Origin of the sequence: Methylobacterium sp. V23, from assembly GCF_002917135.1 — a bacterium.
Lineage (GTDB): Bacteria > Pseudomonadota > Alphaproteobacteria > Rhizobiales > Beijerinckiaceae > Methylobacterium.
This window is the reverse complement of sequence record NZ_PDHT01000008.1, coordinates 113244-169807: the sequence shown is the minus strand read 5'-3', so window position 1 is coordinate 169807 and position 56564 is coordinate 113244. Positions and strand designations below refer to the sequence as shown.

Sequence of the window (56564 nt, the reverse complement as noted above, 5' to 3'; positions counted from 1 at the left end):
TCATGATGCTCGGCGCCTATACGGCGGTTGCCGCCTCCGATGCCGGCCTCAACATCTGGGTCGCCATGCTGGTGCTGCCGCCCCTGGTGGTCGGGCTGATCGGCCTCGTCCTCGAGCGCACCGTGATCCGCTTCCTCTACGGGCGGATGATGGACACGATGCTGGCGACCTGGGGCATCAGCCTCGGACTCATCGGCCTCGTCACGTCGATCTACGGGAACGTCGTGCGGGGCGTGTCGACGCCCGTGGGCAGCTTCGAGATCGGGCGATACGGCGCAAGTCTCTACAGCCTCGTCATCGTGGCAGTGGCCTGCGCGGCCCTGGCCGGCCTCTACCTGCTGCTCCGCCTGACGAAGTTCGGGCTGATCCTGCGGGCGACGATGCAGAACCCGCGCATGGCCGCCTCCCTCGGGGTCTCCCCGGGCCGGATCTACATGGCGACCTTCGCCCTCGGCGCAGGCCTCGCGGGTCTCGCTGGCGGCGTGCTGGCACCGATCTCCGGCATCTCGCCGGCCATGGGCGCGGCCTACATCTCGCGCGCCTTCATCACGGTGCTGGGCGGCGGACCGGCGATCCTCACCGGCACGGGCCTCGCCTCCACCCTGTTCGGCTTCATCAACGAACTCGTCTCGTTCAAGACCACCCCCGTCATCGGCGACGTAGCCCTCCTCGTCGCCGCGGTCCTGCTCATCCGCGTGCTGCCCCAGGGCATCACCGGCCGCTACCTGAGGCGCAGCCTATGACCCGTCCCCCGTCACCGCTCCGCGCCCTGGTCCGCCCGGCTTCCCTCAGCTTCCTCGCCATGGTCGCCTCCGGCCTCGTCATCCTGTTCGGAGCCCCCCACGTCCTCGACACCTTCGGCCTCGTGCAGATGACGGGCTTCACCGCCATGGCGATGTTCGCCCTCAGCCAGGGCTTCATCTGGGGCTATGGCGGGGTGATGTCCTTCGGGCAGACCGCCTTCCTGGGACTGGGCGGCTACGCCTACGCCGTTGGGGTCCTGAACATGGGCGACTCGACCGTGCCCGTGTTCCTCGCCATCGCGGTGCCGATGCTGTTCGCCGGGCTGCTCGGCTACTTCATGTTCTACGGCCGGATCTCGGACGCCTATATCGGGGTCATCACCCTGACGGTGTCGGTGATCCTGTTCCAGCTCGTGAACACCACCTCGGGCAGTCAGTACCGGATCGGAGAGGCCGAGCTCGGGGGCTTCAACGGCATCCCGGCCATCCCGGCCCTCAACCTGCCGGGCGATGCCGGCAACCAGCTCGACCCCGAGGGCATCTGGTACGCCGCGATGGGGAGCCTCGTCGTCGTCTACATGATCCTGCGCGCCATCCTGGCAAGCCGGTTCGGCCGCGTGGTCGTGGCGATCCGCGAGAACGAGACCCGGGCGCAGCTCATCGGCTACGACCCGCGCCTCTACAAGCTCCTGGCCTTCATGATCTCGGCCGGCATCGCGGGCCTCGCCGGCTGCCTCTTCGCCAACTGGGGCGGTTTCATCAGCCCGACGGTGTTCGGCCTGACCATGTCGGCCCAGGTGATTATCTTCGTCCTCGTCGGCGGGCTCGGCACCCTGCTTGGGCCGATCCTCGGCGCGGTGCTGATCCAGTGGCTGACCATCGAGGCCGGCGCCCAGAACGTCATCGATTCCAACCTCGGCCTGGGCGCGATCCTCGTCACCTTCGTGCTGCTGATCCCGCAGGGGCTGGTGCCGGTGGCCCGCAACCTTGTCCTGCGCCTCGGCACGGTGCTCAGCGGCCGGCGCATGAGGGCCAAGCCCCTCGGGCCTGCCCCGGGTACGGCCCTTGCCGGGGAGGTCCGTCGATGAGCGTGTCTCCTGCGACGAAGCCCGTCCGCCCCCTGCTGGAAGCCAAGGGCGCCACCATGCGCTTCGGCGGCGTGACCGCCGTCAACGCGGTCGACTTCGTCCTCGGCGAAGTTGAGCTGCGCTGCCTCATCGGCCCGAACGGCGCCGGGAAGAGCACTTTCTTCAAGATGCTCACCGGCCAGCTCACGGCGAGCGCCGGACGCATCCATTTCCGCGACACCGACATCACGGCTGCGCACCCGCACGAGATCGCCCGCCTCGGGGTCGGCATCAAGACGCAGGTCCCCAACGTCTTCAACGGCCTGTCGGTACGCGAGAACGTCTTCGTCGCGGCAGGGCGCAAGAAGTCGCTCGCCCGCACCCGCGCCATCGTCGAAGAGACGCTGACCCGCCTCAAGCTCACCGAGATCGCCACCCGCCTCGTCGGGCAGCTCGCCCACGGCCAGCGCCAATGGATCGAGATCGCCACCGTCCTGGCCCAGGAGCCGGACCTGATCCTCCTCGACGAGCCTGCCGCCGGGATGACGAAGGAGGAGGTCGAGCGCACCGCCGCCCTCATCCGCGAGATCAACCGCACCCACGCGGTCATCGTGGTGGAGCACGACATGCCGTTCATCCGGATGATCGCCAAGACCGTGACGGTGTTCAACCAGGGCCGCATCCTCATCGAGGGCGACGTCGACACGGTGCTGTCCGACACGCGCGTCCGCGACGTCTATCTCGGCAAGCAGGCCGCATGACCGCTCCCATCCTGACCGTCGACGACCTGCATTCCGGCTACGGCCGCATCCCGATCCTCGGCGGCGTGTCGCTGCAGGTCGGCGAGGGCGCGTTCGTCGGCATCCTCGGCCATAACGGCATGGGCAAGTCGACCCTGCTGCGGACGCTCACCGGCAACCTGCCCCCCACGGCCGGATCAATCACGTTCGACGGGCGCGACATCACGCGGCTCTCCCCGACCGCCCGGGCCCGGGCCGGCATCGGCTACGTTCCTCAAGGCCGCGAGATCTTCCCGGCGCTGAGCGTCCACGAGAACCTGCGGATGGGCTGTCTCCTGTCCCGGGACAAGGAGGAAGCGGTCATCGCCGATATCCTCACCCTGTTCCCGCGCCTCAAGGCCTATCTCGACCGGCCGGGCGGCGCACTCTCGGGGGGCGAACAGCAGTTGCTGGCGCTGGCCCGCTGCCTCTGCGGGGCTCCCCGCATCCTCCTCCTCGACGAGCCCACCGAAGGCATCCAGCCCTCGATCATCGAGGAGATCATCGAGACGCTCCAGGCCATTGGCCGGCAACGCGGGCTCACGGTGCTGCTGGTGGAGCAGAACCTGAACTTCATCGCGTCGCTCTCGCAGCGCGTGCTGATCCTGCAGAAGGGCCGCATCACCCGCGAGGTGCCGCCCGATGTCGCCCGCGACCGGGCGATGATCGACGAATTCGTCGGCATGGCCTGAAGGCCATGCCCGTCTTGTTCCAGTCAGGAGACCTCCGGAATGGATGCCACGACACACAGCCCCTTCGACGTGGTCGAGATGACCCTGGCCGATGCGGCCGACGCCTTTGCCAGCGGTGTGACCTCCGAGGCGCTGACGCAGGCCTTCCTCGATCGCATCGCGGCGCATAACCCGCACTACAACGCCCTCATCATCATGAACCCGGATGCCCTGGCCGATGCCCGCGCCATCGACGCCCGGCGGGCGGCCGGCGAGGCCCTGGGGCCCCTCGCCGGCATCCCCGTGGTGATCAAGGACCCGATGGACATGGCCGGCCTGCCGACCACCGCTGGCTGGCACTTCCTGAGCGCCCGGGCCGGCGGCGTCGACCTCATCCCGGAGACCGACTCGCCCGTGGTGGCGCGGATGCGGGCCGCCGGCTGCGTCATGCTCGGCAAGACCAACGTGCCGGTGCTGAGCGCCACCGGCAGCCACGCCAACGACAGCTGGGCCGGCCCGACCCTGAATTCGGCAGCGCCCGAGAGCCTGCCGGGCGGCAGCAGCGCCGGGACGGCGACCGCCGTCGGTGCCAGCTTCGCGGTGCTGGGCCTCGCCGAGGAGACGGGCGGGTCGATCCAGAATCCCGCTTCGGCGCAGGGTCTGGTCGGCATCAAGCCAACTTTCGCCCTGGTGCCCAATGCCGGCGTGGTGCCGCTCGCCGGCAGCACCCGCGACGTGGTCGGCCCCATCGCCCGCTGCGTGCGCGACGCCGCGCTGACCCTCGACGTGCTGGCGGGCTACACGCCCGCCGATCCGAAGACCGTGGCCGGCATCGGCAAGCGCCCCCGGGGCGGCTACACCGCCCGCCTCGACACCGGTGCGCTGAAGGGCCAGCGCCTCGGCCTGTTCGGACCGGGCTGGCGCGACCTGCCGCTCTCCCCGGAGGCGGGCGCGCTCTATGCCCGCGCACAGGACGAGATCACCGCCCGCGGCGCCACGCTGGTGGCCGATCCCTTCGCCGGGACCGGCTTTGCCGCGCTCGGCCGTCCCACGCCGGGCCTGAACCACTTCGACGCCCGCGGCATGGAATCGGTGCCCTACGACCTGCACCTCTATCTGCAGCGCCTCGGCCCGAGCGCCACCCTCCGCAGCGTCGAGGCCTTCGCCGCGGCCACCGAGGCGGAGGATGCCTTCGGCCCCGTCGGCGTCCTGCGCTACCTGCATAGTATCCCGGCCTTCGCGCCGATCCTGGCCAACCCGACCGTACCGCCGGATCTCTCCGCTTTCCTCACCCTGCGGGAGGCCTACCTGGCGATCTTCGACACGGTGATGGATGCGAACCGGCTCGACGGCCTCGTCTTCCCGCAGATGCGGAACGAACTGCCCCCCCTTCACGGCGACGAGGCGATCAACGAGACCACAGTGTGCGAGATTAATATCGCGGGCTTGCCCGGCGTGACGGTTCCGGCCGGGTTCTACGCCTCGGGGGCGCCGTTCAACCTGATCTTCGTCGGCCGGATGTGGAGCGAGGCCGACCTACTCGGCTTCGCCTACGACTACGAGCAGGCTACGCGTCACCGCCGCGCTCCGGACCTGATCGGCTGAGGCTCGGTCGCGTGTACCGCGCGGGCAGGATCGCTCAACGGACCGGCAGGCGGCCCTGATGATGAGCAATAAATCCACATAGCCCACAAACATCACATTTTCCGTTTGACCTCCATCCCGTGACGCGGCGTAGTCGGTCAGCGGAGAAGTTCCGTCAGCGAACCCGGTCGATGCCCTCGCCGGGCGGGGGGCGAACTGCGCAGAGGCAGTGGGCCGGCCGCCCTCGGCGGTGCCGCCGGGTTTCGGGGCACGACCCGTGTGTGTGGTTTCTGACCGAGCAGTCACACGCGCTCAGAACGAAATGCGAGAGTCGATGCATCATTCCGGTTGCATTACAACGCGAACGAGCATGGGATACCGCATGCCGCTTCCGCATTCCCGCGCGACCGCGGCCACGGATCACCGTTATCATCGGGTGAACGGTAGGACGGCCATCGAGCATGCTGACGGATCATCGCCACCAGGAAATCCTGTCCCGCCTCCACGGGACCGGCCGGGTCGGCGTCGCGGATGTGGCCCTCTTCCTGAAAGTCTCCGAGGAGACCATCCGCCGCGATCTGAAGGTGCTGGAGGAACGTGGCCTGCTCCGGCGCATCCATGGCGGTGCCGTGCCGCCGCGCCTCGACCAGGAGCGCCCGCTGCAGGAGCGCGGCAAGCTCAACACCCGCGAGAAGGGGCGGGTCGCGGTCCTGGCCGAGGCCCTGGCGCTGGACGGGATGTCGATCTTCATCGACACGGGCACCACCACGCTCGCCCTCGCGCGGCGGCTCACCGGGCGCAATCTCACGATCACCACCAACTCGGTGGACGTGGCCCTGCATCTCGGCGGCGGCCCGGCCCGGGTCAACCTGACGCCCGGCACCTTGCGGAGCAAAGACAACGCGCTGGTGGGCTACGAGACCGTGGCCTATGCGCAGCGCTACTTCTTCGACATCGCCTTCATGGGGATCGCGGCCTGCGACCTCGAGCACGGCTGGATGGATTACGAGGAGCACGAATCGGTGCTGCGCCGGACCCTCAGGGGGCAGTCGCGCCGGGCCGTCCTGCTCGCCGATTCCCGCAAGTTCGGTCGACAGGCCAATCTCTGTACCTTCGGTCTCGGCGAGAAGCTGAGCATCGTCACCGACAAGCCGCCGCCGGAGGCGTTCCAGGACGCGTTCGCGCGGCATGAGATCGAGACCATCCATACCTGAGGCCGGCGCGGCGAGCGCCCTCGCGGAGCTGCTCGAACGCTTCTCCGCCTGCGGCGCCACCCCGGGGGGCGGCGTGACGCGGCTCTGCGCCAGCCCGGCGGACGGGGCCGCCCGCGCGGTGTTCGCGGAGGGGGTCCGGGCGGCCGGCGGCGCCCTGCGGGTCGACGCGGTGGGCAACCAGTTCGGCCTGTTTTCGCTGACGGGCCAAGGGGATGCGCCCCTCGTCATGATGGGCTCGCACCTCGACAGCCAGAGCCGCGCCGGCCGCCTCGACGGCACCTACGGCGTCGCTGCGGCCCTGGAGGTGGGCGCCGGGCTGATGGCGGCCCGCCGCGCCGGAGCGCGCTTCACCGCCGATTTCTGCGCCGTGAACTGGACCAACGAGGAGGGGGCCCGCTTCCGGCCGAGCCTCCTCGGCAGCGGCGCCTATCTCGGCCGGCACACGGTGGCGGAGGCCCTGGCCTGCCGCGACGACGACGGCATCAGCCTGGGCGCGGCGCTGGCGGCGATCGGCCTGGCGGGCGACGACGCACCGCCGCCGCGTCCGGCCTGCTACCTCGAGATCCACGTGGAGCAGGGCACCGCGCTGGAGGAGGCCGGACGGACCATCGGCATCGTCACCCGGAACTGGGGCGCGACCAAGATCGAGGCGGTCTTCACCGGCGTTCAGGCCCATACGGGGCCCGGACGGATGGAGCGCCGGCGCGACGCGCTGCTCGCCGCCGCCTATGCGATCGCGGACATCCGGGCGCTGGCCGACGCGTGGCCCGGCCTGCTGTATACCGCGGTAGGTCGTGTCCAGGTCGCGCCGAATTCCGCCAACGTGGTCGCCGCACGGGTCGCGATCTCGGTGGAGCTCCGATCCGCCGACGACGCCATCCTGACGGAGGCCGGAGGCCGGGCCGACCGGCTCCTGGCGGGAGCCGCGGACCGGGCCGGCACCGGGCTGACGATCACCAGCCGGAGCGAGCGCCCGATCCGGGCGATGCCCGAGGCGGTCTGCGATCTCGTCGCCGCCTGTGCCGAGGCGCAGGGGCTCGGGGCCCTGCGGATGGACACGGTGGCGGGGCACGACGCCCTGAGCTTCCTCGGGATCTGTCCGACCGGACTCGTCTTCGTGCCGAGCATCGACGGCATCGCCCACAACGAGGCCGAGGCCACCGACCCGGCCGACCTCGCCGCCGGACTGGCCCTGATGCGGGAGGCGGCCGAGCGCCTGTGCCGCCAGGGCGGCGACCTGGTGCGGGCCGCGCAACCGGAGCCGACGAAATGAGGCCGCCCGAACCCGACTTCGCGACGCGAATCACCGCCGCCCTGGCGCAGCTCCCGGGCTGGGAAGCCGGGACGGCGCAGATCGCCCTGGCGGCGGCGCCGGTCGCGTCCCCGACCCACCGGGCGGTGGCCTCGGACTGCGCCCGGGTCCGGCGCGACGGCGCCGATCCGGTCTTCGTCAAGCGACGCCACGCCGACATGGCCGCCGACCTCCGGCCCGCCATGGCGGAGGCGACGCGCCGGGCCGGCGCCCTCGGCCTCGGGCCGGCCCTGCTGGCGGGAGGTGGGGCGGAGGGCGACGGCGTGGTCGTTCTGGCCGACCTGCCCGAGCCCTGGCGCTACGCCCGGGTCGGCGACCTGCAGGATGCGGACACGATGGCGCAGGTCCTCGGGGCCCTGCGGCGGCTGCACGGGGCGGAGCCCCTGGGCCAGACCTTCTGCCCGTTCGAGCGGATCGCCGCCCTCGCGGCGGAGGCCCGGGCCTGCGCCGCCCCGGTGCCCGACGACATCGACGCGCTCCTGGCGGATGCCGCGCTGATCCGGGGGGCGATCGCGGCGGCCGGCTTCGACCGCCGCTTCAGCCGCAACGACGGCACCGCCTCGAACCTCATGCTGCGCTTCGAAGGGAGCGGCCTCGCGCCGGACGGGGTCCGGCTCGTGGATTTCGACCTCGCCGGCGACTTCGACCCCTGGTTCGAGGTCGGCGCGCTCCTGAACGAGGCCACCGCGTTCGACCCGGAGCGCCGGCAGGCCATCGAGATCTATGCCGGGCGCTGCACCGAGGCCCTGCTCGCCCGCTGCCGCCTCTACAGCGCGGTGGACGACCTGATGTGGGGCCTGTGGGGGATCACCCGGGCCGTGACCGTGCGCCGGCCCGGCATCGAGTTCTTCAAGTACGGCCAGTGGCGGCTGCTGCATGCGCGCACCACCCTGGCGGCGCGCGACTTCGAGCTCTGGCTGCGCCAGCTGTGACGGCCGCGGGGAGGGGACGATGAGCTGGACACGGATGGGCGAGGGGCGGGGCGCCGCCGAGCAGGCCCTGGAGGCGATCCTCGCCCGGGTGCCGGCCTGGGCGGGCGCCCCCCTGCGCTACCGCGCCGTCTCGGGCGGCATCAGCAACACCAACTGGCGGGTCCAGGCGGGGGAGGGCACGGACGTGTTCCTCAAGGTCCCGGGGCGCGGCACGGAGATGTTCATCACGCGGGACGCCGCCCACGAGGCGAGCCGGCGGGCGGAGGCCTGCGGCTTCGGGGTGGCGGTGCTCGACTACCTGCCCGAGGACGGCGTCGAGATCTTCGCCTTCCTGGACGACTTCCGGGCCTCCTCGAACCTCGACTTCCTGCGCCCGGTCGTGCGCCACAACGCGGTCCGGGCCCTGCGGGCCTTCAACGATGCGCCGGCCCTAACCCTGACCAAGACGATCTTCGACATGATCGAGGAGCATGTCGGGCAGGTCGAGGCCGTCGGCGGCCGGGTGCCGCCGGATTCGGCCTTCCTGATGCGCCGCTACGGCCAGGCCAAGGCGGCGCTCCTGGCCTCGGGCCTCGACCTCGTGCCCTGCATGAACGACACGCTGGCCGGCAACTTCATGCTCGACGGGCAGGACCATGTCCGCCTCGTCGACTTCGAGTACGCCTCCAACAACGAGCGCGCCTACGAGCTCGCCCTGTGGTTCGACGAGATGGCGTTCTCGGCCGAGGTCGAGCGCGAGATGATCGCGGCCTATTGGGGCCGCTGGACCCCGCAGATCCACGCCCGCACCGAGGTGCTGAAGGCTTTGGGCGACCTCAAATGGGCGACCTGGGCGATGATCCAGGAGCGGGTCTCGACCCTCGACTTCGACTACTACAAGTACGGGACCTGGAAGCTCTCGCGGGCCCGGCCCCTGTTCCACCATCCCGACTGGCCGCGCTGGCTGCGACTGCTGTGACCGCCGCCCGCGCCGCCGTCCCGTTCCCGCGTTCCCCTTCGCGCAAGGCCGATCCCATGTTCCCGACCCTCGCCCCACCGGCGGGCTTCGATGCCACCCCCGATGGGCTGATGGCCTTCGCCCACCACCTCGCCAACAGCGTGCGCCCCCTGGCGCGCCGGCACTTCCGCACGCCCCTGGCCGTCGAGGCCAAGGCCGATGCGAGCCCCGTCACCGAGGCCGATCGCGGCATCGAGGCGCGCTTGCGGGCCGAGATCCGCCAGGCCTACCCGGCGCATGGCATCCTCGGCGAGGAGGAGGGCGGCGACTTCGCCCACGACCTGACCTGGGTGGTGGACCCCATCGACGGGACCCAGAGCTTCATCACCGGCATGCCGCTCTTCGGCACCCTGATCGCCCTGGTGCGGGGCGGGCGGCCGATCCTCGGCCTCATCGACATGCCGGCCCTGGCCGAGCGCTGGCACGGCAACGGCAGCAGCGCCTGGTTCGGCGGCAAGCCGATCCGCACCAGCCGGCGCGCCCTCGCCGAGGCCCGGCTGTTCGCGACCTCCCCCGACCTGTTCAAGGGGGCCGACGCCGAGGCCTTCGCGGCCCTGAGCGCCGTCGTGGGCCTGCGCCGCTTCGGCGGCGACTGCTACGCCTACGGCCTCCTCGCCTCGGGCCATTGCGACCTCGTGGTGGAGGCCGGCCTCAAGGTCTACGACGTCATGGCCCTCGCCCCCGTGGTGGAGGGGGCCGGCGGCGTGATGACCGACTGGGCCGGACGCCCGCTCACTCCGAACTTCGACGGTCGCGTCATCGCCGCCGCCAACCCGGAGCTGCACGCGGCGGCGTTGCGGCAGCTGACGGGGTTTGCCTGAGGCGCACCATCCCGAACCGACGACGCTCGCAAGCTCTGCCCCCTGCGAGTCTCGATCCCGGGCTCCGCTGCGCCGTCCCGGGATGCCGCGGGGCTGCCCGCGAACGTCGCCGGCGAGGCCGCGCCAGCCGCGACCGCCCTGCCGGCGACCAAGTCCGTCGTACCGCTGCCGAGGGCCGCGATCCGACTCCACCCTCACAATGGCGGAACCGCCCCGGACTGGAGGTCGATCAGGGCTGCTCCCGCAGGGGGGACACGGCCTCGGCGATCCGGTCCGGCGCCCGGGGACGGGGGGAGAACGAGGGCGAGGGCTCAGTGCCCGAGGCCGACGGCGCCCCGGGCCTCGAAGAAGGTGGCGTCGCTGACCCAGCTGTCGTCCGAGGCGACCAGGCGGAGCACGCCGGCGCTGTCGTCGAGGGCGTCGAGGAGCGGGCCGAAGGCGCGCCGGACATCATCATCGAAAGTATGGGCGAACTCGTCGCGCAGCTCGTAGCCAATCTTCGCCAAAACCAAGAGCGATTTGAAGCCCAAGTCCTGCATTTCGGTCCCCTGCGATGTGTTGTTTCCGGTCGTTGCTGAGCGCTCCACTTTCAGCGCGAGGATCTTAATAAGATGCTAACGACGGGAGTCTTGCGCTGCGTGCAGCGATCGCCGGGGGACGCGGGCCCCGCCCGGTCCCGGAGTGTCAGTCGGCGCCCTCGATCAGGCCGCGGATGCGGGTGGCGAGGGCCTCCAGGGCGAAGGGCTTGACCAGCACCTGCATGCCGGGGGCGAGGTGGCCGTGGTTGAGGGCGGCGTTCTCGGCATAGCCGGTGATGAACAGCACCTTCAGGCCCGGGCGGGACACCAGGGCCGCCTCCGCCATCTGGCGGCCGTTCATGCCGCCGGGCAGGCCGACATCGGTGACGAGGAGGTCGATGCGCACATCGGATTGCAGCACCTTGAGGCCCGAGGCGCCGTCGGCCGCCTCGATGGCGGCGTAGCCGAGATCCTCCAGCACCTCGGTCACGAGCATCCGCACCGTGGGCTCGTCGTCCACCACCAGCACCGTCTCGCCGACCTTGGCCCGGGCCGCCTCCGACAGGTCCGGCACCGTCTCCACCCCCTCCGCCTCGCCGAGATGGCGCGGCAGGTAGATGCACACCATCGTGCCCTCGCCGGGCTCCGAATAGATCCGCACCTGGCCGCCCGACTGCTTGGCGAAGCCGTAGATCATCGACAGGCCGAGGCCGGTGCCCTCGCCGAGGGGCTTCGTGGTGAAGAACGGATCGAAGGCCTTGGCGGCGACGTCCGGGGTCATGCCGGTGCCGTTGTCCGAGACGCAGAGGGCGACGTACTGGCCCGGGTCGAGGTCGCGCTCGCGGGCCCCGCGGGCGTCGAGCCAGCGGTTGCCGGTCTCGACCACGATGCGGCCGCCCTCCGGCATGGCGTCGCGGGCGTTGATGCAGAGGTTGAGCAGGGCGTTCTCGAGCTGGCTCGGATCGACCAGGGTCGGCCACAGGCCGGCGGCGCCCACCACCTCCACCGAGACCGCCGGACCCACGGTGCGGCGCACCAGCTCCTCCATGCCCTCGACGAGGCGGTTCACGTCGGTGGGCTTCGGGGCCAGGGTCTGGCGGCGCGAGAAGGCGAGGAGGCGATGGGTCAGGGCCGCGGCCCGGCGCGCCGCCCCCTGCGCGGCGCCGATATAGCGCTCCAGGTCGCCGACCCGGCCCTGGAGCATGCGGGTCTGCATCAGCTCCAGGGAGCCGACGATGCCCGCCAGCATGTTGTTGAAGTCGTGCGCGAGGCCGCCGGTGAGCTGGCCCACCGCCTCCATCTTCTGCGACTGGCGCAGGGCCTCCTCGGCCCGCATCAGCTCGGCCGTCCGCTCGGCGACGCGCTGCTCCAGGGTCTCGTTCAGGCTGCGCAGCTGCTCGGTGACCCGCGCCCGCTCGGCCTCGCCGGCGCGGCGCTCCTCCACGTCGATGAGCACGCCGGGAAAGCGCAGGGGGGTCCCGTCCGGGCCGTGCTCGACGCGGCCGTTGGCTTCGAGCCAGTAGTAGCGGCCGTCGGCGCGGCGGGTCCGGTACTGGTGCGCGTAGGCGCCGCCCCGGGCAATGGCGGCCTGGATGGCCTCGGCGAGGCCGGCGCAGTCGTCCGGGTGCACGGTCTCCACCACCCGGGCGAGGCTCAGGCCCTCGCGCCCGGCGGCGGGATCGAGGCCGAAGCTGCGGGCGAAGGCCTCGTCGACGCTGAAGCGGTCGGTCGGCAGGTCCCAGAGCCAGGTGCCGATGATCGCCCCGGCGGCCAGGGCGAGCTGCACCCGCTCGATGTTCTCCCGGGCCAGGGCCTCGCTGGTGCGCAGGGCGTCCTCCGCCCGGCGGCGGGCCGAGATGTCCCGGAACAGCACCGAGACCTGGCGCCGGCTCGCCGGCTCGATCCGGGCGGCGGAGACCTCGATGTGACGCCCGGCCAGGGGGAAGGCGCGCTCGAACCGGATCGCGGTGCCGGTGCGCAGGACGCCGCCGTAGAGCTCGAGCCAGCCCTCGGCCTCCGCGGGCGCAAGGTCGCGCAGGGTGCGGCCGACGATGTTCGGGATGCCGGTGTGGCGCTCGTAGCCGGCATTGGCCTCGAGATGGACGAAGTCGCTGGCCGGACCGTGCGGTCCGTCGAAGAACTCGATGATGCAGAAGCCGTCGTCCACGGCCTCGAACAGGGCGCGGTAGCGCGCCTCGCTGGTGGCCAGGGCGTCCCGGGCGGAACGCGCCTCGGTGACGTCCCGGGCGATGCCGGAGAAGCGCAGGGGGCGCCCCGCGGCGTCGCGCTCGATCTCGCCCCGGCGGGCGATCCAGCGGAGTTCGCCGGTGTCGGGCCGGCGGATGCGGTACTCGACGTCCCGGGGCGGCTCGCCCCGCCGGCGGCTCTCCGCCGTGGAGACGAGGTAGGCATCGTCGGGGATGACCAGGCGCTCGAAGGTGGAGGCCGGATAGGTCGCGGCCTCGGGCAGGCCGTAGAGGCGGCAGAATTCCGGAGTCGGATGCAGGATGCCGTCGTCGATGCCGACCGAGAACACGCCGATGCCGCCGGCCTCCTGGGCGCGGCGCAGGCGCATCTCGGCGTCCTGCAGGGCGTCCCCGGCCCGGTGCTCCGCGGTGCGGTCGCTCACGACCTTGACGTAGCCGATGTGATGGCCGTCGCCGTCGCGCAGGGGCATCATCTCGCCCGAGGCCCAGAAGCGCGTGCCGTCGGCGCGCAGGTGCCAGCGCTCGTCCTCGGCGCGGCCCTGCTCCAGGGCGAGGCGCATCTCGATCCCGGGCCGGTCGATCGCGCGATCCTCGGGGGTGAACAGGTCGGCGATGTTGCGCCCGCGGATGTCGGCGGCGCTCCAGCCGAAGATGCGGGCGGCGCCGGCATTCCAGTCGGTCACCACCCCGTCGCGATCCGTGCCCACGATGGCGAAGCGGGTGGTGCTGTCGAGGATCGCCTGCCGGTGCGGCACCGGGTCGGACCCCGGCGCCGCCCTGTCCGGCGCAGCGCCCGGCTCTCCGGCGGACCGGCGCGCCGCGTCCCGCAGGCGCGCGGCGTCCCGCTCCAGATCCGCGGCGCGGCGCAGGAGCGCGTCGGTCTCGGGCTGGCTCATGCCGGGACGTCCATCCTTCCGGGGTGTCGATCAGGGGCGACGGGTCTCGCCACGGGCGGTAGAGGGGCTGCCCGCCCGGGTCAAACCGGGCGAGGCGGACCCGCCGCCGCGAAACGGCGAGGGCCGGCCCCGCGGCGGCGGAACCGGCCCTCGATCCGGATCGGGCGTGGCGCGGGCGCCACAGCGCCGCTCACCGCGGGTCGGGCGGGCCCTCGCCCTTGCCGACGAAGGGGATGCCCTCGATCGGGCATTCCTCGGTGCCCACGCTCTGGCGGGTGATGGCCCGCACGGCGTCGCGGGCGGCGTCGGGATCCTCGATCCAGCGGCGGTAGAAGTCGTAGGGGCATTCCGACAGGCCGTGCCGGTTCTCCTTCGAGGCGATCATGCCGGTATAGCCGCGATGCAGCAGCTTGAAGAGGTGGTTCTCCGACTGCCCGTGGGCGCGGGCATCGCGGATCAGGAACTTCGACAGGGCGGCGTACTGGATGCCCATCTCCTCCTCGCCGCACTCGCCGAGGGTGCGGCCGTCGAAGCCGATCACCGCCGAGTGGCCGAAATAGGTGTAGACCCCGTCGAAGCCGGCGGCGTTGGCCACCGCCACGTAGGTGTTGTTGGCGAACGCCATCGCCTTCGACATCAGGATCTGCTGCTCCTTGGCCGGATACATGTAGCCCTGGCAGCGGATGATGAGCTCGGCCCCCCGCATGGCGCAGTCCCGCCAGATCTCCGGGTAGTTGCCGTCGTCGCAGATGATGAGGCTGATCTTCAGGCCCTTGGGGCCGTCGGAGACGTAGGTGCGGTCGCCCGGATACCAGCCCTCGATCGGGGTCCAGGGCATGATCTTGCGGTACTTCTGCACGATCTCGCCCTGGTCGTTCATCAGGATGAGGGTGTTGTAGGGCGCCTTGTTCGGGTGCTCCTCGTGGCGTTCGCCCGTGAGAGAGAACACGCCCCAGACCTTCGCCTTGCGGCAGGCGGCGGCGAAGATGTCGGTCTCCGGCCCCGGGATCGTGGTGGCGGTCTCGTACATCTCCGCCGCGTCGTACATGATCCCGTGGGTCGAGTATTCGGGGAAGATCACCAGGTCCATGCCGGGCAGGCCGGACTTCATGCCGATCACCATGTCGGCGATCTTGGCGGCGTTCTCCAGGACCTCCTCCCGCGTGTGCAGGCGGGGCATCTTGTAGTTCACGACGGCGACGCCGACGCTGTCCTGACTCGACGAAATGTCTCCGTGCATCATGGCGTGATCCTCCGGTTTCCAGACGTGGCGTGTGCCGCGGGGTCGCGCGGCACGCGCGGGGACGAGGTCCCCCGGGGCCCTAGCCCGGCGCGAGGCCGAGGAGGGTTCCGAGGGGAACCACGAGGGTGAAGCCGCCATAGACGCCGTCCTTCGGCCGCCGGGCGGTGTAGGGATTCCAGAACGAGTTCGGATTGACGACGTACTGGACCACGGGCTCGAGGATCACGCCGGCCCCGACATCGATGTGGGCGTTCGCCTCGAAGATGAACTTGTCGCGCGAGAACGGCGCACCGGAGCCGCCCGCGAAGGCGTTCGCGTCCGCCAGGAAGTCCGCGTAGTTGGCGTTGATGCGCTGCCAGTTGGCCTTCAGCCCGTAGGTGTCGTTGGGCCGGGTCTGGTCGGGCGATTGCAGCAGGATGCCGGCGAACGAATTGAACCGGATCGGGATCGTCGGATCGAAGGCGTAGCCGGTGCCGGTGTAGACCGCGATCGCGGCCGGGTGGGGGTTGGCCGCCTCGGCGCCGCCGTCGGCGCGCCAGACCGTCTGCGAGGCGGTGAGCACCACGCCCGAGGTGCCCGACTTCTGCAGGGCCGGATCGCCGGGGAAGAGGCCCTTGGAGCGGCCCAGCGCCGTCTTGAAGTTATCCTCGTGGTCGGCGGTGTTGTAGAAGCCGGTGAGCGAGACGCGGCCCGGATAGGCTTCCTGGGAGAAGTCGGTCTTGCGGCCGATCTCGGTCATGACGACGGCGCCGGCGAGGCGCTCGTAGCCGAAATCATAGCCCGACAGCACGTTGGTGTTGGGGTTCACGCTGAAGGCGCCGGCCTGGATGTAGGTGGTCGGCGAGAACTTGTAGGCGACGTTGGCGCCCCAGACCCCGTAGAGCGGCGAGGTGAAGCCGGCATTGAAGTAGAACATGTCCTGGAAGCAGGAATTGATCGAGTTGCACGGCGGCAGGCCGTAATACCGGTCCGGATGCGTGCGCCCGACCTCGACCACCAGGCGGTCGTCGAGCAGCTTCTGCTGGTAGGTGAAGAGCGACAGCCGGGCGAAGTTGGGGTTGTAGGGCGGCTGGTAGCCGACCGTGGTGTCGCCGATGTCGGCGGCCATGTTGAGGTTGCGCACCAGGCCGAAGAAGGTCTGGGTGAAGTTGATCGTCCCGCCCGAGATGCCGGCGAGCTTCTGCATGTCGGCGGTCATCGAGAGTACGAAATAGGCCGAGTTCGACTGCTCGCCGGGCCGCAGGCCCATGCTCGGGTTAGCCTGGTAGAAGTCGTAGACGTTGACGTCGAAGGTCAGGCCGCGGGCCGCCATCTCGGTGGCCCAGGGCGCCAGCGGGCCGACGCGGACCGGGTCCTTCGGCTTGTCGGCGATGGCCGGGTCGGTGCGCGGCTGGGTCTGCTCGTTAAGCTGGCCCACCGGCGAGGCCGTCTGCGCCAGCGCCGCCCCCCCAGCCATGACACCGGCGGACGCCAAAGCCGCCGACAGGAGCGCATCCCGGGCGGCGCCCCATCCCGTCCGACGCCTCGGCACCGGTCCCCGTTCGATTCTCTGGATCATCGTACCACCCCGCGTTCCAGCATCGATCCCGTCTCAGACCCATCGCATCCACTTCAGGCGTGGAATTATATCTCGATAGGCCCAGACACTGTGCAGATCTGCTGTCGGGAAATACTTTGCAAAGGCAATGCCAGTGCTTAATTTAGTGGCTAATCATCCAGGGACGTGCAGATGGAAAGCTTTTAGCGGCTGGCGTTGCTTGCGTTTTGGCCTTCGTCGACCCGCTGCAGCAGCCGCACCCGGCCCCATGCCCGGACACACGTCGGGGCGCGTGACGGCTGCGCTCGTTGGTGGCGTGCGCCTTGCGCACGCCGGCATCCATGGAGGCGAGGTTCGGCGCGGTCAGGAAGGCGCGGCCGCAGGTGGTCCCGCAATCCGGGCAATCGTGCGGATCCTGGAACTCGGCCATCGGGCGCAGCACCGTGAACGGGCCGCAGGCGTCGCAGGCGTAATCGTAGACGGGCATCGGGGCCTCTCGGTGATGTCTGCTGGAGGGCGGGCGGCGGCACGGCTCGCCTCCCCGGCGGATCTCGGACCGGCGTGAGATCCGTCGAGCGCGTGGGGAGCGGTGGAAGGAGGGGTCGTTCCGAGAGCCTGCGCATCCCGAGGGGCGCCCAATCCCCCGCCCTGACCCCGCCCCACGAGGGGAGGGGGATCGGCGCCGGATCGGGCGCGCCGGTTCTCAGAGGTCCGGCGACAGGGGCATCTGGATCGAGCCGTCGAGGAACTTCGTCGGTCCGTCGGCACCGGGATTGATGTCGAAGTCGAAGATCTTCGTCGGGATCCAGAGGGTGGCGCAGGCGTTCGGGATGTCGACGACCCCCGAGATGTGACCCTGGACCGGCGCGGTGCCGAGGATCGAGTAGGCCTGGGCACCCGAGTAGCCGAACTTCTTCAGGTACTCGATCGCGTTGAGGCAGGCCTGGCGGTAGGCCACCGTCACGTCGAGGTAATGCTGCTTGCCGTACTCGTCGACGGAGACGCCCTCGAAGATGAGGTGGTCGTCGAACTTCGGCGTGATCGGCGACGGCTTGAAGATCGGGTTCTTGATCCCGTACTTGGCCATGCCGTCCTTGATCAGGCTGACCTTGAGGTGGACCCAGCCCGCCATCTCGATGGCGCCGCAGAAGGTGATCTCGCCGTCGCCCTGGCTGAAATGCAGGTCGCCCATCGAGAGGCCGGCGCCGGGCACGTAGACCGGGAAGTAGATCTTCGAGCCGCGCGACAGGTCCTTGATGTCGCAATTGCCGCCGTGCTCGCGCCCCGGCACGGTGCGGGCACCCGTGGCCGCCGCCGCGTCGCGGCCCTCGCCCTTGAGCCGGCCCATATGGGCGGTCGGCGCGAAGGGCAGGGTGGCCAGCGCCGGGACCCGGTTGGGGTCGGTGTCGAACAGCGCCTTCTCGCGGGTGTTCCAGGTCTCCAGCATCTTCGGATCGGGCAGGCAGCCGATCAGGCCGGGATGGATCAGGCCGGGGAAGCGCACGCCGGGGATGTGGCGCGACTTGGTGAACATGCCCTCGAAGTCCCAGATCGATTTCTGGGCCTGGGGGAAGTGCTCGTCGAGGAAGCCGCCGCCGTTCTTCTTGGAGAAGAAGCCGTTGAAGCCCCACTGGCTCTCGGGCTTGGCGCCGATGTCGAGGAGGTCGACCACGAGGAGGTCGCCGGGCTCGGCGCCCTCGACGCCGATCGGGCCGGAGAGGAAGTGCACGATCGAGAGATCGATGTCGCGCACGTCGTCGGCGGAATCGTTGTTCTTGATGAAGCCGCCGGTCCAGTCATAGGTCTCGACGATGAAGTCGTCGCCGGGCTTGACCATCGCCACCATGGGGATGTCGGGGTGCCAGCGATTGTGCACCATGTCGTTGTCGTAGGCCGATTGGGTCAGATCGACCTTGATCAGGGTCTCGGGCATGTTGCGTCGGTGCTCCCTTCCCAGACGTGAGGACACGCGTCCCCGTTCTCGCCGGCGGTGAGATCCGTCGGCGGGTGATGTGCCGGTGGTCGTCGGGCCGGGCGCGGTGCACCCCGGCCCGAGGCCGGTCAGCTCGCGAGCAGCGCTTTCAGGGCTGCGTCGAGTGTGGCGATGTCGTCGGGGCTCGTGCCGGGACCGCCCGCGAAATGACCCCACCAGGTCTCGATGACGCGCAGCTCCGCGTTCGGCATGGCCGCCGCCTCGAGGGCGTTGTCCTCGGGGGGAAAGTAGAGGTCGGTGGAGGCCGGCATCAGGATCGCCTTCGCGCGGATGGCGCCGAGGGCGGCCTTGAGATCACCGTTGAAGCGGTCATTGGCGCTGATGTCGCCGTTCTGCCAGGTCCAGAGCATGGCCAGAAGGTCGTTGGCGTCCCGGGTGTAGAACAGCCCCTCCCAGAACCCGACCAGGAAGTCCTCCAGCGAGGCGTAGCCCATATGGGTCTTGTCGGCCTCGATCCGGTAGAAGGTCTGCGACAGGCCCCAGCCGGCATAGACCCGGCCGAAGGCGCGCAGGCCCCGGTTCGGCGGGCGGGTGTACCAGCCCTCGGCGTAGGCGGCATCGGCCTGCAGGGCGGCCTTGGCGCCTTCCAGGAAGACGAAGTTGTGCCGCGAGCACTTGGCCGAGCCCTGAAACGGCAGGATGCGCGGCACCATGTCGGGGTAGAGCGCCCCCCAATGGTAGGTCTGCAGGGCGCCCATCGACCAGCCGGTCACCAGCACCAGGGTCTCGATGCCGAAACGCTCGGTGACGAGCCGATGCTGCGCCGTGACGTTGTCGTAGGCGGTGACGTTGGGAAAGCACGGCCCGTTCCAGGGCGGCGGCGTATTGCTCGGCGAGGACGAGAGCCCGTTGCCGAACATGTTCGGGATGATGATGAAGTACTTGTCCGGGTCGAGGGCCTTGCCGGGGCCGATCAGCCACTCGTTCTCGGTGTGCTGGCCCGAATACCAGGTCGGGTAGACGATGGCGTTGTCCCGAGCGGCGTTGAGCGTGCCGAAGGTCTTGTAGGCGAGCTTGGCGCTGCGCAGCGTCTTCCCGCACTGGAGGACGAAGTCGCCGAGCTCGAAGATCTCGTAATCGGCCATCTCGGCCCCTTTCGGCATGTCGGGTCCCGTCAGACGGAGAGGAAGCGGGCGACCTGGGCCTCGTCGATATCGGCGCGCAGGGATTCATGGACGATGTGGCCGTTCTCGATCACCAGGACCCGGTCGGCGACATCGAGGGCGAAGCTGAGCACCTGCTCGGAGACCACGATGGAGAGCCCGCGGTCGTCGCGGATCTTCTTCAGGGTGCGGCCCATTTCACGGATGATCGAGGGCTGGATGCCCTCGGTGGGCTCGTCGAGGAGGAGGACCTTGGGCCGGCTCGCCAGCGCCCGGGCAATGGCGAGCTGCTGCTGCTGGCCGCCCGACAGGTTGCCGCCGCGCCGGCCCTTCATCTCCAGGAGGACCGGGAACATCGTGTAGAGTTCCTGCGGCACCCGGCGCTCCCCGGTGACGGTGAGCCCGGTCTCGATGTTCTCCTGCACGGTCATGGCGGAGAAGATCATCCGGCCCTGCGGCACGTAGGCGAGGCCCTTGGCCACGCGCTGGTGGCTCTTCAGGCCCTCGACCCCGGCACCGTCGACCTGGATCGTCCCGGACTTGACCGGCACGATGCCCATCAGGGTCTTCATCAGCGTGGTCTTGCCCATGCCGTTTCGGCCCATCACGGCGACGATCTCGCCGGGTGCCACGGCGATGTCGAGGCCGTGCAGGACCTCGCTCTGGCCATAGGCCGCGTGCAGGTCGCGGATCGCCAGCATCGGCGGGACGCCGCCCTGGACCAGGGGGGCGGGCGAGAAGGCCGGCGAGGGGGCGGGCGTGGTCTGGAGCATGGCGCCGTTTCCTCTCAGTGGCCGAGATAGACTTCGATGACCTTCGGGTCGTTCTTGACCCGCTCCATCGAGCCCTCGGACAGGACCTTGCCCTGGTGCAGCACGGTGACCCGGTGGGCGATGTCCTCGACGAACTTCATGTCGTGCTCGATCACCAGCACCGAGCGGCCCTTGATGATCTGGTTGAGCAGCTCGGCGGTCTTGATGCGCTCGCCGACGCTCATGCCCGCCACCGGCTCGTCGAGCATCAGCAGTTCCGGGTCCTGGATCAGCAGCATGCCGATCTCGAGCCACTGCTTCTGGCCGTGGCTGAGGAACTCGGCCCGTTCGAGGAGCTGGTCCTTGAGGAAGATCATGCTGGCGACCTCCTCGATCCGGTCGCGGACCTCGGCGTCGCGCTTGAAGGTGAGGGCGCCGAAGACCGAGCGGCCCCGCGGAAAGGAGATCTCCAGGTTCTCGAACACCGTCAGGTCGTCGTAGATCGACGGGGTCTGGAACTTGCGGCCGACGCCGGCCTGGACGATGGCGCTCTCGGAGAGCTTGGTGAGTTCCTGGCCCTTGTACTTGATGGAGCCGGCGCTGGCCTTGGTGCGCCCGCAGATCAGGTCGAGCACGGTGGTCTTGCCGGCCCCGTTGGGACCGATGATGACCCGGATCTCGTTGGGGTCGACGTAGAACGAGACGTCGTTGACCGCCTTGAACCCGTCGAAGGAGACGGTGAGGGATTCCACCGCCAGGAGGAAGTCCTTCTCGGCCGGATCGGCGCCGATCAGGTGCGAGGGCAGGAGAGCTGCGTTCATCGGAGGTCCTACTCGGCCGCGTGGGTCAGGGCGACGGCGGGGGCGGGCTCCAGGGCCTTCACGCGCCGGGTCAGGCGGGGCTCGACGTAGGTGCGGTAGATACCCGCCAGGCCGTTCGGGAAGGCCAGCACCACGGCGATGAACAGGGCGCCGAGACCGAAGAGCCAGAGCTCCGGAAAGCTTTCCGAGAAGCTGGTCTTGGCCCAGTTGACCAGGAGGGTGCCCCAGACTGCGCCGAACAGCGACAGGCGCCCGCCGACGGCGGCGTAGATCACCATCTCGATCGAGGGCACGATGCCTACGAAGGAGGGCGACATGAACCCGACCTGCAGGGTGAACATCGCCCCCCCGATGGCCGCGAACACCGCCGCGAGGCAGAACGCGAAGGTCTTGAAGCTCGCGACCTGGTAGCCCGAGAACCGGACCCGGTCCTCCTTGTCGCGCATGGCCAGGAGAATGCGCCCGAGCTTCGACTTCTTCACCATCTGGGCGAACAGGATGCAGCCGACGAGCAGCCCCGCATTGACGAAGTAGAGGATGTTGTGAGCGCTGTCGGTGCGGATGTCCCAGCCGTGCAGGGTGCGCAGGTCGGTGATGCCGTTGATGCCGCCGGTGTAGCCCTGCTGGCCGACGATGAGGATCGTCAGGATGGCGGCGATGGCCTGGGTGATGATGGCGAAGTAGGTGCCGCCGACGCGGCGGCGGAACATCGCCGTGCCGATCACGAAGGCGAAGAGCGCCGGCACCACCAGCACCGCCAGGAGGGTGAAGGGCAGGCTCTGGAACGGCTTCCAGAACCAGGGCAGGGCTGTGATCTGGTTCCAGTCCATGAAGTCCGGGATGCCGGGCGTCGACTGGATCTTGGTGTTCTCGATGCTGGAGGCCTCCAGCTTGAGATACATCGCCATCAGGTAGCCGCCGAGGCCGAAGAACACGCCCTGGCCCAGGGAGAGGATGCCGCCGAAGCCCCAGCAGATGACGAGGCCGAGGGCCACGAAGGAATAGGTCAGGTACTTGCCGACGAGGTTGAGGCGGAAGGCGTCGAGCAGCAGCGGCAGCACCACGAAGATGACGGCCACGAGGAGCGCGAGGCTCACCCATTCCATCGGCTTCATGAAGGGGTTGTCGTTCACGACGGGGGTGGGGGATGTGGAGCGGGTCATGACGTTCAGGCTCCTCAGCGCCGGACCTTGAGGGTGAAGAGGCCCTGCGGCCGCAGCATCAGGATGCCGACCACCGCCAGCAGCGTGATCACCTTCGCGGTGGAGCCCGAGAGGAAGAATTCGAGGGTCGACTGCGTCTGCGAGATCGAGAAGGCCGAGGCGATGGTGCCGAGCAGGGAGGCGGCGCCGCCGAAGACCACGATCAGGAAGGTGTCGACGATGTAGAGCTGGCCCGAGGTCGGCCCGGTGGAGCCCACCATGGTGAAGGCCGAGCCGGCGATGCCGGCGATGCCGCAGCCGAGGCCGAAGGTCAGGCGGTCCACCTTCTCGGTGTCGATGCCGACGGCGCCGGCCATCGCGCGGTTCTGCACCACGGCGCGGACCTGGGCGCCGAAGCGGGAGCGGTACATCAGGATCGCGACGCCGACGGTGATCAGGGTGGTGATGGCCATCACGAACATGCCGTTGATCGGGATCTCGATGGTGTCGGTGACCTGCACGGAGCCGATGAGCCAGGCGGGCAGCTCCACGCCGACCTCGCGGGCGCCGAAGATCGAGCGGTAGGCCTGCTGCAGGATCAGCGAGAGGCCCCAGGTGGCCAGCAGCGTGTCGAGCGGGCGCTTGTAGAGGTGGCGGATCAGCGCCCATTCCACCAGCATTCCGAGCGCCCCGGAGGCCAGGAAGGCCAGGGCCATCGCCACGAAGAAGTAGGCCGGGAACAGGGCCGGCAGGTGGCTCTGGAAGAAGCCCGAGCAGAGATAGGTCATGTAGGCGCCGAGGATCATGAACTCCCCGTGGGCCATGTTGATCACCCCCATCTGGCCGAAGATGATCGCCAGCCCCAGGGCCATCAGCACGTAGACCGAGAACAGGATCAGCCCGGCGAAGCCCTGCATCGCGAAGATCGCGCCAAGATCACCGAGGGAATAGTCGCCGAACATGGGTTCGTTCTCCGAAGGATGCCGCCGAAGGATGTGCAAGCATCGGGCCGATCAACACCGTAGACGTCCCCCTCCCCACGCAGGGGGAGGGGGGAGCAGGTCCGGGGGGAGCGGGTTCTACTGGTAGCTGTCTCTACTGGTAGCTGGCTCTACTGGTAGCCCTTGGGGAACGGATCGGGCTTGATGAGCTCGGGGCTCGTGTAGACGATCTCGAACTGGCCATCCGGCAGCGCCTTGCCGACGCGGGTCTTCGACCAGAGGTGATGGTTCGGATCGATCCGGACGTAGCCCTCGGGCGCGGCCTTGAACTCGAGGTCCGGCGAGGCGGCGACCACCTTGTCGACGTCGAAGGAACCGGCCTTCTCGCAGGCCATCTTCCACAGGAACGGCCCGAGATAGGCCGCCTGGGTCACGTCGCCGATGACGGTCTTCTCGCCCCACATCTTCTTGAAGGCCGAGACGAAGGCCTTGTTGTTCGCGTTGTCGATCGACTGGAAGTACTTCATGCAGGAATAGGCGCCGGCGATGTTCTCGCCACCGATTCCGTCGATCTCGTCCTCGGTGACCGAGATCGTCAGGAGGATCTGCTTCGACAGGTCGATGCCGGCCGCCTTGAGCTGCTTGTAGAACGCCACGTTGGAGCCGCCGACCACGTCGGCGAAGATCACCTTCGGCTTGGTGAGCTTGATCTTGTTGATCACCGAGTTGAACTGCGTGTGGCCGAGGGGGAAGTACTCCTCGCCGACGACCTTGCCCTTGAGCACGTTCTCGACATGCTTGCGGGCGATCTTGTTCGAGGTCCGGGGCCAGATGTAGTCCGAGCCGATGAAGAAGAACGTGTCGCCGCCCTTCTCCTTGTTGACCCAGTTCAGGCCCGCGAGGATCTGCTGCGTGGCCTCCTGGCCGGTGTAGAAGACGTTCTTGGACTGCTCCAGGCCCTCGTAGAAGGTCGGGTAGTACAGGAGGCCGTTATACTGCTCGAAGACCGGCAGGGCGGCCTTGCGCGAGGCCGAGGTCCAGCAGCCCATCACGGCGGCGCAGTGATCGTTGACGAGGAGCTTCTTGGCTTTCTCCGCGAAGGTCGGCCAGTCGGAGGCGCCGTCCTCCTGGATGATCTTGATCTTGCGGCCGAGCACGCCGCCCGCCTCGTTAATCTGCGAGATCGCGAGCTTCTCGGCCTGGATCGAGCCGGTCTCGGAAATCGCCATCGTGCCGGTGGCGGAGTGCAGGATGCCGACCGTGACCTCGGTGTCGGTCACCGCGAGGCCGGTGGTGTTCACCGCCGAGGTCGGCGGCGCGGCCGCGAAGCTCATGCGCGGCATCAAGGCGATCGCCGGAGCGCCGGCCAGACCCATGAGAAGCCTGCGCCGGAGCGCCGATTGCAGGCCGTTGCCCTTGTCCTCTGCCATCGTGCCCAAAACCCCTGTCGGTCGTCGCACGGCGCATCGGACGGCCGTGGATCGACGGAGCGGAGGCTAGGCCGCGTGGTGCGGTGCGGCCTATACGCTGTTTTGCGTATGTCGGACCCCGGCGGACGGGCCCATGCTGTCGAACTCCCCGCGAGTCTCCCCCACAAGGCTTCGGACGCCGCCGCTCTGGACCGCACCCCGCGGGACCGATCGCCCCGGAGGCCATCGCCGCTCCGGCCGCCGAGCGCGGCGCGCCAGCATGGGCGCACGGGAGTCCGGGCACGGTCCTTGCTAAGCTGGGGAGGACGGAGCGCCGCGGTTTCGGACGAGCCGGGATGCCGCGCCAGACCCTGCGCCGCATGATACCGTCCCCGCCGAACACGATGACCGAGCACCAGCGTATCCTGCCGATCCGGCGCGACTACAACCGCCTCGTCGCCGACGAGACGCTGGAGGACTATGCCCTGCGCTTCACCGCCAAGAAGGCGCGGCGCTGGTCCGGGTTCCGGGTCGCCCAGACCGCCCTCGGGTCGCTCTCCTTCCTGGCCCTGGAGGCGATCGGCGGCACCCTGGTGCTGACGGTCGGGTTCACCAACACCCTGGCGGCGCTCCTGGTGGTGAGCGCCATCATCTTCGCCACCGCGACGCCGATCAGCCTCTACGCCGCCCGCTACGGCGTCGACATCGACCTCCTCACCCGGGGCGCCGGCTTCGGCTATATCGGCTCGACCGTGACCTCGCTGATCTACGCGAGCTTCACTTTCCTGTTCCTCGCCATCGAGGCGGCGATCATGGCCCTGGCCCTGGAGCTCTGCTTCGGGCTGCCGCCGAGCCTCGGCTACCTCGTCAGCGCCCTCGCGGTGATCCCGCTGGTCGTCTACGGCATCGCCATGATCAGCCGCTTCCAGCTCTGGACGCAGCCGGTCTGGATCGTCCTCAACCTCATCCCGCTGGCCTGCATCGCCTGGGCCGGGGACGCGCCGGTGGCGGCCTGGCTCGCCCATCCGGGGGCCGACGGCCTCGGCGGCTTCGACTGGCCCCGCTTCGGGCTGGCCTCCGGCATCCTGCTGGCGCTGCTGGCCCAGGTCGGCGAGCAGGTCGATTTCCTGCGCTTCGTGCCGGCGCGCGCCCCCGAGCGCTCCGGGCGCTGGTGGGCGGCGGTGCTGGGGGCCGGCGGCGGCTGGATCCTGCCCGGGATGCTCAAGATCCTGCTCGGGTCGTTCCTGGCGGTGCTCGCCATCGCGCACGGCGTCCCGGCCGAGCGCGCCGCGGAGCCGACCCAGATGTACGCGGTGGCCTTCGGCTACGTTTTGCCCTCGGGCTTCGGCGCCGTCGCCCTGATGACCCTGTTCGTGGTGGTCTCGCAGCTCAAGATCAACGTCACCAACGCCTATGCGGGCTCGATCGCCTGGTCGAACTTCTTCTCGCGCCTGACGCACAGCCATCCGGGCCGCGTGGTCTGGCTCGTCTTCAACGTCGCCATCGCCCTGCTGCTGATGGAGCTCGGCATCGACAAGACCATCGTCAGCACCCTGTCGCTCTACGCCGTGGTGGTCTCGGCCTGGGTCGGCGCGCTGGCGGCGGACCTCGCCATCAACAAGCCCTTCGGCCTGTCGCCCCCCGGCATCGAGTTCAAGCGCGCCCATCTCTACGCCATCAATCCGGTGGGGACCGGCGCCATGGCCCTGGCGATCCTCAGCGGGTTCGTGGCCCATGCGGGCGGGTTCGGGGCGCCCGCCGTGCCGTTCGCGCCGATGCTGGCCCTGGCCGTCGCCTGCCTCGGCGCCCCCGCCATCGCCCTGGCCACCGGCGGGCGCTACTATCTCGCCCGCACCCCGCGCACCGACTGGCAGGGCGCGGCCGAGATCACCTGCCGGGTCTGCGAGCACCCGTTCGAGCCCGAGGACATGGCCCAGTGCCCGGCCTATGCCGGGCCGATCTGCTCCCTGTGCTGCTCCCTCGACGCCCGCTGCGGCGACCTCTGCAAGCCGCACGGACGCCTGGAGGCCCAGGCCCAGAGCGTGCTCGCCCGGGTCGCCCCGGCTCGCACCGCCGCCTGGATCGGCGCGCCGCTGGGCCGCTACCTCGCCCTGATGCTGACCCTGGTGGTGGCGATCGGGCTGATCCTCGGCATCGTGCATGCGGGGGCCAGCGCCGAGCATCCCGAGCACCGCGCGGTCCTCGGCGCGGCGCTGACCAGCGTGTTCCTGATCCTCATCGTCATCCTGGGGATCGTCGCCTGGCTGTTCGTGCTGGCCCAGGAGAGCCGCCGGGTCGCCCTGGAGGAGACCGCCCGCCAGACCGGGCTCTACCAGGCCGAGATCGAGGCCCATAAGGTCACGGACGCCAAGCTGCAGCAGGCCAAGGAGGTCGCGGAGGCCGCCAACCTCGCCAAGAGCCGCTACGTGGTCGGCATCAGCCACGAGTTGCGCACGCCCCTCAACGCGGTGCTCGGCTACGCGCAGCTGCTCGAGGGCGATCCCTCGATTCCGGCCCCGCGCCAGAACGGGATCCGGGTCATCCGGCGCTCGGCCCAGCACCTCTCGGGCCTGATCGACGGCCTCCTCGACATTTCCCGGATGGAGGCCGGACGGCTCCAGATCCACCGCAACGAGGTCCGGCTCGCCGATTTTCTCGACCAGATCGTCGACATGATCCGGCTTCAGGCCCAGGGCGCCGCCCTGGCCTTCCGCTTCACCCGGCCCGAAACCCTGCCGGCGGTGGTCGCCACCGACGAGAAGCGCCTGCGCCAGATCCTGCTCAACCTCCTGTCGAACGCGATCAAGTTCACCCCCGCCGGCACGGTGACCCTCGACCTGACCTACCGCAACCAGATCGCGGTGTTCACCATCAGCGACACCGGCCTCGGCATCCGCCCGGACGACCTGGAGCGGATCTTCGAGCCCTTCGAGCGCGGCTCCCTGGCGGCGGCCCGCTCCACGCCCGGCACCGGCCTCGGACTGACCATCGCGCACCTGCTGGCCCAGGTGATGGGGGGCGAGATCACGGTGGAGAGCGAGGTCGGGCGCGGCACGCGCTTTCGCGTGCGCCTGATGCTCGCCTCGGTGGCGCGCCCGAAGCCGGTCCTGACCCAGGCCAGCGCGCCGGCGCGCACCTATGCGGGGGCCCGCCGCACCATCCTGGTGGCCGACGACGATGCCGCCCATCGCGGCCTGATGCGCGACATCCTCGAACCCCTGGGCCTAGTGGTGCTCGAGGCCGGCGACGGCCCGGCCTGCCTGGCGCTGGCGGCGACGCGGCCGCCGGACCTGTTCCTCCTCGACATCGCCATGCCGGGCATGAGCGGCTGGGTGCTGGCGAAGGCCCTGCGCGAAGCGGGCCAGACCGGCCGCATCGCCATGATGTCGGCCAACGTGCACGAGATCAGCCCGTCGCGCGGGAGCGATGCGCCCCACGACGCCATCATCGCCAAGCCCTTCGACCTGCGCGACTTCCTCGAATGCGTCACCGGGCTCCTCGGCCTCCACTGGACCGCGGGCGAGGCCCCCGCGCCGGCCCCGCCCGAGGCCGCCGCGCCGCCCCCCCGCCCGGAGCACCTTGCCGACCTCCTGCGCCTCGTGCGCATTGGCCACGTCCGCGGCATCGAGGCGAAGCTCGCCGAGATGGAAGGCGGACCCGCGGCGCCGACCGCCTTCATCGCGCAGATGCGGGGGCTCACCGCCGCCTTCGACCTGCGCCGTGCCCGAGCGGTGATCGAGGGCTTGCTGGAGCCCGCCGATGGCTGAGGCGCAGCGCGATACCGTCCTGGTGGTCGACGATTCCCCCGAGACCCTGAGCTTTCTCACCGAGGCGATCGAGCGCTCGGGCGCCACCGTGCTGGTGGCGGTGGCGGGCGACCTCGCCCTGGCCCTGGTCGACGAGATCACCCCGGACGTGATCCTGCTCGACGCGGTGATGCCGGGCATGGACGGGTTCGAGACCTGCCGCCGCCTCAAGGCGAAGGGGCACCTCGCCCACGTCCCCGTCATCTTCATGACCGGGCTGTCCGAGACCGAGCACATCGTGAAGGGCCTGGAGGCGGGGGGCGTCGACTACGTCACCAAGCCCATCGCGCCGGACGAGATCCTGGCCCGCATCCGGGTCCATCTCGCGAGCGCCCGCGCGGCACAGAGCGCCCGAGCCGCCCTGGACACCACCGGCCGCACCCTGTTCGCGGTGGACCGCGACGGCACGGTCCTGTGGGGCACGCCCCAGGCCGCCCGCCTACTCGGCGGTTTCACCGAACCCGGCGCCCCCTTGAGCCTGCCGCCGCAGGGCGCCGCCTGGCTCCGGGGCTGCCTCGCCGGCACGGGCGCACCGGCCCTGACCCTCGGCGATCGCGCGGGCACCGCCTATACCTTCAGCTTCATCGGCGGCACCGGCGACGAGATCCTGCTGCGCCTGTCGCGCGACGGCACCGAGGCGGGACTCGAACGCCTGCGCCTGCGCCTGCGGGTCACTGGACGGGAAGCGGAGGTGCTGCTCTGGCTCTCGCGGGGCAAGTCGAGCCGCGACATCGGCGAGATCCTGGGCCTAAGCCCCCGCACGGTGACGAAGCACCTGGAAGGCATCTACGAGAAGCTCGGCGTCGAGAACCGCACGGCCGCGTCCGTCATCGCCGCCCGCCACCTGCAGGACCTCGACTGAGGGGCGGCGGGCCGGACCCCGCGCGGGTTCGGAGACGGCGTGGATATTTCCCGTTCGCCCCCTCGCTTTGGCGGCGCGAGACCCGATCTATGAGAGAGGTCAGGCTGGGAGCTTCGCGATGAACTGGATGACGTGGTTGGTCGGCCGCTGCGTGGACCTCACCGAGCGCGTCGTGCCCGGCCTCGAGCGGCGCGAACCCGGACGGCCGGGCGCGCCTCCGTCCCTGCGCGGCCGGGTGCGCGGCTCGGGCTCCGAGCCCACGGTGATGCAGCCCGGGGCCGGCCCGCGCCCGGACTGATCCGGCCCGACTTGGCCTTTCGCGCCTTGGCCTCGCCCGACTTGGCCTCGCCCGACTTGGCCTCGCCCGACTTGGCCTTTCGCACCTTGGCCTTTCGCGCCTTGGCCTCGCCCGCCCCTCAGGCGAGGGCGCGGGCCGCGGCGCCGGCCTTGCGCACCGAGGCGTCGACGTCGATCGCGGCGGCGGCGATCCCGTCCATGTTCTGACGCACGACCTCGACGCTCCGCGCGGCGTTCTGCATGTTGACCGTCATGTCGCGGGTCACCGCGGCCTGCTCGGTCACGGCCGAGGAGACGCTCACCGAGATCTCGCTGAGATGGCCGATCGTCCGCGCGATGGCCTCGATCGCTGTGACGGCCTGGTTGGTGGAGCCCTGCACCGCCGCGATCTGCGTGCCGATCTCTTCGGTGGCCCGGGACGACTGGTTGGCCAGGGCCTTCACCTCGGCCGCGACCACGGCGAAGCCGCGCCCCGCCTCGCCGGCCCGGGCCGCCTCGATGGTGGCGTTGAGCGCCAGCAGGTTGGTCTGGTCGGCGATCGTACGGATGACCGAGACCACCTCGCCGATCTTGTCGGCGGCGGAGGTCAGCCCGGCGATGATGCCGGAGGCCTCCTGGGCCCGGACCACCGCCTCCTCGGACGCGGTCCTCGCCTCGGACGCATGGCGGCTCAGCTCCTCGATGGAGGCCGAGAACTCCTCGGCGCCCGCCGCCACCGCGTGGACGTTGCCGGAGGTCTGGGCCGCCGCCTCCGCCGTGAGGGTGGCCTGATGGCTAACGTCGGAGATCGAGCCGGTGATGATGCCGAGATCCTTGTCGATCGCCTGCTGGCCCTGGTGGCGGCGCAGCCGGTCGGCGACCTGGGCGGTGACGTCGCTGGCGAACTTCACCACGGAGACCACCCGGCCGTCGGGTCCGAACACCGGATTGTAGGCGCCGTAGATCCAGACCTCGCGGCCCCCCTTCGCCAGGCGGCGGAACTCGCCGGCCTGGTAGGCGCCGCCCGCCAGCGCGGTCCAGAAGGCGGCGTAGGCCGGCGTCGCCCGGTCCGCCGGCGCCACGAACTGGCTGTGGTGCCGGCCCTTGATCTCGTCGAGGCGGTAGCCGAGGGTCTCGAGGAAGATCGGGTTGGCGTCGGTGACGAGACCGTCCGGCGTGAAGTGGATCACCGCCTGCGACCGGTTGATCGCCGTGATCTGGCCCTCGAACGCGGCGTTGCGCGTGACCTGCTCGGTGATGTCCGTGGCGAATTTCACCACCTTCATCGGCTTGCCGCGCCGATCGAGGATCAGGTTGTAGCTCGCCCGAATCCAGATCCGGCCGCCGTCCTTGCCGATCCGGCAGAAATCACGGGCCTGATGCTCGCCCCGGCGCAGGCTGTCCCAGAATGCCCGGTAGGCTGCCGTGTCCCGCTCTTCGGGAGGCACGAACAAGCTGTGCGGCCGGCCACGGACTTCGTCGAAGGTATATCCGAGGAGGTCGAGAAAGATCTGGTTCGCGCTCTGGACAGTTCCATCCATCGCGAATTCGATGCGACCTTGCGATCGATCGAGCGCCTCGAGCGTTGCACGAAGACCGTACCCCAACATCGTTAGTTTCTTTCCCGGATACGTTTTCTGATATGCGACTATTCCAGTCACAGCCTGATGTGAGTAAATTTAGTTACAATCCATGAATTTGTCTTTAACGGCCAAAGAACCTGAAACGTCTTCGTCAAAAAGAGTTCGTGAAATCGCGCTGAGCGCTCTTGTATCGGGACGAGAGCCAAATTCGCTCAAAGCGCGCAGACCGCGCGATCCGACGCCTGCGATGGGTCGCGCCGCCGGCGGTGGCCGTTCACAACTCGCGGGGCGGATGAACCTTGGCGGACGCTTCATGCGTTAGGCCGTCATGATCGCACCGCACGGTTCGCACACCGCGCGGTTCGATCGTCGCGATGCCAAGGGGTCCGATGCCAGGGATTCCATTTTCCAGGGTTCCGATGACGCACCATCAGTCCGACCATCCGTTCTTCGCCGCGCCTCCGCGCCGGTCGGCCCGCCCTCGGCGGCAGGGCCGGACGCTCGCCGCGGCCCTCCTGGGCGCCGTCCTCCTCCCGGGAGCCGTCCTCGTGCCCGGCACCGTCCTGGCAGAGGGCAGCGCCGCCGCGCCGACGGCATCGCTCACGAAGGTGGCGAGCTTCGACCACCAGGTGACGGGCGTCACCGTGTCCAAGGACGGGCGGATCTTCGTGAACTTCCCCCGCTGGACCGAGGACACCGAGGTGTCGGTCGCCGAGCTGAAGGACGGCAAGCTGGTGCCGTTCCCCGATGCGGCCTGGAACTCCTGGCGCAACGCCCGCAAGGACGAAGTCACGGCCAAGGATCACTGGGTCTGTGTGCAGAGCGTCGTGGCGGGCCCGAACGGCAACCTCTGGGTGCTGGATCCCGCGGCGCCCGCCATGGCGGCGCTCGTGCCCGGCGGTCCCAAGCTCGTCGAGATCGACCTGAAGACCAACCAGCCGGCGCGTACCATCGCCTTCGACGAGAGCGTCGCGCCGCAGGGCTCCTACCTCAACGACGTGCGCTTCGCCCCCGACGGCAAGACCGCCTACCTGACGGATTCCGGCGCCAAGGGGGCCCTGGTGGTGGTCGACCTCGACAGCGGCCGGGCTCACCGGGTGCTCGACGGCGATCCGACGACGCAGCCCGACAAGAGCGTGACGGTGACCTATGACGGCAAGCCCCTGCGCCGGCCGGACGGGCGCGGCGTCGAGTTCGCTGCCGACGGCATCGCGCTCTCCCCCGACGGCAAGACGCTGTACTGGCAGGCGATCAAGGGCAAGACGCTCTACAGCCTGCCCACCGAGACCCTCGCGGGGAGCATCACCAACGCGCTGATGCCGACCGCGCTGGCCGACAAGAGCGTGTCGGGCCGCATCGAGACCGTGGGCGAGAACGGGCCGGCCGACGGCCTGATCATCGCCCGCAAGGACGGGCGGATGTACGTGACCTCGCCGCAGGACGATTCGATCAAGGTGCGCGACCTCTCGGCGAAGGGGAACAGCCTGAGCACCGTGGTGCAGGACAAGCGCCTGCGCTGGCCCGACACCTTCGCGGAAGGGCCGGACGGGACGCTCTACGTCGCCACCTCGCACATCCAGGACTCGGCCTTCTACAAGCCCGACGCCCCGGCGGCCCTGCCGACGGAGTTGTGGAGCTTCAAGCCGGGGACAGCGGACGCCACCGGTTCGACCGCCCCCGCGCCGGCCGCGCGCTGACCCGTCCCGCGCCGCCCCGCCGACGGGGCGGCGCCCTCACCGCACCCGCAGCCCTCGAGGATCGATGCCGACGATACGACGACGCGCGCTGTTCGGCGGCGCGGGAGCGGTCCTCGCCCTGCGCGCCTGGCCGGCCGCAGCGGCCCCCATCGTCCGGGTCGACGATCCGCGGCTGCGCGACGTGCTCGATCCCGGCGCGGCGCTGCGCACGCTCTATGCGGGCGGACGCTGGTGCGAGGGCCTGTGCTACGCCCCCGGCCTCGGCGGCCTGATCGTCAGCGACGTCCGCGCCAACCGGATGATCCGGATCGACGACGACGGCGGCGCCGCCGTGTTTCGCGATCCCTCGAACAACGCCAACGGCAACACCCTCGACGCCGAGGGCCGTCTCGTCACCTGTGAGCATCGCGGGCGCCGGGTCGTGCGGCGGGAGCCGGACGGGAGCCTCACGGTGCTGGCCGACGCCTTCGAGGGCCGGCCTCTGAATTCCCCCAACGACGCCGCCCTGGCTCCGGACGGCGCGATCTGGTTCACGGACCCCGTCTTCGGCATCACCATGCCGGACGAGGGCCTGATGGCAACGCCGGCGCAAGCGGCGCGGCGGGTCTACCGGATCGATCCGTCCGGCCGGGTCGAGGGCATGACCGACGCCGTGGGCCAGCCCAACGGCATCGCCTTCAGCCCGGACGGGCGCCGCCTCTACGTCAGTGACACCAGCGCCTCCCTGAAGAACCCGGAAGGCGCCCGCACCATCCTGGCCTTCCCGGTGCTGGAGGGCCGGAGGCTCGGCCCCCCGAAGCCCTTCGCCACCGTGGAGGCCGGCGTGCCGGATGGCCTCGCGGTGGATGCTGACGGCCGGGTCTACGCCGCCTGCTTCGACGGCGTGCGGATCTACGCGTCCGACGGCACGCTCCTGGGACGCATCGCTACCGCGACCGACGCCGCCAACGTCGCCTTCGGCGGCCCGGACGGCCGGCGCCTCTTCATCGGCGCGGGGGCCCACGTCCTCGCCATCGACCTCAAGGTGCGCGGCTCAGCCCGGGGCTGACCCGCCATCTTCCTCCCCCCTCGCTCGACCGGATCCCACCATGACGCTCGCTCGCCGTGACCTCCTCGCTGCCGGCATTGCCGGTGCCGGCTTCGCCGGGACGGCGGCCCTCGCCCGCCCCGGAGAGGCCGTGGCGGCGCCGTCCCCTGAGGTCGCCACCCGCCGGGCGGCGGGCGGGCTCGAACTCGCCTTCACCGCCAACGCCCCCTCGACCCCCACCGGCCTCGCCATCTCGGCCGGCGGCCGGCGCTTCGTGATGATGCCGCGCTTCACCGCGACGGTGCCCTACACCCTGGGTGAGGTGCTGGCGGACGGAGAGGTCCGGCCCTACCCGGACCTGCCGACGAACCAGCCCGACCCGGAGAACCCACAGGCCCGCCTGTTCCACGTGCCCAACGGCGTCTTCGACCGCGACGACACCCTGTGGTGCCTCGATGCCGGCCTGCCGGACGGCTCCGGACCGCCGGTGAAGGGCGGGGCGAAACTGGTGCAGATCGATCTCTCCGACAACCGCATCCGCCGGGTGGTCCCGCTGGAGGCCGGCATCACCCCGACCTCGTCGCTCAACGACCTGCGGGTGGATATCCGCGACGGCTACGCCCGCGCCTACATCACCGACCAGGGCCAGGACGGGGAGGGCGCCATCCTGGCCGTCGACCTCGCCAGCGGCCGGGTGGTGCGCCGCCTCTCCGGTCATGCCAGCACCAAGTCGCAGAAAGGCCTTCTCAAGATCGTCGAGGACCGTCCGGTGGTGCAGCGGAAGGGGGAGGGACCGCCGCGCCCGGTCCAGGGTGGGGCCAACGGCATCGCCCTCAGTCCCGACGGACGACGCCTCTACTACGCTCCGCTGATCGGGCGCCGCCTCTACGCGGTGGAGACCGCCGCGCTCCTCGATCCCGAATCCAGCGACGCGGCCGTGGCGGCCGGCGTCACGGATCTGGGCGAGAAGGGCATGACCGGCGGCCTGACCACGGATTCGAAGGACCGGGTCTACCTCGCCATGCAGGAGTTCAACGCGGTCGGCCGGCGCGACCCCGACGGCACCGTCACGCTCATCGCCTCCGATCCGCGCCTGATCTGGGCCGACACGTTCTGGATCACCCCGGATCGCTGGCTCCACATCTCGTCCGCCCAGGTGAACCGGCGTCCGGAATACAACGGTGGCAAGGATCTGCAGGCACCGCCCTACGCCATCCTGCGGATGCGGATCGACGCCGATCCGGCGTGAGGCGCGCGGATCCACTTCCCGGGGCAGGGCCGAGCCGTTCCCCGGAATTACCCGCATCGGTTGCAACGCAACCTTAAGCTTTCGTTCCTAACCTGGGTGCGTCTAGGCCGCATCGGGGTGAGGCATGCCGCAGCGAAGGACCACGATCGACGCCATTCGCGGTCTGTGCCTGATCAATATCTTCGTGAACCACATCCAGGACGGCGCCATCTCGGTCGTGTCGCCCTCCCGGCTCGGCTTCTCCGACAGCGCCGACATCTTCGTCCTGCTCAGCGGCATCTCCATCGCCCTGGCGGCGAGCCAGGCCTCGCGGCGCCGGCTGCCGGACATCGTCGCCCACCTGTGGCGGCGGGCGGCCCGGATCTACGCCTTCGAACTGGTCATCGTCTTCGCGACGCTCGGTCTCCTGGCAGCCATCCTGGCCCTTCGCGGCGTGACGGGCGTGCACGCGCAGGAAACCGGCCTGTTGCGGGAGCACGGCTTCCCGAACCTGCTGGGCCACGCGCTCACCCTTCGCCAGACGGTGGGCTACTCGTCCGTCCTGCGCCTGTACGTGGCCCTGATGCTGATCGCACCGATCCTGTTGCGCCTGGCCGGGTGGCGGTTCTGGGCGCCCCTGCCGCCGGCGCTGCTGCTCTGGATCGCGGCCGGTCACTTCCACCTGGTGCTGAGCAACAGCCTCACGGGCGCGCCCTTCTTCCTGACGATCCTGCCCTGGACCCTGATCTTCGCTGTGGGGATCACGATCGGACAGGGCCTGGTCAACGGCGTCGCTCTGCCGCGCCCGCGATGGCTGACCGGCCTCGCCCTGGGCTATCTCGTCGCTTACCTCGTGCTGGCGGTGGTCGTCGTGCGTCTCTGGCCGGCGGCCGCCGACTGGGCCGCGACGCGCAACGACGCGTTCTGGCTCGGCGCGAGCAAGACCTACCAGTCGCCCCTACGCATCCTGCACGTGCTCGCCCTGGCCTACCTGGTGATGGCCCTGCCGCGGGCCCCGCTGATCCGCCTGCTGCACCAGGTGCCGCGCGACCACCTGCTGACCCGGCTCGGCCGCCGCTCCCTTCCGGTCTTCACCGCCGGCGCAATCGGGGCCATGCTCGCCAGCGAGGCGCTCGATCTCGCCGCCCGGTCCTGGAACGCCGCCTGGTTTCCCTTGCTGCTCCTGGAAGTCGGTATGATCGCGCTGTTCATCGGCATCGCCCTGCGCATCGGCGGGCGCCCGGGCCGGACGCGGCCCTCCCGCCCCGCGCAGCCGGAGGGTCGAGCTTCCCGGCGGGACCCTCAGGTTCCGACACCGGATCGCCCCGCCCTCGGCCTGCGGGAGCGCGCGGCGCTCGCCTGACGCCCTATTCCGACCAGCGCAGGGCCGCGGCGGCGGCGAGCGTTCCGATCACGCCCGCGATCAGGCTGAGGGCGCACAGGATGGCCAGCGGCGTGGTGAACGGGACGGTGCCGCCGAGGGCCGACTCGCTGGCCGAGACGCCGAAGATCAGCGTCGGGATCATCAGCGGCAGCACCACGACCGCCAGGATGAGTCCGCCCCGGCGGATCGAGGCGGTGAGGGCGGCGCCCACGGCCCCCACGAAGGTCAGGGCCGGGGTGCCCACCAGCAGGGTGAGGGCGGTCGCCGCCATGGCCCGTCCGTCGAGGGCGACGAGGAGCCCGAACAGGGGCGAGGCCAGGGCGAGCGGCAGGCCGGTGGTGAGCCAGTGCGCCAGCACCTTGGCGAGCACGACGCCCTCCAGCGGGGCCGGCGAGCCGCTCATCAGGTCGAGGGAGCCGTCCTCCTCGTCGGCCTGGAACAGGCGGTCGAGGCCGATCAGGGTCGAGAGCACCGCGGCGAGCCAGAGGATGGCCGGGCCGATCCGCGAGAGCAGGTTGAGGTCCGGGCCGAGGGCGAACGGAACCAGGGCGACGATCATCAGGAAGAACACGAGGGAGAGCGCCCCCGAACCGCCGACGCGGGCGGCGAGCGCGAGGTCGCGGGCGACGAGGGCCCTGAGGGCGCGCATCACCACCAGACCTCGTCGGCCGCGGCCGCCGGAGCGGCCTGCGTCGATGCAGCGGGCGCCTCGATCCGCAATTCCCGGGCGTCGACGAGGCCGAGGGCCTGGTGCGTCGTTGCGATGACGAGGCCGCCCGCCGCACGGTGCCGCGCCATCATTCCCGCCAGGACCTCCTGTGAGGCCGCATCGAGGGCGGCCGTCGGTTCGTCGAGGAGCCAGAGCGGACGTCGGCAGACCAGGAGGCGGGCCAGCGCGACCCGCCGGCGCTGGCCGGCGGAGAGATAGGCCACGGGGAGGCGCAGGGCGTGGCCGAGGCCGAGTTCCTCCAGGGCCGCCTGCGGGCTCGCGGTCGGTGCGCCGAGGAGGTCGCGGGCGAAGGCGAGGTTCTCTTCCGCCGTCAGCGGGCTCTTCAGCCCGTCGCGATGGCCGACCACGTGCAGGCACTCGGACAGGGTCGCCTCGCCGACCTCGCTCGCCGTGACGGTTCCGGCCTCGGGCTTGAGCCGGCCGGCCAGCACCGCGAGCAGCGTCGACTTGCCGGCCCCGTTCCGCCCGGTGACCATCAGCGCCTCCCCCGGCCCGAGGGCGAAGGACAGGTCCGAGAAGATGCGGCGGCCGAAGCGGCGGACGGCGAGGTCTTGAGCGGTCAGCCGCACGGGGGGTCCTGAATCATGAGCCTCATCGAACCAGCGACCGGCAGACGTCGCGGCGGTGGCCGATCTTGATCACGAGCATGCGCAGGGCGTCGTCCTCGATCGCGGCGATCACGCGAACGTCGCCGATCCGGTCTTTCCAGAAGTTGCCGAGCCGAGAGCCCTTCAGAGCTTCGCCAATGACACGCGGATCGTCCAGTGGCGAGCCCGGTCGCGCAGAAAACTCCGGCTGCGCCGGGCCGCCGCGCGATCGACACGGGCGAGTCCGCGCTCCGCGGAACGCTCGAACTCAATCCGGCAGACCGGAGCGCGACAGCAGGTCATCCAGGGGAACGGCATCCCTCGCGCCGCTGCGGACCGCCGCGAGGCGCATCTCGGCGTCCTCAAGATCCTCCAGGTTTTCCAGGGTTTCCAGGTGTTCGAGAATGGCGTCCCCGGCGTGATCGTCCTAGCTCCGGACTGTACGCCGGGCCGGCGCCTCCAGGCGGTCTTCGATCTCGGGCGGCAGGCGCAGAGCGCGCATCTGTGTCTCCATCGGATTGCCGGAGCCTAGCAGGGGGGGCCTCGGTTGGCGAAGAGGCGTCCGAACAGATCTCACCCGGTGTCAGGGCACCGGTAGCGGCCAGTTTCGAAGTGTTCTATAACGCGCGCAGGCTGCGCCGCGCGAGATTTCAGGGCGTCCAAATCGCCCTTCGCGCAACACCCTATCCGGGCACCCCCGGGGCGGCGCGCGCTTCATAGCGCTCCCAGCCGAACACGTGTTTTCGTGGCGCAGGTTATGCCTGCGCGTGTTCGACCAACCGCTCACGAGGAATTATAACGCCGTGGCATCGCTCGACAGCTTCCAGTCTCGCCAGACCCTCACCGTCGGAGACAAGTCCTACACCTACTACTCGATTCCCCATGCCGAGAAGTCCGGCCTCGCCGACGCCACCGCGCTGCCCTTCTCGATGAAGGTGCTGCTCGAGAACCTGCTGCGCTTCGAGGACGAGCGCTCGGTCAAGAAGGACGACATCTCCGCCACCGTCGCTTGGCTCGGCAACAAGGGGAAGACCGAGACCGAGATCGCCTTCCGCCCCTCCCGCGTGCTGATGCAGGACTTCACCGGCGTGCCCGCGGTGGTCGACCTGGCCGCGATGCGCGACGCCATGGTGGCTCTGGGCGGCGACCCGCAGAAGATCAACCCGCTGGTGCCGGTCGACCTCGTGATCGACCACTCGGTGATCGTCGACGAGTTCGGCACCCCGAAGGCGCTGGCCGACAACGTCGCGCTGGAATACTCGCGCAACGGCGAGCGCTACACCTTCCTCAAGTGGGGCCAGTCGGCCTTCGACAACTTCTCCGTCGTGCCGCCCGGCACCGGCATCTGCCACCAGGTGAACCTCGAGTTCCTGTCGCAGACGGTCTGGACGAAGTCGGAAGACGGCACCGAGCTCGCCTATCCGGACAGCCTCGTCGGCACCGATTCGCACACCACCATGGTCAACGGCCTCGCGGTCCTCGGCTGGGGCGTCGGCGGCATCGAGGCCGAGGCCGCGATGCTCGGCCAGCCGCTCTCGATGCTGATCCCCGAGGTCATCGGCTTCAAGCTGTCGGGCAAGCTGCCCGAGGGCACCACGGCCACCGACCTCGTGCTCACCGTGACCCAGATGCTGCGCAAGAAGGGCGTGGTCGGCAAGTTCGTGGAGTTCTACGGCCCCGGCCTCGACGACATGGCGGTGGCCGACCGCGCCACGATCTCCAACATGGCCCCCGAATACGGCGCCACCTGCGGCTTCTTCCCCATCGACCAGAAGACCATCGACTTCCTCAAGGTCACCGGCCGCGCCGACGACCGGATCGCCCTGGTGGAGGCTTACGCCAAGGCGCAGGGCATGTGGCGCGACGCGGCCACGCCGGACCCGGTCTTCACCGACACGCTCGAGCTCGACATGGGCGACGTGCGCCCGTCGCTCGCCGGCCCCAAGCGTCCGCAGGACCGGGTGCTCCTCGACGGCGCCAAGCCCGGCTTCGCGCAGTCGATGGAGACTGAGTTCAAGAAGGCCGCCGACATCGCCAGGCGCTACCCGGTGGAGGGCGCCAACTTCGACATCGGCCACGGCGACGTGGTGATCGCTGCCATCACGAGCTGCACCAACACCTCGAACCCGAGCGTGATGATCGGCGCCGGCCTCCTGGCCCGCAACGCCGTCGCCAAGGGCCTGCGCTCCAAGCCCTGGGTGAAGACCTCCCTGGCGCCCGGCTCCCAGGTGGTGGCCGAGTACCTCGAGAGCGCCGGCCTGCAGAAGCCCCTCGATGCCCTGGGCTTCAACCTGGTCGGCTTCGGCTGCACCACCTGCATCGGCAACAGCGGCCCCCTGCCGGTCCCGATCTCGAAGGCCATCAACGACAACGACGTCGTCGCCGCCGCCGTGCTCTCCGGCAACCGCAACTTCGAGGGCCGCGTGAACCCCGACGTGCGGGCGAACTACCTCGCCTCGCCGCCGCTGGTCGTCGCCTACGCGCTGGCCGGCTCGATGCAGATCGACATCACCACCGAGCCCCTGGGCACCGGGTCTGACGGCCAGCCCGTCTTCCTGAAGGACATCTGGCCCTCGAGCGCCGAGGTGCAGGCGTTCATCGAGGCCAACATCACCTCGACCCTGTTCAAGTCCCGCTACGCCGACGTGTTCGGCGGCGACGACTACTGGAAGGCCGTCGAGGTCACCGAGGCCGAGACCTTCAAGTGGGATTCGACTTCCACCTACGTGCAGAACCCGCCCTACTTCGTCGGCATGCAGAAGACCCCGGCGCCGGTGGAAGACGTGGTCGACGCCCGCATCCTCGGCCTGTTCCTCGACTCGATTACCACCGACCACATCTCGCCGGCGGGCAACATCCGGGCGAACTCCCCGGCGGGCGCCTACCTGCAGGAGCATCAGGTCCGGGTGCAGGACTTCAACCAGTACGGCACGCGGCGCGGCAACCACGAAGTCATGATGCGCGGCACCTTCGCCAACATCCGCATCAAGAACCAGATGGTCCGCGACGCGTCCGGCACCGTGGTCGAGGGCGGCTGGACGCTGTTCCAGCCCTCGGGCGAGCGGGTGTTCATCTACGACGCCGCGCAGAAGTATCAGGCCGAGGGAACCCCGCTCGTCGTGTTCGCCGGCAAGGAGTACGGCACCGGCTCGTCGCGCGACTGGGCGGCCAAGGGCACCAAGCTCCTGGGCATCCGCGCCGTGGTGGCCGAGAGCTTCGAGCGCATCCACCGCTCGAACCTCGTCGGTATGGGCATCGTGCCCCTGGTTTTCCAGGGCGAGATGTCCTGGGCCTCGCTGGGCCTCAAGGGGGATGAGACGGTCTCGATCCGGGGCCTGTCGGGCGACCTGAAGCCGCGCCAGACCATGATCGCCGAGATCACCTCCGCGGACGGCACGAAGCGGGAGGTCCCGCTGACCTGCCGCATCGATACCCTCGACGAGCTCGAGTACTTCCGCAACGGCGGCATCCTGCCCTACGTCCTGCGTTCGCTGGCGGCGTAAGCCTCCCCAGCCTCTGCGGACCGCGAGTCTGAGGCCTCGCCCGGAAGGGTGGGGCCTTTTTCCGTTCCAGAGGCCTTGCAAAATTTCACTCAGGTTAACAAATCGACGTAAATCAGACCTAGAGTTTGATTTGCATCGGAGGTCCCCGTTGGCCGCCGTGAACCGAGGAGCGAAGCGATGTCGGCGTTGTCTTACCCCTGCTACAAGATCAAGAAGGGCGTTCGGGGGCATTGGTACTGGATCTACTACGCCAAGAACGGCGAGGAGATTTCCAAGAGCAGCGAGAGCTACGTGGCGAAGGCGGATTGCCTTCATGGCCTCAAGCTCAACAAGGCTTCGGGCAACGATCCGATCTACGAGGTCTGAGACGACGGGCCGATGCGCCGTCAGGGCACGCTGCGGCGTCCCGCAGTAGCGTGCCCCCCGCATCCGGCTTGACGCCACGGCGCGCCCGGTCGAAACCGCGAGGCATGACGATGCGCCCCATCCTCCTGACCCACGCGACGCTCTGCGACCCGGCCACGGGCCGCCAGGCGCCCGGCCACGTCCTCGTGCGCGACGGCCTGATCCAGGAGGTCGGCTGGGGGCCCCTCGCCGGGGTGCCGGACGAGGCCGAGACCGTCGATTGCGGAGGCCACGTTCTCAGCCCCGGCCTCATCGATCTGCGGGCCTTCGTGGGCGAGCCCGGCGCCGAGCATCGGGAAACCCTGGCCAGCGCCAGCGCGGCGGCGGCGGCCGGCGGCGTCACGACCCTGGTCTGCATGCCGGATACCAATCCGGTCATCGATGGGCCGGCCATCGTCGACTTCGTGCTGCGCCGCGCCCGCGACACGGCCAGCGTCCACGTCCTGCCGGCCGCCGCCATCACCAAGGGCCTCGCCGGTCAGGAAATGACCGAGTTCGGCCTGCTGCAGGAGGCCGGTGCCGTCGCCTTCACCGACGGCCTCAAGGCCGTGACCAATGCCCAGGTCATGCGCCGCGCGCTGACCTATGCCCGCGACTTCGGTGCCCTGCTGATGCAGCACTTGGAGGAGCCGGACCTCGTCGGCGACGGCGTGATGAACGAGGGCGAGATGGCCTCCCGCCTCGGGCTCCTCGGCATCCCACGCGAGGCCGAGACGGTGATGCTGGAGCGCGACATCCGCCTCGTGCGCCTCACCGGCGCCCGCTACCACGCCGCGATGATCTCCTGTGCCGATTCGATCGAGATCGTGCGCCGGGCCAAGGCGGACGGGTTGCCGGTCACCTGCGGCGCCTCGGTGAACAACCTGGTCCTGAACGAGGGTGACATCGGGCACTACCGCACCTTCTGCCGGCTCTCGCCGCCCCTGCGCCACGAGACCGACCGCCTCGCCCTGGTGGCCGGCCTCAACGAGGGCGTGATCGACGTCATCGTCTCCGACCACAACCCGCAGGACGTCGAGACCAAGCGCCTGCCCTTTGCGGAGGCCGCGGACGGGGCGCTGGGGATCGAGACGCTGCTCGGCGCGGCCCTGCGGCTGGTTCATACCGGCGACGTCACCCTGCCGCGCCTGCTGGCCGCCCTGAGCGCCAGCCCGGCGGCGCTCCTCGGACGACCGGCCGGACGCCTCGCAGCCGGCGCGCCCGCCGACCTGGTGCTGATCGATCCGGACCTGCCCTACGTCATCGACAAGCGCGCGCTGAAGTCCCGCTCGAAGAACTCACCCTTCGACGAAGCGCGCCTCCAGGGGGCCGCCATCCTGACGATGGTGGCGGGCCGCATCGTCTTCCGCGCCCCCGCCGAGACCGAGGCCGCCGCGTGATCACCCTGGATACCCTGCCCTGGACCCTGCTGCTGGCCGCGCTGGCGGGGGGCTACCTTCTCGGCTCGATCCCGTTCGGATTGATCCTGACCCGCTTTGCCGGGCTCGGCGATGTGCGGGCGATCGGCTCCGGCAACATCGGCGCCACCAACGTGCTGCGCACCGGGCGCAAGGGTCTTGCGGCCGCGACGCTGCTGGGCGACGCCCTGAAAGGCACGCTGGCGGTGCTCCTCGCCGGCCGCTTCGGGCTGGAGGCGGCCCTCGTCGCCGGCCTCGGCGCCTTCCTGGGGCACCTGTTCCCGGTCTGGCTCGGATTCAAGGGCGGGAAGGGAGTGGCGACCTTCCTCGGCGTCCTCCTGGCGCTGAGCCCCCTCGGCCTCCTGGCCTTCGCCGCCATCTGGCTCGGCCTCGCCTTCACGCTGAAATACTCCTCCCTCGCGGCCCTGGCGGCCTCGGGCCTGACGCCCCTCGTCCTGTGGGCCCTGGGACAGCCTGCGGTTGCAGTCCTGTTTCTCCTGCTCGCCATCCTGCTATGGTGGAAGCACGCGCCCAACATCCGTCGGCTGATCGACGGGACCGAGGGGCGCATCGGGCAGAAGGGCTGAGGCTCGCCGCCCGCTCCGGGAGGGGAGGGCGATGCAGCTCACCGATGCCCAGCGTCTCGACTGGCTGCGCCTGATCCGCAGCGAGGGCATCGGCCCGCGCAGCTTCCGCACCCTGGTCAACCGTTTCGGCGGCGCCGGTCCGGCGCTGGACGCCCTGCCGAACCTCACCGGCCGCAGCGGCCGGCGCATAACGCCGCCGAGCCGGGCCGAGGCCGAGGCCGAGCTCCACGCGGCCAGTCGCCTGGGCGCCCGCCTGGTCGCCTTCGGGGAGGCGGACTACCCGAAGCTGCTGCAGGCCGCCGATTCGGCGCCGCCGCTGATCGCGATCCGGGGCGAGGCCGCGATCCTGAATCGCCCGGCCATCGCCATCGTCGGCTCGCGCAACGCCTCGGCGGCCGGCCTCGCCTTTACCGAGCGCCTCGCCCGCGGGCTCGGCGACGCCGGTCTCGTCGTGGTCTCGGGTCTGGCGCGCGGCATCGATGCCCGCGCCCATCGGGCCGCCCTGGCGCCCGGCACCGTGGCGGTGCTGGCGGGGGGACAGGATCGGATCTACCCGGCCAACCATGCCGCCCTCGTGGAGGCGATCCTGGAGGCGGGCGGGGCGGTGCTGGCCGAGATGCCGATGGGGTGGGAGCCGCGCGGCCGCGACTTTCCCCGGCGCAACCGCATCATCTCCGGCCTCGCCTACGGCACCGTCGTGGTGGAGGCCGCCCGCCGCTCGGGCTCGCTGATCACCGCCCGCTTCGCCCTGGAGCAGGGCCGCGAGGTCTTCGCCGTGCCGGGCTCTCCCCTGGACCCGCGGGCGGAAGGCACCAACGACCTGATCCGCCAGGGCGCGACCCTGGTCTCCGACGCCACCCACGTCACCGACGTCATCGCCCCGCTGCTGGCGGGCGGCGCCGATGCGCGCAGCGTCGACGCCCTGGCCGTCGACCGGCCGGACCTCGCCGACGCGCCGATCTTCTGGGACGAACTCGACGTCGACGGCATCGTGCTGCCGCTCCCCGCCGAAGATTTCGCCCCACCGGAGCCGACCGACGACCGCGCCCGTCTCATCGCCTATCTGAGCCCGACCCCGATCGGGACCGACGAGCTGGCGCGCACCGCCGGCCTCAGCGTCCGCGTCGTCCAGACCACCCTGCTCGAGCTGGAGCTCGACGGGCGCATCGAGCGCCACGGCAGCGGATCGGTGTCCCTGGTGGGGTGAGGGCCGTCAGACGGGTGCCCCCGAGTCCTTCGGGACGGCGGCGTTCGACGGCGCCCGCTCCCGGCCACGGACACCGCATCAGGCGTCGTCGTCGGGCTCCTCCTCGCCCAGGGCGCGGCGCATCTGGTCGAGGCAGCCCTGCAGGATGTAGGCGGCGGCCAGCATGTCGACGACCTCGCCGCGCTTGGCCCGCGAGGCATCCGCCGCGATGAGCGCGCGGGTGACGGCGGCGGTGGAGAGGCGCTCGTCGCAGTAGAGGACGGGCAGGGGCAGCAGCGGCTTCATGTTGCGCACGAAGGAACGGGTCGACTGGACCCGTGGGCCCTCGCTGCCGTCCATGTTCAGGGGCAGGCCGATGACGAGGCCACCGACGGCATGCGTCTCGCACAGCATCCGCAGGCGCGCGACGTCCGGGGTGAACTTCACCCGCCGGATGGTCTCCAGGGGCGAGGCGATCTGGCGCCCGACATCCGACAGGGCGAGCCCGATCGTCTTGGTGCCGAGATCGATCCCGATCAGGCGGGGGCCGCCCTGCGACGCCTCCGCGAAGGCCCGCATCTCGGCCTCGTCCATGTCCGTCGCTCTCCCGTGCCAGCGCCCCTCCTGCGCGATCCGGCCCCGGCCGGCAAGGGGCTCCTCGCGGATCAGTGCAGGCCGGTCGAACCTTCGGTGCCGTCGCCGACGAAGCTGGCGGGGAGGGGCTCGGCGCCCATGCCGAGGATGCCGCGCACGGCCGCGCCCTGGCTCCGCCGCATCAGGTCGACGAGGTCGGCCCCGCCGAAGCGCACCGATTCGAGGTCGGCGCCCAGGACCCAGATCTCGTACTCGTCGCGCCCCGGCACCACGTCCCAGAACAGGAACTCGCCAGCCTCGGAGCGCCCGAAGAAGCCGGCCCGCTCGATGACGGTCGGATCGTCGCCCTCGACCTCGAAGCGATGCTCGGGACGGTCGCCGAGGACGGAGGCGATGCTGTGGGCGATCAGCTCGGAATGGGCGACGAGGTCCGTCTCGGGTGCTTCGCTCGGGACCGCCACCCGGAAATAGCCGTTGGCGAGCCCTGCCCCGAGGGTCCGGCAGAAGGTGCGATAGCTCTCGGGCAGGCCGTAGCCGAGCTCCGCCTCTGCCCGGTCGAGGGCCGCCTCGGTGGCGACCGGCCCCGGCGCACAGGGCGAGAACACCGTCTCCCACATGAATCTGATCTCCAGCTCGCCGTTAACCTTGAAGAAACGTTGTCATAGCCTTGCGGGGACCGGATCGGCCAGAGCAGGGTTAAAGAACCGTTAAGACGCTGAAAGCCGACCGCATGCCCCTACCGCCCCGCGCGACCCCGCCCGCCCCACGCCGGATGCCCCTGCGGCACAAGCTGATGCTGGCCCTGGCCTGCGAGATCCTGCTCGTCGGGTTCCGGCAGGCGGATCGCGGGCCGGCGCGGGCCGGGATCCTGATAGAATCGCCGGTGCTGCCGCATCACGCGATCGCCTGAGACGCCGGGGCCGCGTTCCCGATCCGGTACGCGCCTGGCCTCGCCGTTGCGAGCGCGGGAAGGCGGGTGCTATAGCCCGGCCCGACGCTCCATCGCCCGCGGAACCCCGCCGGCCTCGGATGGCCCCTGAGGATCTGAAGACAGCATGTCGGTCGACGCAACGACGGTGAGGCGCATCGCGCACCTGGCGCGCATCGCGGTGAGCGAGGACGAGGTCGCCCCCCTGCAGGGCGAGTTGAACGCGATCCTGGCCTTCGTCGAGCAACTCGGCACGGTCGACGTGACGGGGGTCGAGCCGATGACCTCGGTTACGCCGATGGCCATGAAGAAGCGCGAGGACGTGGTCACCGACGGGGCCAAGGCCGACGCCATCGTGGCCAACGCGCCCGAGACCGAGGACCACTACTTCCTCGTGCCGAAGGTCGTCGAGTAGGCGTACGCGCCGCCGACCTCCAAACCCGGCCGCCCCGAGGGACGGTCCGCCCGGCGCCCGAACGGCGACGGCGGCGGTGCCCCGGGACCCACCAGGACGAGCGCCCAGGACTCTCCCACCCATGACCTCTCTGAACGAACTCACCCTGGCGGAGGCCCGCGACGGGCTCAAGGCCAAGGACTTCTCCGCCACCGACCTGACCCGCGCGCATCTCGACGCCATGGAGAAGGCGCGGGGACTGAACGCCTACCTCGTCGAGACGCCGGACCGGGCCCTGGCCATGGCGCAGGCGGCCGACGGGCGGATCGCCTCCGGACAGGCCCGTCCGCTGGAGGGCATTCCCCTCGGGATCAAGGACCTGTTCTGCACCGAGGGCGTGGCGACCACCGCCGGCTCGAAGATCCTCGAGGGCTTCACGCCCGCCTACGAATCGGCCGTGACCGCCAATCTCTGGCGCGACGGCGCGGTGATGCTCGGCAAGCTGAACCTCGACGAATTCGCCATGGGCTCGTCCAACGAGACCTCCGCCTACGGCGACGTGGTCTCGCCCTGGCGCCGCGCCGGATCGGACGCCAAGCTGGTGCCGGGCGGCTCGTCGGGCGGCTCGGCGGCGGCGGTGGCCGCCCATCTCTGCCTCGGCGCCACCGCGACCGATACCGGCGGCTCGATCCGCCAGCCCGCGGCCTTCACCGGCACCGTGGGCATCAAGCCGACCTATGGCCGCTGCTCGCGCTGGGGCACGGTGGCCTACGCCTCCTCCCTCGACCAGGCGGGCCCGATCGCCCGGACGGTGCGCGATTGCGCGATCCTGCTCGGCTCGATGGCCGGCCAGGATGCGCGCGACACCACCTGCGCCGACCTGCCCGTGCCGGACTTCGAGGCCGCCGTCGCCCGCGGCGTGAAGGGGCTGACCATCGGCATTCCGAAGGAGTACCGGGTCGAGGGCATGTCGGCCGAGATCCAGGCGCTCTGGGACCGGGGCGCCGCCATGCTCCGGGACGCCGGCGCCACGGTGCGGGAGATCTCGCTGCCGCACACCCCGTACGCGCTTCCGGCCTACTACATCGTCGCGCCGGCGGAAGCCTCCTCCAACCTCGCCCGCTACGACGGCGTGCGCTACGGCCTGCGGGTGCCCGGCAAGGACATCGCCGGCCTCTACGAGAACACCCGCGCCGCCGGCTTCGGCCGCGAGGTGAAGCGCCGCATCATGATCGGCACCTACGTGCTCTCGGCGGGCTACTACGACGCGTACTACGTGCGCGCCCAGCGCATCCGCACCCTGATCAAGCGCGATTTCGAGCAGGCCTACGCCTCCGGCATCGACGCGATCCTCACCCCCGCGACCCCGTCGGCGGCCTTCGGCATCGGCGAGAAGGGCTCGGGCGACCCGGTCGAGATGTACCTGCAGGACGTGTTCACCATCACGGTGAACATGGCGGGCCTGCCCGGCATCTCGGTGCCGGCCGGTCTCGACGCCCAGGGGCTGCCCCTCGGGCTCCAGCTCATCGGCCGGCCCTTCGACGAGGAGACGCTGTTCGCCGCCGCCCAGGTGATCGAGGACGCCGCCGGGCGGACCAGGCTGCCGGCCGCGTGGTGGGCATGAGGCGCGCCCGATGACGGTCCCGGTCTATCCCTTCGACGTCTGGATCTGGGCCGCCTTCGATCCGGTGCTGATCGCCATCGCCCTGGTGATGGGCTGGAAGTCGGACCAGTTCGTGAAGGTCATCCTCGTGTCGCTGATGGCCTTCGCGATCTCGGTGCTGGTGTCCTGGGCTGTCACCGCGATCGGCATTCCCTGGCCGGCGCCGGTGAGCCACGACGGGCCGACCTTCTTCCCCGTGCGCTGGATCGCTGGCTTCCTGTGGGGCACCGTGGGCTTCCTGGCGCACCAGCTCTACCGCCTGCGCGCTTGACCGCGCAGGCGGGCCCTTCCACCTTTTCCGGCGCGCAGCCGCGCCACGCACCCTTTCCGGCGCATCCCCGCGCCCCGCAACGCTGAATTCGGGCCATCATGACCGCTGCCGTGAACCCCAAGAAGCTCATCAAGGGCGGCCTGCACGACTGGGAGGTCGTGATCGGCATGGAGATCCACGCCCAGATCACGAGCCGCTCCAAGCTGTTCTCCGGCGCCTCCACCGCGTTCGGCGGCGAGCCGAACGACCACGTCTCCCTGGTGGACGCGGCGATGCCCGGCATGCTGCCCGTCATCAACCAGGAATGCGTGGCCCAGGCCGTGCGCACCGGCCTCGGGCTGAAGGCGCAGATCAACCACCGCTCGGTGTTCGACCGGAAGAACTACTTCTATCCGGACCTGCCGCAGGGCTACCAGATCAGCCAGTTCAAGGACCCGATCGTCGGCGAGGGCGAGGTGCTGGTCGATCTCCCCGACGGCGAGTCGATCACCGTGGGCATCGAGCGCCTGCACCTGGAGCAGGATGCCGGCAAGTCCCTGCACGACCAGAACCCGACCCAGAGCTTTGTCGACCTCAACCGCTCCGGCGTCGCCCTGATGGAGATCGTCTCGCGGCCGGACCTGCGCTCGTCGGAGGAGGCGCGCGCCTACGTGACCAAGCTGCGCACCATCCTGCGCTACCTCGGCACCTGCGACGGCGACATGGAGAAGGGCTCGCTCCGCGCCGACGTCAACGTCTCGGTAAGGAAAGTCGGTGACCCGCTCGGCACGCGCTGCGAGATCAAGAACGTCAACTCGATCCGCTTCATCGGCCAGGCGATCGAGACCGAGGCCCGGCGCCAGATCGCGATCATCGAGGATGGCGGCACGATCAGCCAGGAGACCCGCCTGTTCGATCCGGGCAAGGGCGAGACCCGCTCCATGCGCTCGAAGGAAGAGGCGCACGACTACCGCTACTTCCCGGACCCGGATCTGCTGCCGCTGGAATTCGACCAGGCCTACGTCGATGCCCTGGCCGCCGGCCTGCCCGAGCTGCCCGACGCCAAGAAGGCGCGCTTCATCGAATCCTACGGGCTGTCGCCCTACGATGCCGGCGTGCTCATCGCCGAGCGCGCCTCGGCCGACTACTTCGAAGCAGTGGCCAAGGGCCGCGACGGCAAGGCCACGGCGAACTGGGTCATCAACGAGCTGTTCGGGCGCCTGAACAAGGAGGGCCACAGCATCGAGTCCAGTCCGGTCTCGGCCGACCAGCTCGGCGCCATCGTCGACCTCATCGGCGAGGGCGTGATCTCGGGCAAGATCGCCAAGGACCTGTTCGAGATCGTCTGGTCCGAGGGCGGCGATCCGCGCCAGATCGTCGATGCGCGCGGCATGAAGCAGGTCACCGACACCGGCGCGATCGAGGCTGCCGTGGACGAGATCATCGCCAAGAACCCCGACAAGGTCGCCCAGGCCCGTGAGAAGCCGACCCTCCTCGGCTGGTTCGTCGGCCAGACCATGAAGGCGACCGGCGGCAAGGCCAATCCGGCGGCGGTGAATGCGCTGCTGAAAGCGAAGCTCGGGATCGAGTAGCGATCGGGCCTGTATTCCGCGCGTCGGACAGCCGCGGCCGGAACCGTTTGGCGAACCGGCCCGTCCGGCTTGGCGATGCGTGCATCGTCCGCTGAGAGCCCGTGCTGCCTTCGGGCGCGGGACCGGCCTTCCTCAGCGTGACGGTCGCGGTCCGTCGGCGCCCGAACCCCCGCTCATACGCTCCCGCTCATGGGTCGAGCCGCTCGCGCGGAAGCGCAGCGGCGACGTGTCGAGATGAATGTTCTCATGGGATTCCGGCGCGACGCGCACCAGCCTGTGTTGGGAAAACTGGCGGCGGAAGCGGCCGAGGTGGGGCCTGGTGCATGTCTGAAGTCGTGCCGTGATGGCCGCTTCTGCGCCCCGGAGACCGCTTCCGTCCCGTAATTCGCGTGTGCGCTGCTCAACGTCCAGGTCGAATCAGCCCTGGATGATCGCCGCAGCCGCCTGCTGGGGTGGAGTCATTCCAACATCTCCTGCGTCCGGTCGGTCGTGATCGTTATCCGATCAAGGCCTCCTCGTTGCTTGAGCTGTGCTTTGCCGTCGAAGCACCACATCAAGGTGCGACCGGATCGTGAATGCGTCAAGAGCCTATTTGCATGATTTCGCGACTGTATTCATTCCCATCGCCACAGCCTTAAAATATCCTGTCGCGGCAGTCGCTTGGGCACGGCTGCAACCCCTCGCCATGGCGCAACAGCCTACGGGGTGGGGGCCGCGGCTCCGGGGAAGCGGCTGCGCAGGCGTGCGAGCCAGTCCTGCCGATGCGTGCCGGGCTCGCCCACCGAGACGGTGGCGGTCATGCCGGCGACCAGGGTGACGCCCTCGGGCACCGCCTCGATGCGGATGCGCACCGGCACCCGCTGGGCGAGGCGGACCCAGGTGTAGACCGGGTCGACGTTGGGCAGGCCCTGGGTGCTCGCGGTGGCGTTGGCGGTGCTGATGCCGAGGGTGATACTCTCCACCGTGCCACGGATCAGCGGGTCGTAGCCCAGGAGCTCGGCCGAGACCGGATCGCCCACGTGGATATGGGCCATCTTGGTCTCCTCGAAGTACCCGTCGATCCAGAAGGAATCGGTGTCGATGATGGCGATGTTGACCGCGCCGGTGGTGGCATAGTCGCCAGGGCGCAGCAGGAGGTTCGTCACCCGGCCATTCACCGGCGAGCGCACCTGGGTGCGCTGGAGGTTGGTCTTGGCTTGAGAGAGCTGCGCCTTGGCCGAGGCCACCGCCGCCTCGGCGATCTTGGCGGTGCCCGCATATTGCTGCTTCTCCTCCACCGAGGTCGAGAGGGTGGTCAGCGCCTCGCGCCGGGCGGCCTGGGTCCGCTTGACCTGGAGGTCGGCCTCCCGGTTGTCGAGCTCGGCCTGGGCCGAAGTCACCGAGACCTCGAAGTCGAACGGATCGATCACATAGAGGATGTCGCCCTTCTTCACGGTCTGGTTGTCGGCGACGCGCAGCTCTGTGATCTGGCCCGAGACCTGGGGCGCCACGCTGGCGACCTGCACGCGCACCCTTCCGTCGCGGGTCCAGGGAGCGGTCACGTAGAACTGCCAGACGAGGGCTGCCGCCACGAAGGCGCAGGCCAGGATGAGTCCGGTGATCAGCAGGCGCAGCACCCGGCGCCCCCGGCCGGGCGCGCGGGGGCGGGTATCCGGCGCAGCACGGGGGCGGCTGTCGGAGCCTGTGGCAGCGGTCTCGGCGGGCGGGTCTTGAGCCATGGTCACAGGAACACGATCAGGAGAGCGAGGATGCAGACGTAGAGGCCGGCTTCCGCCAGGGGTGGGTTGGCGACGTAGCGGGCGATGCGCAGGCGCGCGAAGATCAGGCGCAGCCCCACGAGGATCGCCAGTGCGCCGGCGGCGTAGGCCACGAAGGGCGAGAGCATCACGCCGCCGAGATCGAGGTCGCTGCGCATCAGGCGACTTGAATGCCGAGGCGCCGCAGGAAGCGCCCCTGGCCCTCGGCAACGTGGGCGGCGGTTGCGAGGTCGCTCACCGCCCGGGCAAGGTGCAGGCGCGTGGCCGGATCGGCCTGTCCGCCGGCGGCGAGAAGGGCCGCAGCGGCCTCCCGCATCCGGCCGACATCGACGCTCGCGAGGGCCGCGCCGGCCCGGCCGGCGACCGACGCCAGGGCGTCGTCCCGGGCGAGACCGCGCAGCTGCGCCTGGGCGCGGGCGGCGGCCGACTCCATCCGGGCGAGGTCGAAGGCGCGGTCGAGGTTCGCCCGGCGCACGGCGGCGCTGCCCGAACTCCAGCGGGCGAATTGCAGCAGACGGTCGCTGTTGAGGCTGGTCCGCGTCGTGGCGTCGCCGCCTCGGCCCGCCAGGGCCTCGACCAGGGCGCGCCGGGCCGAATCGAGGGCGAAGGCGCGGTGACGGGCGTTGGAGACGGGAAGAATGACCCGGACGGTGCAGAAGAGGATCAGGGCCGCGAAGATCACCAGGAACGCGTTGGTGAGGAACCCCTGCGGGTCGTAGCTCTGGGGGTTGGCGGGCGAGAGCAGCACGGGGAAGAACACCAGCAGGATGAAACCGATGCCGAAGGTCGGCGGATTGAGGCTGAGGAAGCATGCGGCGAAGACCACCGGCGCTATGGCGATGGCCAGCAGGGGAAAGCCCTGGACGCCGGCGAGCGCCCCGAACAGCACGAGACCGGCGCAGAGGGCTGCCAGCGGCATGCCGATGAGCACGCCCTTGGCGAAGACGCGCGGGTCAGGGGTGATCGAGGAGAGCGAGCAGGTCGACGCCACCTGGACCAGGGCGAAGGAGGTCGCGGGCCATCCCGTGGCGACGAGCAGGAGAGCCGTGAGGCCGAAGGCGATCACCACTCGCATGGCGCCCCGAAGGGCTTCCGGCATGTCGCGGTGGGTCGGGAGCGGCACGTCGCGCAAGGGGCGTCCGCCATGGGCGAGGACGCAATGCCCGTCCACCGCGAAGGCGGCCGCCCGGGCAAAGTCGAGGGCGCGCTGCAGGGCGAGGATCGCGTCGAGGGGCTGGCCGCCCGTGCGTACCGCATCCTCGACGAGATCCGACAGGCGTGCCGCCGCCCGGACCGCGTCGGCCTCCGGCTCCGTGAGCCCGAGGCAGAGGGCGCGCGCCTCCACCACGGCGGGCGGCGGGGCCGGGAGACGGGCCACGGCCCCGCGAAGATGGCGGGCGGCCGCCGCCATGACGTAGAGCGCCGCGATGGCGCTGCGGGCCCCCGCGGCCCGGTCCGGCCCGTCGTCGAGTTCACCCGCGATGGCGCTGGCGTCGCCCCGCAGGGCGGCGATCTTGCGGATCAGCGCCGCGGTCCGCTCGGAGCCGGGATCGCCCTGGGTCAGGGTCTCGCGGGCGAAAGCCCGGGTCTCCGCGAGGGCGTCGCCGAGGGTGTCGCGCACGGTCCGCCAGATGCTCGGCGACCCGAGGGCGTCGTTGATGAAGGTGATCGCCACGATACCGAGCGTGATCGCGGCGACCCGGTCGACGGCCGCGTCGAAGGTGCTCTGTGGCGTATCGATATGGGCGATGGCGATGATCGCCACGGTGTAGCCCGACAGCATCGCCCCGTAGGCGCGGGTATCCTGCAGAAAGTGGGCGGTGAAGACGCACAGGCCGAGCCAGGTCGCGAAGGCGACCAGCAGCACCACCCGGTCCTGCGCGAACAGCGCCATCAGAACAATGGCCACGGCAGCGCCCACCAGGGTGCCGAGAAAGCGGTAGAGTGCCTTCGACAGGGCCTGCCCGCGCTTGGGCTGGGCCAGGATCGCCACGCAGACGGCCGCCGAGGAGGCGCTTGAGAGCTGCAGCCAGAAGGCCGCGTAGAGAGCCAGGACCATGGCGAGCCAGATCCGCACGGCGAAGGCCCAGGCGGCGGGCTTCGGGATCACGCGCTCGAGGGCGGCGAGGATCCGGTCCGGCAGGCGGGGCAGGCTGTCGGCGACGGTGCTCACCCCGGGACTCCGGCGGGCATCGCGTCGGAGGCACGCGCCGCGACCCGGGCCTGCCACAGACAGAGCAGCGGGGTGACGAGGAGTTCGACGGCCAGGGCGGCCAGCATCAGGAAGGACGGCAATCCCGTCAGAGCCCAGCCGAGGAGGCGGGCGAGCCCACCGAGAGCCACCACCAGGGTGAGGAAGCGGAACAGGGTGGTCTTGGCCTCGATGCCGGGCACGCAGGTCCAGAACAGGATGCCGATGCCCATGTGCAGGCCGGAGAGGTATCGGAAGTGGCTGTCGGCGGAGACGTCGACGAGGCCGCCGTGTCCGATCCCGTTCAGGCCGAACAGCACGCCGTAGAGACCGGAGGCCACCGGGACCAGGGCCATCACCGCCACCGCGCGCTGCAGCGCCTGCCGTTCCCGCATCGTCGCGTCCGTTCGGAATCCGCCTGTCAGGATCGGCAACCGGGACGGCCAGGCTTACGTTCCTTGGCGACCCGCGAAAGGGCCCGCCCGGTTCCGCACGGGATGTCGGCCGCCCGCGGAAGATCGCGCGCGGCCGGGTCGCCTCAGGCCTTCATCTGTTTCAGGCGCTTCACGCACTTGCTGTTTAACTATGCTGGTCTGGAGCCTGGAGAAAGCGTCGGGGCTACAAGAGCGGCATAATCTCGAGCCAGCAATGCGAACTCCGAACTTCCCACGATGCTTGCTCAGCTTACAACGATTTTCTCCTCAAGCTTCCGATCCACCGTTTGAACCGTTTCGTCAATTTGCGCGTTTGGCGCCCCAAGTTGATGCGAGATCAGCTTGACTAATAAGTCGACTCGCTCGATGAACGGCGCTCCATTCGCTACAGCCCGCGCGGCTGACGAGGGGTTTAGAAGGCTCTCTGCAGCCTTGGCATACTTCTCGAAGGGCACTTGATCCTGCGGATCTGCGCCTAAGCTTCGTGCGATAGCATCAACGTGCTCGTAGATAGCACGCGAATGTTCAAGGTCATTATGCACAGCATCACGGATTGACTGCATCCCATTCGGCGTGATGCAACGATAGTTCCCGGTCAGCAGCATCGACCATTTTGCCAGCGGGACAAAGAGCGATTCAAATACTTTGAGCTTGACTGGAACGTCCTGGCCGTCGAGTTGCACCGCATCGATGTCAGCTTCCAGCTCTTTCAGAAGCCGGCTGTGCATCTCGTTCGCGAACGGCGCCGCCTTGAAGTTCGTCGGTAGACCGACGTGCAGCACGTTAGCACCCTCGTCCGGTGGGCGGAACGCCTGGGGATCTGGTGAGCAGAGTGAGATCAGCCCCGGCTCGAAACGGTCCCACACACCTGCATTGGTGTAGGCCTCTGCCAAATCCATGTCGGCAAGCGCTGGGATCCGCTTGAGGTAGGGCAGGGGTGGCATATTCATCAGCGACAGACACGGGAGCTTTGCAGCAGCGACCTTGATCATCAGCACACGGATGGTGTGGTTGGTGTACTGCGGCTCCTGCATGGCGAGAACGACCAAGTCGTAGCGGGACACGTCAACCTGCTCCGGCGGAGCCGCGTCAACAGCGCCGGGCAGATCGCGCGACCGTATCGCCCGGTGTCCCGGCTCGTCACGGAACTTGATACGGACCTCAGTACCCTCACGATTGATGAGCTCAGCGGTCTTCCTGCGACAGACAAGGGTCACGTTATGACCGGCCAGCAGCAACTTCGTCGCGAGCAACGAGCCATACGAAGCGCCCAGGATCAGAATGTTACGTGGCATGCTTGCTCTCCCAGGAAATGCGGCCATGGTTGAGGGATGATGGCAGGCGGGCGCTGTTTCGACGAGGCATCAATGCTTCGATCCCGTCGTTTGTTGGACGGGGTCATATCGCAAGATGGATCCTAGGGCGGTGCGACAGTCGTTCGAGCGTGGCACGCCGGTGGAGACGCTCACGGGTACGGTGGAGCGCGTCACCTTCCACAATGTCGAGACCGGCTTCTGCGTGCTGAAGGTTCAGGCCCGAGGCAAGCGGGACCTCGTGCCGGTCATCGGGCATGCACCAGCCATCGGGGCAGGCGAGTGGATCACAGCGACTGGGATCTGGTTCTCGGACCGGCAGCATGGGCTTCAGTTCAAAGCTGAGACGCTCAAGGCGACTCCACCGACCGGGATCGAGGGCATCGAGAAGTACCTCGCCTCCGGCTACATGCGTGGCATCGGTCCAGCCATGGCTAAGCGCATCGTGGCGCTGTTTGGCGAGAACACCTTCGAGGTCATCGAGGCCGAGCCTGACCGCCTGAAGGAG

51 protein-coding genes (2 of these 51 cut by a window edge) are annotated in these 56564 nt (G+C 69.9%); 29 read left to right on the top strand and 22 right to left on the bottom strand.

All coding sequences use genetic code 11. The annotated features are described in order from the left end of the window. The 10 genes from CRT23_RS10290 to CRT23_RS10245 all read left to right on the top strand — a co-directional run. Positions 1-743, top strand: partial view of a branched-chain amino acid ABC transporter permease gene (locus CRT23_RS10290; RefSeq protein ID WP_103709602.1) — the 3' portion only. The gene continues 130 nt to the left of window position 1, outside the view; only the last 743 of its 873 coding nucleotides appear in the window; its start codon lies off the left edge, out of view; the stop codon is at positions 741-743. Next, positions 740-1831 carry a branched-chain amino acid ABC transporter permease gene (locus CRT23_RS10285; protein ID WP_245436113.1) on the top strand — a complete coding sequence of 364 codons (1092 nt, stop codon included), beginning with the start codon at positions 740-742 and terminating at the stop codon, positions 1829-1831. Before CRT23_RS10290 ends, CRT23_RS10285 begins: the two co-directional genes overlap by 4 nt. After that, positions 1828-2571: an ATP-binding cassette domain-containing protein gene (locus tag CRT23_RS10280; RefSeq protein ID WP_103709601.1), complete on the top strand. Its 744-nt coding sequence runs from the start codon at positions 1828-1830 to the stop codon at positions 2569-2571. The genes CRT23_RS10285 and CRT23_RS10280 overlap by 4 nt, the downstream gene beginning before the upstream one ends. Continuing rightward, complete coding sequence (locus tag CRT23_RS10275; protein WP_103709600.1) at positions 2568-3281, top strand: ABC transporter ATP-binding protein; 714 nt, start codon at positions 2568-2570, stop codon at positions 3279-3281. The genes CRT23_RS10280 and CRT23_RS10275 overlap by 4 nt, the downstream gene beginning before the upstream one ends. A 39-nt stretch (positions 3282-3320) precedes the next feature. Beyond that, entirely contained in the window at positions 3321-4865 is a 1545-nt protein-coding gene (locus CRT23_RS10270) for an amidase (RefSeq protein WP_103709599.1), read from the top strand. A 440-nt stretch (positions 4866-5305) separates the two neighbouring features. Continuing rightward, complete coding sequence (locus tag CRT23_RS10265; protein ID WP_103709598.1) at positions 5306-6058, top strand: DeoR/GlpR family DNA-binding transcription regulator; 753 nt, start codon at positions 5306-5308, stop codon at positions 6056-6058. Beyond that, a complete protein-coding gene (locus tag CRT23_RS10260) occupies positions 6033-7331 on the top strand; it encodes a Zn-dependent hydrolase (RefSeq protein WP_103709597.1) in 1299 nt (432 codons plus the stop codon). Before CRT23_RS10265 ends, CRT23_RS10260 begins: the two co-directional genes overlap by 26 nt. Continuing rightward, positions 7328-8302 carry a phosphotransferase gene (locus tag CRT23_RS10255; protein WP_103709596.1) on the top strand — a complete coding sequence of 325 codons (975 nt, stop codon included), beginning with the start codon at positions 7328-7330 and terminating at the stop codon, positions 8300-8302. Before CRT23_RS10260 ends, CRT23_RS10255 begins: the two co-directional genes overlap by 4 nt. A gap of 19 nt (positions 8303-8321) precedes the next feature. Further along, on the top strand, positions 8322-9260 hold the full coding sequence (locus CRT23_RS10250) for a choline kinase family protein (protein ID WP_103709595.1): 939 nt from the start codon (positions 8322-8324) through the stop codon (positions 9258-9260). A 56-nt stretch (positions 9261-9316) separates the two neighbouring features. Continuing rightward, entirely contained in the window at positions 9317-10120 is an 804-nt protein-coding gene (locus CRT23_RS10245) for an inositol monophosphatase family protein (protein ID WP_103709594.1), read from the top strand. A gap of 311 nt (positions 10121-10431) precedes the next feature. Here CRT23_RS10245 and CRT23_RS10240 read toward each other — a convergent pair whose 3' ends face one another. From CRT23_RS10240 to urtA, 12 genes are all read right to left on the bottom strand, one after another. Then, entirely contained in the window at positions 10432-10659 is a 228-nt protein-coding gene (locus tag CRT23_RS10240) for a hypothetical protein (RefSeq protein WP_103709593.1), read from the bottom strand. Positions 10660-10804: 145 nt separating this feature from the next. Next, entirely contained in the window at positions 10805-13741 is a 2937-nt protein-coding gene (locus tag CRT23_RS10235; RefSeq protein WP_103709592.1) for a PAS domain S-box protein, read from the bottom strand. A 190-nt stretch (positions 13742-13931) separates the two neighbouring features. Then, a complete protein-coding gene (locus CRT23_RS10230; protein ID WP_055949747.1) occupies positions 13932-14984 on the bottom strand; it encodes an aliphatic amidase in 1053 nt (350 codons plus the stop codon). Positions 14985-15063: 79 nt separating this feature from the next. Further along, a complete protein-coding gene (locus CRT23_RS10225) occupies positions 15064-16440 on the bottom strand; it encodes a carbohydrate porin (protein ID WP_245436118.1) in 1377 nt (458 codons plus the stop codon). A 244-nt stretch (positions 16441-16684) separates the two neighbouring features. Then, positions 16685-17008, bottom strand: a complete 324-nt coding sequence (locus CRT23_RS10220; RefSeq protein WP_103709590.1) for a zinc ribbon domain-containing protein — start codon at positions 17006-17008, stop codon at positions 16685-16687. Between the two features lie 216 nt (positions 17009-17224). Next, positions 17225-18454, bottom strand: a complete 1230-nt coding sequence (gene fmdA / locus CRT23_RS10215) for a formamidase (protein WP_055949752.1) — start codon at positions 18452-18454, stop codon at positions 17225-17227. 128 nt (positions 18455-18582) lie between these two features. Next, positions 18583-19599: an alpha/beta fold hydrolase gene (locus CRT23_RS10210; protein ID WP_103709589.1), complete on the bottom strand. Its 1017-nt coding sequence runs from the start codon at positions 19597-19599 to the stop codon at positions 18583-18585. A gap of 29 nt (positions 19600-19628) precedes the next feature. Then, a complete protein-coding gene (gene urtE, locus CRT23_RS10205) occupies positions 19629-20318 on the bottom strand; it encodes an urea ABC transporter ATP-binding subunit UrtE (RefSeq protein ID WP_055950073.1) in 690 nt (229 codons plus the stop codon). An 86-nt stretch (positions 20319-20404) separates the two neighbouring features. After that, the gene (gene urtD / locus CRT23_RS10200; RefSeq protein WP_103709588.1) at positions 20405-21190 is read right to left on the bottom strand and encodes an urea ABC transporter ATP-binding protein UrtD; all 786 of its coding nucleotides are present in this window, start codon (positions 21188-21190) and stop codon (positions 20405-20407) included. Positions 21191-21198: 8 nt separating this feature from the next. Continuing rightward, positions 21199-22353 carry an urea ABC transporter permease subunit UrtC gene (urtC, locus tag CRT23_RS10195; protein ID WP_055949761.1) on the bottom strand — a complete coding sequence of 385 codons (1155 nt, stop codon included), beginning with the start codon at positions 22351-22353 and terminating at the stop codon, positions 21199-21201. Between the two features lie 14 nt (positions 22354-22367). Continuing rightward, positions 22368-23294 (bottom strand): urea ABC transporter permease subunit UrtB, encoded by a 927-nt coding sequence (gene urtB, locus CRT23_RS10190; RefSeq protein WP_055949763.1) that lies wholly within the window; start codon positions 23292-23294, stop codon positions 22368-22370. 149 nt (positions 23295-23443) lie between these two features. Then, the gene (urtA, locus tag CRT23_RS10185; RefSeq protein WP_055949766.1) at positions 23444-24703 is read right to left on the bottom strand and encodes an urea ABC transporter substrate-binding protein; all 1260 of its coding nucleotides are present in this window, start codon (positions 24701-24703) and stop codon (positions 23444-23446) included. A 383-nt stretch (positions 24704-25086) separates the two neighbouring features. Between urtA and CRT23_RS10180 the strand changes: the two genes are divergently transcribed. From CRT23_RS10180 to CRT23_RS10170, 3 genes are all read left to right on the top strand, one after another. Then, positions 25087-28449, top strand: coding sequence for an ATP-binding protein (locus CRT23_RS10180; protein ID WP_103709626.1), 3363 nt, complete (start codon positions 25087-25089; stop codon positions 28447-28449). Continuing rightward, on the top strand, positions 28442-29350 hold the full coding sequence (locus CRT23_RS10175; protein ID WP_103709587.1) for a response regulator transcription factor: 909 nt from the start codon (positions 28442-28444) through the stop codon (positions 29348-29350). The genes CRT23_RS10180 and CRT23_RS10175 overlap by 8 nt, the downstream gene beginning before the upstream one ends. A 118-nt stretch (positions 29351-29468) precedes the next feature. Further along, positions 29469-29648, top strand: a complete 180-nt coding sequence (locus tag CRT23_RS10170; RefSeq protein ID WP_055949770.1) for a hypothetical protein — start codon at positions 29469-29471, stop codon at positions 29646-29648. 118 nt (positions 29649-29766) lie between these two features. Here CRT23_RS10170 and CRT23_RS10165 read toward each other — a convergent pair whose 3' ends face one another. After that, positions 29767-31236: a PAS domain-containing methyl-accepting chemotaxis protein gene (locus tag CRT23_RS10165; protein ID WP_103709586.1), complete on the bottom strand. Its 1470-nt coding sequence runs from the start codon at positions 31234-31236 to the stop codon at positions 29767-29769. 392 nt (positions 31237-31628) lie between these two features. On the opposite strand from CRT23_RS10165, the gene CRT23_RS10160 reads away from it, so the two are divergent. From CRT23_RS10160 to opgC, 4 genes are all read left to right on the top strand, one after another. After that, positions 31629-32906, top strand: a complete 1278-nt coding sequence (locus CRT23_RS10160; protein ID WP_103709585.1) for an L-dopachrome tautomerase-related protein — start codon at positions 31629-31631, stop codon at positions 32904-32906. Between the two features lie 64 nt (positions 32907-32970). Further along, a complete protein-coding gene (locus CRT23_RS10155) occupies positions 32971-33954 on the top strand; it encodes an SMP-30/gluconolactonase/LRE family protein (protein WP_103709584.1) in 984 nt (327 codons plus the stop codon). A 40-nt stretch (positions 33955-33994) separates the two neighbouring features. After that, positions 33995-35182, top strand: coding sequence for an L-dopachrome tautomerase-related protein (locus CRT23_RS10150; RefSeq protein WP_103709583.1), 1188 nt, complete (start codon positions 33995-33997; stop codon positions 35180-35182). Positions 35183-35306: 124 nt separating this feature from the next. After that, positions 35307-36524, top strand: a complete 1218-nt coding sequence (gene opgC, locus CRT23_RS10145) for an OpgC domain-containing protein (RefSeq protein WP_103709582.1) — start codon at positions 35307-35309, stop codon at positions 36522-36524. A gap of 4 nt (positions 36525-36528) precedes the next feature. Here the strand turns inward: opgC and ccmB are convergent, their stop codons facing one another. Together ccmB and ccmA are read right to left on the bottom strand one after the other, a co-directional pair. Beyond that, positions 36529-37194 (bottom strand): heme exporter protein CcmB, encoded by a 666-nt coding sequence (gene ccmB / locus CRT23_RS10140; protein ID WP_181017307.1) that lies wholly within the window; start codon positions 37192-37194, stop codon positions 36529-36531. After that, on the bottom strand, positions 37194-37844 hold the full coding sequence (gene ccmA, locus CRT23_RS10135) for a heme ABC exporter ATP-binding protein CcmA (protein ID WP_103709581.1): 651 nt from the start codon (positions 37842-37844) through the stop codon (positions 37194-37196). Before ccmA ends, ccmB begins: the two co-directional genes overlap by 1 nt. Before the next feature lie 55 nt (positions 37845-37899). Between ccmA and CRT23_RS28435 the strand changes: the two genes are divergently transcribed. From CRT23_RS28435 to dprA, 6 genes are all read left to right on the top strand, one after another. Then, positions 37900-38394, top strand: a complete 495-nt coding sequence (locus CRT23_RS28435) for a hypothetical protein (RefSeq protein WP_181017306.1) — start codon at positions 37900-37902, stop codon at positions 38392-38394. Positions 38395-38665: 271 nt separating this feature from the next. Beyond that, entirely contained in the window at positions 38666-41365 is a 2700-nt protein-coding gene (gene acnA / locus CRT23_RS10120) for an aconitate hydratase AcnA (protein WP_103709625.1), read from the top strand. A 177-nt stretch (positions 41366-41542) separates the two neighbouring features. Continuing rightward, entirely contained in the window at positions 41543-41731 is a 189-nt protein-coding gene (locus CRT23_RS10115) for a DUF1508 domain-containing protein (protein WP_103709580.1), read from the top strand. Positions 41732-41841: 110 nt separating this feature from the next. After that, positions 41842-43149 carry a dihydroorotase gene (locus tag CRT23_RS10110; protein WP_103709624.1) on the top strand — a complete coding sequence of 436 codons (1308 nt, stop codon included), beginning with the start codon at positions 41842-41844 and terminating at the stop codon, positions 43147-43149. A 5-nt stretch (positions 43150-43154) separates the two neighbouring features. Next, positions 43155-43754 carry a glycerol-3-phosphate 1-O-acyltransferase PlsY gene (plsY, locus tag CRT23_RS10105; RefSeq protein ID WP_181017312.1) on the top strand — a complete coding sequence of 200 codons (600 nt, stop codon included), beginning with the start codon at positions 43155-43157 and terminating at the stop codon, positions 43752-43754. 31 nt (positions 43755-43785) lie between these two features. Continuing rightward, a complete protein-coding gene (dprA, locus tag CRT23_RS10100) occupies positions 43786-44961 on the top strand; it encodes a DNA-processing protein DprA (RefSeq protein ID WP_103709578.1) in 1176 nt (391 codons plus the stop codon). A 78-nt stretch (positions 44962-45039) separates the two neighbouring features. On the opposite strand, the gene ruvX is transcribed toward dprA, so the two are convergent. After that, positions 45040-45534, bottom strand: a complete 495-nt coding sequence (gene ruvX, locus CRT23_RS10095; RefSeq protein ID WP_103709577.1) for a Holliday junction resolvase RuvX — start codon at positions 45532-45534, stop codon at positions 45040-45042. Between the two features lie 71 nt (positions 45535-45605). Then, positions 45606-46151, bottom strand: coding sequence for an SMI1/KNR4 family protein (locus tag CRT23_RS10090; RefSeq protein WP_103709576.1), 546 nt, complete (start codon positions 46149-46151; stop codon positions 45606-45608). A gap of 113 nt (positions 46152-46264) precedes the next feature. On the opposite strand from CRT23_RS10090, the gene CRT23_RS10085 reads away from it, so the two are divergent. The 5 genes from CRT23_RS10085 (at position 46265) to gatB (ending at position 50361) form a co-directional block, all read left to right on the top strand. Continuing rightward, a complete protein-coding gene (locus CRT23_RS10085; protein WP_103709575.1) occupies positions 46265-46444 on the top strand; it encodes a hypothetical protein in 180 nt (59 codons plus the stop codon). Positions 46445-46589: 145 nt separating this feature from the next. Next, positions 46590-46877, top strand: a complete 288-nt coding sequence (gene gatC / locus CRT23_RS10080; protein WP_055949797.1) for an Asp-tRNA(Asn)/Glu-tRNA(Gln) amidotransferase subunit GatC — start codon at positions 46590-46592, stop codon at positions 46875-46877. A gap of 121 nt (positions 46878-46998) precedes the next feature. Next, positions 46999-48480, top strand: a complete 1482-nt coding sequence (gene gatA, locus CRT23_RS10075) for an Asp-tRNA(Asn)/Glu-tRNA(Gln) amidotransferase subunit GatA (RefSeq protein WP_103709574.1) — start codon at positions 46999-47001, stop codon at positions 48478-48480. Positions 48481-48490: 10 nt separating this feature from the next. Then, positions 48491-48790, top strand: coding sequence for a hypothetical protein (locus CRT23_RS10070; protein ID WP_055949802.1), 300 nt, complete (start codon positions 48491-48493; stop codon positions 48788-48790). A 98-nt stretch (positions 48791-48888) separates the two neighbouring features. Continuing rightward, positions 48889-50361: an Asp-tRNA(Asn)/Glu-tRNA(Gln) amidotransferase subunit GatB gene (gene gatB, locus CRT23_RS10065; protein ID WP_103709573.1), complete on the top strand. Its 1473-nt coding sequence runs from the start codon at positions 48889-48891 to the stop codon at positions 50359-50361. Between the two features lie 698 nt (positions 50362-51059). Here gatB and CRT23_RS10060 read toward each other — a convergent pair. The 5 genes from CRT23_RS10060 to CRT23_RS10040 all read right to left on the bottom strand — a co-directional run bounded on the left by CRT23_RS10060 (position 51060) and on the right by CRT23_RS10040 (position 56038). Beyond that, on the bottom strand, positions 51060-52079 hold the full coding sequence (locus CRT23_RS10060; RefSeq protein WP_103709572.1) for an efflux RND transporter periplasmic adaptor subunit: 1020 nt from the start codon (positions 52077-52079) through the stop codon (positions 51060-51062). 2 nt (positions 52080-52081) lie between these two features. Beyond that, a complete protein-coding gene (locus CRT23_RS10055) occupies positions 52082-52276 on the bottom strand; it encodes a DUF1656 domain-containing protein (protein ID WP_055949811.1) in 195 nt (64 codons plus the stop codon). Next, positions 52276-54291, bottom strand: a complete 2016-nt coding sequence (locus CRT23_RS10050) for an FUSC family protein (protein ID WP_103709571.1) — start codon at positions 54289-54291, stop codon at positions 52276-52278. The genes CRT23_RS10055 and CRT23_RS10050 overlap by 1 nt, the downstream gene beginning before the upstream one ends. After that, entirely contained in the window at positions 54288-54704 is a 417-nt protein-coding gene (locus CRT23_RS10045) for a DUF4345 domain-containing protein (protein WP_103709570.1), read from the bottom strand. The genes CRT23_RS10050 and CRT23_RS10045 overlap by 4 nt, the downstream gene beginning before the upstream one ends. A 284-nt stretch (positions 54705-54988) precedes the next feature. Then, positions 54989-56038: a 2-dehydropantoate 2-reductase N-terminal domain-containing protein gene (locus CRT23_RS10040; protein ID WP_103709569.1), complete on the bottom strand. Its 1050-nt coding sequence runs from the start codon at positions 56036-56038 to the stop codon at positions 54989-54991. A 115-nt stretch (positions 56039-56153) separates the two neighbouring features. On the opposite strand from CRT23_RS10040, the gene CRT23_RS10035 reads away from it, so the two are divergent. After that, a protein-coding gene (locus CRT23_RS10035) for an ATP-dependent RecD-like DNA helicase (protein WP_103709568.1) crosses the window boundary here: on the top strand, positions 56154-56564 show its 5' portion. Its footprint extends 1827 nt past the window's final position; 411 of the gene's 2238 nt are visible here — the first part of the coding sequence; it begins with the start codon at positions 56154-56156; the stop codon falls past the right edge of the window.

What these genes read in the sequence shown, in the direction of transcription:
- CRT23_RS10245 (WP_103709594.1), top strand. Translation starts at nt 9,317, where the DNA reads ATGTTCCCGACCCTCGCCCCACCGGCGGGCTTCGATGCCACCCCCGAT.
- CRT23_RS10165 (WP_103709586.1), bottom strand. Translation starts at nt 31,236, where the DNA reads ATGTTGGGGTACGGTCTTCGTGCAACGCTCGAGGCGCTCGATCGATCG.
- CRT23_RS10225 (WP_245436118.1), bottom strand. Translation starts at nt 16,440, where the DNA reads ATGGCTGGGGGGGCGGCGCTGGCGCAGACGGCCTCGCCGGTGGGCCAG.
- CRT23_RS10045 (WP_103709570.1), bottom strand. Translation starts at nt 54,704, where the DNA reads ATGCGGGAACGGCAGGCGCTGCAGCGCGCGGTGGCGGTGATGGCCCTG.
- gatC (WP_055949797.1), top strand. Translation starts at nt 46,590, where the DNA reads ATGTCGGTCGACGCAACGACGGTGAGGCGCATCGCGCACCTGGCGCGC.
- CRT23_RS10060 (WP_103709572.1), bottom strand. Translation starts at nt 52,079, where the DNA reads ATGGCTCAAGACCCGCCCGCCGAGACCGCTGCCACAGGCTCCGACAGC.
- fmdA (WP_055949752.1), bottom strand. Translation starts at nt 18,454, where the DNA reads ATGCCCGAGACCCTGATCAAGGTCGATCTGACCCAATCGGCCTACGAC.
- CRT23_RS10155 (WP_103709584.1), top strand. Translation starts at nt 32,971, where the DNA reads ATGCCGACGATACGACGACGCGCGCTGTTCGGCGGCGCGGGAGCGGTC.
- CRT23_RS10250 (WP_103709595.1), top strand. Translation starts at nt 8,322, where the DNA reads ATGAGCTGGACACGGATGGGCGAGGGGCGGGGCGCCGCCGAGCAGGCC.
- CRT23_RS10110 (WP_103709624.1), top strand. Translation starts at nt 41,842, where the DNA reads ATGCGCCCCATCCTCCTGACCCACGCGACGCTCTGCGACCCGGCCACG.
- CRT23_RS10220 (WP_103709590.1), bottom strand. Translation starts at nt 17,008, where the DNA reads ATGCCCGTCTACGATTACGCCTGCGACGCCTGCGGCCCGTTCACGGTG.
- CRT23_RS10240 (WP_103709593.1), bottom strand. Translation starts at nt 10,659, where the DNA reads ATGCAGGACTTGGGCTTCAAATCGCTCTTGGTTTTGGCGAAGATTGGC.
- urtE (WP_055950073.1), bottom strand. Translation starts at nt 20,318, where the DNA reads ATGCTGGCGATCCGCGACCTGCACGCGGCCTATGGCCAGAGCGAGGTC.
- CRT23_RS10070 (WP_055949802.1), top strand. Translation starts at nt 48,491, where the DNA reads ATGACGGTCCCGGTCTATCCCTTCGACGTCTGGATCTGGGCCGCCTTC.
- ruvX (WP_103709577.1), bottom strand. Translation starts at nt 45,534, where the DNA reads ATGGACGAGGCCGAGATGCGGGCCTTCGCGGAGGCGTCGCAGGGCGGC.
- ccmB (WP_181017307.1), bottom strand. Translation starts at nt 37,194, where the DNA reads ATGCGCGCCCTCAGGGCCCTCGTCGCCCGCGACCTCGCGCTCGCCGCC.
- dprA (WP_103709578.1), top strand. Translation starts at nt 43,786, where the DNA reads ATGCAGCTCACCGATGCCCAGCGTCTCGACTGGCTGCGCCTGATCCGC.
- CRT23_RS10265 (WP_103709598.1), top strand. Translation starts at nt 5,306, where the DNA reads ATGCTGACGGATCATCGCCACCAGGAAATCCTGTCCCGCCTCCACGGG.
- CRT23_RS10230 (WP_055949747.1), bottom strand. Translation starts at nt 14,984, where the DNA reads ATGATGCACGGAGACATTTCGTCGAGTCAGGACAGCGTCGGCGTCGCC.
- CRT23_RS10275 (WP_103709600.1), top strand. Translation starts at nt 2,568, where the DNA reads ATGACCGCTCCCATCCTGACCGTCGACGACCTGCATTCCGGCTACGGC.
- CRT23_RS10085 (WP_103709575.1), top strand. Translation starts at nt 46,265, where the DNA reads ATGCCCCTACCGCCCCGCGCGACCCCGCCCGCCCCACGCCGGATGCCC.
- CRT23_RS10090 (WP_103709576.1), bottom strand. Translation starts at nt 46,151, where the DNA reads ATGTGGGAGACGGTGTTCTCGCCCTGTGCGCCGGGGCCGGTCGCCACC.
- CRT23_RS10210 (WP_103709589.1), bottom strand. Translation starts at nt 19,599, where the DNA reads ATGGCCGATTACGAGATCTTCGAGCTCGGCGACTTCGTCCTCCAGTGC.
- urtC (WP_055949761.1), bottom strand. Translation starts at nt 22,353, where the DNA reads ATGACCCGCTCCACATCCCCCACCCCCGTCGTGAACGACAACCCCTTC.
- CRT23_RS10280 (WP_103709601.1), top strand. Translation starts at nt 1,828, where the DNA reads ATGAGCGTGTCTCCTGCGACGAAGCCCGTCCGCCCCCTGCTGGAAGCC.
- CRT23_RS10260 (WP_103709597.1), top strand. Translation starts at nt 6,033, where the DNA reads ATGAGATCGAGACCATCCATACCTGAGGCCGGCGCGGCGAGCGCCCTC.
- opgC (WP_103709582.1), top strand. Translation starts at nt 35,307, where the DNA reads ATGCCGCAGCGAAGGACCACGATCGACGCCATTCGCGGTCTGTGCCTG.
- CRT23_RS10040 (WP_103709569.1), bottom strand. Translation starts at nt 56,038, where the DNA reads ATGCCACGTAACATTCTGATCCTGGGCGCTTCGTATGGCTCGTTGCTC.
- CRT23_RS10150 (WP_103709583.1), top strand. Translation starts at nt 33,995, where the DNA reads ATGACGCTCGCTCGCCGTGACCTCCTCGCTGCCGGCATTGCCGGTGCC.
- gatB (WP_103709573.1), top strand. Translation starts at nt 48,889, where the DNA reads ATGACCGCTGCCGTGAACCCCAAGAAGCTCATCAAGGGCGGCCTGCAC.
- urtA (WP_055949766.1), bottom strand. Translation starts at nt 24,703, where the DNA reads ATGGCAGAGGACAAGGGCAACGGCCTGCAATCGGCGCTCCGGCGCAGG.
- CRT23_RS10175 (WP_103709587.1), top strand. Translation starts at nt 28,442, where the DNA reads ATGGCTGAGGCGCAGCGCGATACCGTCCTGGTGGTCGACGATTCCCCC.
- CRT23_RS10170 (WP_055949770.1), top strand. Translation starts at nt 29,469, where the DNA reads ATGAACTGGATGACGTGGTTGGTCGGCCGCTGCGTGGACCTCACCGAG.
- gatA (WP_103709574.1), top strand. Translation starts at nt 46,999, where the DNA reads ATGACCTCTCTGAACGAACTCACCCTGGCGGAGGCCCGCGACGGGCTC.
- urtD (WP_103709588.1), bottom strand. Translation starts at nt 21,190, where the DNA reads ATGAACGCAGCTCTCCTGCCCTCGCACCTGATCGGCGCCGATCCGGCC.
- CRT23_RS10270 (WP_103709599.1), top strand. Translation starts at nt 3,321, where the DNA reads ATGGATGCCACGACACACAGCCCCTTCGACGTGGTCGAGATGACCCTG.
- CRT23_RS10285 (WP_245436113.1), top strand. Translation starts at nt 740, where the DNA reads ATGACCCGTCCCCCGTCACCGCTCCGCGCCCTGGTCCGCCCGGCTTCC.
- urtB (WP_055949763.1), bottom strand. Translation starts at nt 23,294, where the DNA reads ATGTTCGGCGACTATTCCCTCGGTGATCTTGGCGCGATCTTCGCGATG.
- CRT23_RS10055 (WP_055949811.1), bottom strand. Translation starts at nt 52,276, where the DNA reads ATGCGCAGCGACCTCGATCTCGGCGGCGTGATGCTCTCGCCCTTCGTG.
- CRT23_RS10115 (WP_103709580.1), top strand. Translation starts at nt 41,543, where the DNA reads ATGTCGGCGTTGTCTTACCCCTGCTACAAGATCAAGAAGGGCGTTCGG.
- CRT23_RS10160 (WP_103709585.1), top strand. Translation starts at nt 31,629, where the DNA reads ATGACGCACCATCAGTCCGACCATCCGTTCTTCGCCGCGCCTCCGCGC.
- CRT23_RS10180 (WP_103709626.1), top strand. Translation starts at nt 25,087, where the DNA reads ATGACCGAGCACCAGCGTATCCTGCCGATCCGGCGCGACTACAACCGC.
- CRT23_RS10235 (WP_103709592.1), bottom strand. Translation starts at nt 13,741, where the DNA reads ATGAGCCAGCCCGAGACCGACGCGCTCCTGCGCCGCGCCGCGGATCTG.
- CRT23_RS10255 (WP_103709596.1), top strand. Translation starts at nt 7,328, where the DNA reads ATGAGGCCGCCCGAACCCGACTTCGCGACGCGAATCACCGCCGCCCTG.